This window comes from Acinetobacter sp. I-MWF (genome assembly GCF_025433935.1).
Classification (GTDB): domain Bacteria; phylum Pseudomonadota; class Gammaproteobacteria; order Pseudomonadales; family Moraxellaceae; genus Acinetobacter; species Acinetobacter guillouiae.
The window spans coordinates 1432679-1490349 of the sequence record NZ_JAMBAR010000001.1; the positions used below are offsets into that span (position 1 = coordinate 1432679).

The 57671-nt window shown below is 38.7% G+C and carries 43 protein-coding genes (1 of these 43 cut by a window edge); 34 read left to right on the forward strand and 9 right to left on the reverse strand.

The genetic code is table 11. From position 1 onward, the window contains the following. Positions 1 to 202: 202 nt before the first annotated feature. Positions 203 to 709, forward strand: coding sequence for a DinB family protein (locus tag M2R48_RS06805; RefSeq protein WP_262085536.1), 507 nt, complete (start codon positions 203 to 205; stop codon positions 707 to 709). A gap of 55 nt (positions 710 to 764) precedes the next feature. Here M2R48_RS06805 and M2R48_RS06810 read toward each other — a convergent pair whose 3' ends face one another. The 3 genes from M2R48_RS06810 to M2R48_RS06820 form a co-directional block, all read right to left on the reverse strand. Then, the gene (locus M2R48_RS06810) at positions 765 to 1808 is read right to left on the reverse strand and encodes an NAD(P)H-dependent flavin oxidoreductase (RefSeq protein ID WP_262085537.1); all 1044 of its coding nucleotides are present in this window, start codon (positions 1806 to 1808) and stop codon (positions 765 to 767) included. A 131-nt stretch (positions 1809 to 1939) separates the two neighbouring features. Beyond that, positions 1940 to 2641 (reverse strand): VIT family protein, encoded by a 702-nt coding sequence (locus M2R48_RS06815; protein WP_262085538.1) that lies wholly within the window; start codon positions 2639 to 2641, stop codon positions 1940 to 1942. A 101-nt stretch (positions 2642 to 2742) separates the two neighbouring features. Then, on the reverse strand, positions 2743 to 3087 hold the full coding sequence (locus M2R48_RS06820) for a hypothetical protein (RefSeq protein WP_004820201.1): 345 nt from the start codon (positions 3085 to 3087) through the stop codon (positions 2743 to 2745). Between the two features lie 552 nt (positions 3088 to 3639). On the opposite strand from M2R48_RS06820, the gene M2R48_RS06825 reads away from it, so the two are divergent. The 4 genes from M2R48_RS06825 (at position 3640) to M2R48_RS06840 (ending at position 5821) form a co-directional block, all read left to right on the forward strand. Beyond that, on the forward strand, positions 3640 to 4050 hold the full coding sequence (locus M2R48_RS06825; RefSeq protein WP_262085539.1) for a roadblock/LC7 domain-containing protein: 411 nt from the start codon (positions 3640 to 3642) through the stop codon (positions 4048 to 4050). 365 nt (positions 4051 to 4415) lie between these two features. Further along, the gene (locus tag M2R48_RS06830; protein ID WP_004721834.1) at positions 4416 to 4772 is read left to right on the forward strand and encodes a hypothetical protein; all 357 of its coding nucleotides are present in this window, start codon (positions 4416 to 4418) and stop codon (positions 4770 to 4772) included. Between the two features lie 98 nt (positions 4773 to 4870). After that, complete coding sequence (locus M2R48_RS06835) at positions 4871 to 5086, forward strand: DUF1653 domain-containing protein (protein ID WP_004820203.1); 216 nt, start codon at positions 4871 to 4873, stop codon at positions 5084 to 5086. Between the two features lie 141 nt (positions 5087 to 5227). Further along, on the forward strand, positions 5228 to 5821 hold the full coding sequence (locus tag M2R48_RS06840) for an O-methyltransferase (RefSeq protein ID WP_262085540.1): 594 nt from the start codon (positions 5228 to 5230) through the stop codon (positions 5819 to 5821). Between the two features lie 64 nt (positions 5822 to 5885). Here M2R48_RS06840 and M2R48_RS06845 read toward each other — a convergent pair whose 3' ends face one another. Next, complete coding sequence (locus M2R48_RS06845; protein ID WP_004721830.1) at positions 5886 to 6092, reverse strand: KTSC domain-containing protein; 207 nt, start codon at positions 6090 to 6092, stop codon at positions 5886 to 5888. A gap of 692 nt (positions 6093 to 6784) precedes the next feature. On the opposite strand from M2R48_RS06845, the gene M2R48_RS06850 reads away from it, so the two are divergent. After that, positions 6785 to 7288, forward strand: a complete 504-nt coding sequence (locus M2R48_RS06850) for an endonuclease V (RefSeq protein WP_262085541.1) — start codon at positions 6785 to 6787, stop codon at positions 7286 to 7288. A gap of 100 nt (positions 7289 to 7388) precedes the next feature. Further along, entirely contained in the window at positions 7389 to 7745 is a 357-nt protein-coding gene (locus M2R48_RS06855; RefSeq protein ID WP_262085542.1) for a VOC family protein, read from the forward strand. A 97-nt stretch (positions 7746 to 7842) separates the two neighbouring features. On the opposite strand, the gene ahpC is transcribed toward M2R48_RS06855, so the two are convergent. Further along, positions 7843 to 8406, reverse strand: coding sequence for an alkyl hydroperoxide reductase subunit C (gene ahpC / locus M2R48_RS06860; protein ID WP_004721823.1), 564 nt, complete (start codon positions 8404 to 8406; stop codon positions 7843 to 7845). Between the two features lie 619 nt (positions 8407 to 9025). Here ahpC and M2R48_RS06865 point away from each other — a divergent pair. The 19 genes from M2R48_RS06865 to M2R48_RS06955 all read left to right on the forward strand — a co-directional run bounded on the left by M2R48_RS06865 (position 9026) and on the right by M2R48_RS06955 (position 43898). Continuing rightward, the gene (locus M2R48_RS06865; RefSeq protein WP_262085543.1) at positions 9026 to 13006 is read left to right on the forward strand and encodes a DUF3418 domain-containing protein; all 3981 of its coding nucleotides are present in this window, start codon (positions 9026 to 9028) and stop codon (positions 13004 to 13006) included. Between the two features lie 46 nt (positions 13007 to 13052). Continuing rightward, positions 13053 to 14168 (forward strand): beta-ketoacyl-ACP synthase III, encoded by a 1116-nt coding sequence (locus M2R48_RS06870; protein WP_004721819.1) that lies wholly within the window; start codon positions 13053 to 13055, stop codon positions 14166 to 14168. Between the two features lie 189 nt (positions 14169 to 14357). Continuing rightward, positions 14358 to 15173: a lysophospholipid acyltransferase family protein gene (locus M2R48_RS06875; protein WP_262085544.1), complete on the forward strand. Its 816-nt coding sequence runs from the start codon at positions 14358 to 14360 to the stop codon at positions 15171 to 15173. Between the two features lie 9 nt (positions 15174 to 15182). After that, complete coding sequence (locus M2R48_RS06880) at positions 15183 to 15707, forward strand: hypothetical protein (RefSeq protein ID WP_034612111.1); 525 nt, start codon at positions 15183 to 15185, stop codon at positions 15705 to 15707. A 59-nt stretch (positions 15708 to 15766) separates the two neighbouring features. Next, positions 15767 to 16165, forward strand: coding sequence for a GFA family protein (locus M2R48_RS06885; RefSeq protein ID WP_262085545.1), 399 nt, complete (start codon positions 15767 to 15769; stop codon positions 16163 to 16165). A 200-nt stretch (positions 16166 to 16365) separates the two neighbouring features. Beyond that, positions 16366 to 18786: an Ig-like repeat protein Blp2 gene (gene blp2, locus M2R48_RS06890; protein ID WP_262085546.1), complete on the forward strand. Its 2421-nt coding sequence runs from the start codon at positions 16366 to 16368 to the stop codon at positions 18784 to 18786. A 250-nt stretch (positions 18787 to 19036) separates the two neighbouring features. Beyond that, entirely contained in the window at positions 19037 to 27598 is an 8562-nt protein-coding gene (locus M2R48_RS06895; protein ID WP_262085547.1) for an MBG domain-containing protein, read from the forward strand. 3 nt (positions 27599 to 27601) lie between these two features. Further along, positions 27602 to 29287 carry a ShlB/FhaC/HecB family hemolysin secretion/activation protein gene (locus M2R48_RS06900; RefSeq protein WP_262085548.1) on the forward strand — a complete coding sequence of 562 codons (1686 nt, stop codon included), beginning with the start codon at positions 27602 to 27604 and terminating at the stop codon, positions 29285 to 29287. 524 nt (positions 29288 to 29811) lie between these two features. Further along, complete coding sequence (gene hutC / locus M2R48_RS06905; protein ID WP_004721807.1) at positions 29812 to 30564, forward strand: histidine utilization repressor; 753 nt, start codon at positions 29812 to 29814, stop codon at positions 30562 to 30564. Next, on the forward strand, positions 30561 to 31142 hold the full coding sequence (locus tag M2R48_RS06910; protein ID WP_239046049.1) for a HutD family protein: 582 nt from the start codon (positions 30561 to 30563) through the stop codon (positions 31140 to 31142). Before hutC ends, M2R48_RS06910 begins: the two co-directional genes overlap by 4 nt. A 246-nt stretch (positions 31143 to 31388) precedes the next feature. Beyond that, on the forward strand, positions 31389 to 33056 hold the full coding sequence (gene hutU, locus M2R48_RS06915) for a urocanate hydratase (RefSeq protein ID WP_262085549.1): 1668 nt from the start codon (positions 31389 to 31391) through the stop codon (positions 33054 to 33056). Positions 33057 to 33138: 82 nt separating this feature from the next. Further along, positions 33139 to 34677, forward strand: a complete 1539-nt coding sequence (gene hutH, locus M2R48_RS06920) for a histidine ammonia-lyase (RefSeq protein WP_262085550.1) — start codon at positions 33139 to 33141, stop codon at positions 34675 to 34677. 64 nt (positions 34678 to 34741) lie between these two features. Beyond that, positions 34742 to 36154 (forward strand): amino acid permease, encoded by a 1413-nt coding sequence (locus tag M2R48_RS06925; RefSeq protein WP_262085551.1) that lies wholly within the window; start codon positions 34742 to 34744, stop codon positions 36152 to 36154. A 52-nt stretch (positions 36155 to 36206) separates the two neighbouring features. Beyond that, the gene (gene hutI / locus M2R48_RS06930) at positions 36207 to 37418 is read left to right on the forward strand and encodes an imidazolonepropionase (protein ID WP_262085552.1); all 1212 of its coding nucleotides are present in this window, start codon (positions 36207 to 36209) and stop codon (positions 37416 to 37418) included. Positions 37419 to 37446: 28 nt separating this feature from the next. Next, entirely contained in the window at positions 37447 to 38367 is a 921-nt protein-coding gene (gene hutG, locus M2R48_RS06935) for a formimidoylglutamase (RefSeq protein WP_244015557.1), read from the forward strand. A 36-nt stretch (positions 38368 to 38403) separates the two neighbouring features. Next, positions 38404 to 39675: a Glu/Leu/Phe/Val family dehydrogenase gene (locus M2R48_RS06940; protein ID WP_262085553.1), complete on the forward strand. Its 1272-nt coding sequence runs from the start codon at positions 38404 to 38406 to the stop codon at positions 39673 to 39675. Positions 39676 to 40575: 900 nt separating this feature from the next. After that, a complete protein-coding gene (locus M2R48_RS06945; RefSeq protein ID WP_262085554.1) occupies positions 40576 to 41034 on the forward strand; it encodes a lysozyme inhibitor LprI family protein in 459 nt (152 codons plus the stop codon). 102 nt (positions 41035 to 41136) lie between these two features. Beyond that, positions 41137 to 41661 carry a hypothetical protein gene (locus M2R48_RS06950; protein WP_262085555.1) on the forward strand — a complete coding sequence of 175 codons (525 nt, stop codon included), beginning with the start codon at positions 41137 to 41139 and terminating at the stop codon, positions 41659 to 41661. Positions 41662 to 42320: 659 nt separating this feature from the next. Continuing rightward, a complete protein-coding gene (locus M2R48_RS06955) occupies positions 42321 to 43898 on the forward strand; it encodes a sensor domain-containing diguanylate cyclase (RefSeq protein ID WP_262085556.1) in 1578 nt (525 codons plus the stop codon). 632 nt (positions 43899 to 44530) lie between these two features. Here the strand turns inward: M2R48_RS06955 and M2R48_RS06960 are convergent. Further along, entirely contained in the window at positions 44531 to 45166 is a 636-nt protein-coding gene (locus tag M2R48_RS06960; RefSeq protein ID WP_262085557.1) for a TetR/AcrR family transcriptional regulator, read from the reverse strand. 110 nt (positions 45167 to 45276) lie between these two features. On the opposite strand from M2R48_RS06960, the gene M2R48_RS06965 reads away from it, so the two are divergent. Both M2R48_RS06965 and M2R48_RS06970 read left to right on the forward strand, forming a co-directional pair. After that, a complete protein-coding gene (locus tag M2R48_RS06965; RefSeq protein WP_262085559.1) occupies positions 45277 to 46797 on the forward strand; it encodes a flavin-containing monooxygenase in 1521 nt (506 codons plus the stop codon). 88 nt (positions 46798 to 46885) lie between these two features. Continuing rightward, on the forward strand, positions 46886 to 47722 hold the full coding sequence (locus M2R48_RS06970) for an SDR family oxidoreductase (RefSeq protein ID WP_262085560.1): 837 nt from the start codon (positions 46886 to 46888) through the stop codon (positions 47720 to 47722). Between the two features lie 612 nt (positions 47723 to 48334). Here the strand turns inward: M2R48_RS06970 and M2R48_RS06975 are convergent. Together M2R48_RS06975 and M2R48_RS06980 are read right to left on the reverse strand one after the other, a co-directional pair. Next, positions 48335 to 48958, reverse strand: a complete 624-nt coding sequence (locus tag M2R48_RS06975; protein WP_262085561.1) for a LysE family translocator — start codon at positions 48956 to 48958, stop codon at positions 48335 to 48337. A 10-nt stretch (positions 48959 to 48968) separates the two neighbouring features. Continuing rightward, positions 48969 to 49544 carry a PilZ domain-containing protein gene (locus M2R48_RS06980; protein ID WP_004721776.1) on the reverse strand — a complete coding sequence of 192 codons (576 nt, stop codon included), beginning with the start codon at positions 49542 to 49544 and terminating at the stop codon, positions 48969 to 48971. 23 nt (positions 49545 to 49567) lie between these two features. Here M2R48_RS06980 and M2R48_RS06985 point away from each other — a divergent pair, with 23 nt between their 5' ends. From M2R48_RS06985 to M2R48_RS06995, 3 genes are all read left to right on the forward strand, one after another. Then, positions 49568 to 50803, forward strand: coding sequence for a lipoprotein-releasing ABC transporter permease subunit (locus M2R48_RS06985; RefSeq protein WP_004721775.1), 1236 nt, complete (start codon positions 49568 to 49570; stop codon positions 50801 to 50803). After that, a complete protein-coding gene (gene lolD / locus M2R48_RS06990) occupies positions 50796 to 51494 on the forward strand; it encodes a lipoprotein-releasing ABC transporter ATP-binding protein LolD (RefSeq protein WP_004721773.1) in 699 nt (232 codons plus the stop codon). The genes M2R48_RS06985 and lolD overlap by 8 nt, the downstream gene beginning before the upstream one ends. Before the next feature lie 114 nt (positions 51495 to 51608). After that, on the forward strand, positions 51609 to 54083 hold the full coding sequence (locus tag M2R48_RS06995) for a DNA internalization-related competence protein ComEC/Rec2 (RefSeq protein ID WP_262085562.1): 2475 nt from the start codon (positions 51609 to 51611) through the stop codon (positions 54081 to 54083). Here the strand turns inward: M2R48_RS06995 and M2R48_RS07000 are convergent. After that, positions 54042 to 54998 carry a lysophospholipid acyltransferase family protein gene (locus M2R48_RS07000; RefSeq protein ID WP_262085563.1) on the reverse strand — a complete coding sequence of 319 codons (957 nt, stop codon included), beginning with the start codon at positions 54996 to 54998 and terminating at the stop codon, positions 54042 to 54044. The genes M2R48_RS06995 and M2R48_RS07000 overlap by 42 nt on opposite strands. Positions 54999 to 55135: 137 nt before the next feature. On the opposite strand from M2R48_RS07000, the gene sppA reads away from it, so the two are divergent. From sppA to M2R48_RS07015, 3 genes are all read left to right on the forward strand, one after another. Then, positions 55136 to 56167, forward strand: coding sequence for a signal peptide peptidase SppA (gene sppA / locus M2R48_RS07005; protein ID WP_262085564.1), 1032 nt, complete (start codon positions 55136 to 55138; stop codon positions 56165 to 56167). 317 nt (positions 56168 to 56484) lie between these two features. After that, positions 56485 to 57285, forward strand: coding sequence for an alpha/beta fold hydrolase (locus tag M2R48_RS07010; RefSeq protein WP_262085565.1), 801 nt, complete (start codon positions 56485 to 56487; stop codon positions 57283 to 57285). Between the two features lie 280 nt (positions 57286 to 57565). Beyond that, on the forward strand, positions 57566 to 57671 hold the 5' end (the start) of the coding sequence (locus M2R48_RS07015) for a hypothetical protein (protein ID WP_262085566.1). Its footprint extends 329 nt past the window's final position; the window shows 106 of its 435 coding nt (coding positions 1-106); the start codon lies at positions 57566 to 57568; its stop codon lies off the right edge, out of view.

Sequence of the window (57671 nt, forward strand, 5' to 3'; positions counted from 1 at the left end):
CAGCGCAAGGCGCAGCGGGGGACTAGCGTGTTTTTTGCCGCTACGTCGTTACCTTGCGAAACGATGTTTCTCATCATTTAGAATGACTAAATTTCGTATCTCGCGCCTAGTATCGCCTAAAAAACACACGTAGTCGCAAACGTAGACGAATTGTCAACAGACCCTATATTTCATATACCCACAATGATGGTTTAGTTAAGTCATGAATAAAGACTCTTTCAGAATACTGGCACAATACAATATCTGGGCAACCCAGCGTCTTTGTGAAAGTTTAAAAGCTGTATCCGATGATGATTTTAACAAAGATGTTGGTCTTTACTTTAAAAGCATTGTTGGCACCTTGAATCATCTATTGTTGGGTGAACATTATCTCTGGTATTCACGCTTTAAGCAGGGGATATCACCTGCAATTGCATTAAATACAATGATCCAAACTAAAAAGACAGCATTACTGGATGAATTACAAGAGAAGTCGAAAAATTGGATTGAGTTTCTAGAGCAGTTAGATGAAAAAACCTTAAATGCAGATTTAACCTATAAACGCGTTTCTGGACAAGAACTGACTTTGCCTTATGCTGCGACACTTATGCATGTATTTAATCATGGCACACATCATCGTGGGCAAATTACCGCTGCAATGACGGGATTGGGGTATGCATGTCCTGAACTAGATTTGGTATATATGTTGGTTGAACAAAGCCAAGCCTAATCAATATAAATAGAAGCTGTTGCAGTTCAGCTTCTATTGAAAGCTGAGTTGAGTATTAAGAATGGTTCATTTCCACAACCAATTGATTAACTAGATCCTGAGCCTCTAATTCACGAATCAGGCCAACATTACTTCCAGCCCAAAATGCACCAAAGCCAGTATCACCATGTTGCACCGCGAAAGCATTTAGCTGTTTTGCCAAATCATAGGCATAAGGGTAGGCAGCTACATGTGGACGGTCGGGCTGATCAATCCTCGCTTGCCAATGATTGATGATGCCGCGTGCTGGACGACCTGAAATGCTTGAGGTAATTTGAGTGAGTGGATGATCAAATAAGGCCTTGCGATATGCTACATTGGCGTTTGATGTTTTACATTGCACAAAAGCTGTTCCCAATTGTACGGCATCAGCACCAAGATTTAACATGGCTTTGGCTTGTTGCCCATTCATAATACCCCCTGCTGCAACGACAGGCAGTGAGCTATGTTTTTTGATAAGTGTGACTAGATCTGCGGTTTTAATTGCACCATCAATTTGAGCGTTAAAAATACCGCGATGCCCACCTGCTTCGATACCTTGAGCCACAATAATATCAATCCCAGCTTCTTCAATAGCCAGCGCTTCAGCCAGATTGGTTGCAGAAACTAGAGTGATGATACCGGCTTGTTTTAATTTTTGAATTTGATATTGATGCGGGATACCAAAATGAAAACTTACCGCTTTGGGTTGAGTGTCTAAACACAGGTTTAAAAAATCATCATTGTCTTTAAAGCTCGGGTAGATGCATTTTAATTCTGTGGGTGGATTTACGCCGAATTTTTTAAATTCAGCTGCTAAATGTTGACTCCACAGCGTATTAGATTCAGTGTTTAATGCTGTTGATTCATGACAGAAAAAATTTAATTGAAAAGGATGTGGTGTTAACGCCTGGGTTTCTTGAATTTGTTGAAGTGCAGAATCTATGGTATTTGCACCGAGCCCTAAAGCGCCTAAAGCCCCTTGATTTGATACTTCTGCTGCCAATAGTGGGGTAGAAACGCCTGCCATTGGTGCAAGTAAGATGGGATGTTTTATCCCTAATTGTTCTAATAAAGACATACTTAAGCTCCTTGAGTTTTAAGTTACTTTGCCCAAGCCAATTGCAATAAGCAAATTATGTTCGGTATTTATTATAAAAATATAATTCAAATACACCTTTATAAGTGTAGCTTATTTTATACAGGCTTAGATTACATCGGAGTGACTTGGAACAGAGAACCAATCCAGCTTGAGAACGCCATTGCGATAATTCCCCATACTCCCACACGGAAACTACCCTTGAGTATTGATGTACCCGCAAAATAGCTGGATAAGGCACCGAGTATGACCAGAGATAAGATACCGACTACTAAAACAATTTTTTCTAAATACACTTCGGGGCTAAACAGAATCGACAATGTTGGAAATAAGGCGCCTATTGAAAATGATAAGGCTGAAGAACCAGCAGCTTGTAATGGTCTTGCCGCAGTTGCTTCATTGATCCCAATTTCATCCCGTGCATGCGCTTCTAAGGCATCTTTTTCTGTGAGTTGAACAGCAACTTGATGCGCCAATTCGGGATCTAAACCGCGTTGAATATAAATGTGAGTCAGTTCTTTAAGCTCTAAGTGTGGGTTTTTTTCTAATTCGCGAGCTTCGATTTTTAAATCCGCTGCTTCAATATCTGCTTGAGATTTGACGGAAATATATTCTCCGGCAGCCATTGAGGTTGCACCTGAAATCAATCCCGCAATACAGGTAATCAATAGCGTGTGACTAGACGCACCACTCGCTGCCATTCCCATCACTAAACTGGTCACAGAAATGATGCCATCATTTGCACCCAAGACCGCTGCTCTTAACCAGCCTGTACGTTGTATAAAATGCTGTTCTAGGTGATGAGAATGTGGCATAAACAAAACTCCGAGTAACTGAAAGCTGATTCATTGATAATCTAAATATATGACAAATATAAAAAAGCTCCTATATTTAGGAGCTTTTTTTCAGATTAAAACTATTGGCTTGCTTTTTCTTTAACGTCCGCAGCACCTTTTTCAACAGCACCAGCTGCAGTTGCAGTGGCATCTTTAGCCGCATCAACAGTTGCATCGGCAGCATGTGCAGTTGCATCAGCGGCATGATCGACAGCAGTCGCAGTTGCATTTGCTGCATTATCCGCAGCTTTCGCCGTCGCATCAGCTGCATTTTGAGCGGCATGTTCTGCATCATGTTTTGCTTGTTCTACGGCATTTTCAGCATGTTCACCTGTGGTCGCTCCTGTTTCTGGTGCTTTATCTTTATTACAACCAACAAGTGCAATCGTTGCAATCAGACCAAGAGAGAGTAGAAGTTTATTCATTGTCTTGTACCTTTTTTAAATTAATTTTTGGCATCCAGCAGTTGGATGAAATAAATATAAACACAAAAAATAACCAAATCAAAAAATAAAATGTAAAGTTTTTATAAGATCAATTTATCTTATATCGAATAATAGCGCACAAATCTAGTTTTAATAAAAGCTTAATATAATATCAATAAACTGATTTTATAGTTTAACTGCCAATATCAATAAAATAAACAATGGTAAAATTTAAGCTTGTTTTAATGCTGTATCATTAAAACTAAATCAAGATAAGGTTTAAGATCCACTCAATTTATGATATTAGTTATTTGAAAGTGACCTTGTTGAAAAAAATCTGACAATTTGAAGCTTTGTGGCACAATATTAGTGCTCAAAAAATTAAATTAAAAGTGAAAAAACATGTTTACAAGCCAATAAAAACAGATAGAATTGAATGTAAAATGTGAAGTATATCAAATAATTCTGTTGCTGGAAAAAGTCTGAAAAACTTGTGTTTTCGGCTTTTGAAAATGCTGAATTTACAAATTAATTTATGGGGTTTTCTTGAATATGCTTGACCTAAACACATCTCGAAAAGTACCTGATGATTTTGTAGCATATGCTGAAAAACAAATCAGGCAGCTTTTGAACTCTGTCAGTGGTGTAGAGTTCATCATGTTGTGTACTTCTGATGGGTTTGAAATTGCTTTAGTCAACAAGAAAAATATTAGCAATTCTGGAAAGATTGCCGCAGTGAGTAGTTCGATTTTAGCCCTAGTAACCGCATTTGTTTCAGAAATCAATCTTGTTGGATGTCAAACAATTACCTTAGATGCTGAGAACGGAAAAGCACTTTTGACAGCCATTCCTCATTCAAAGCATCCACTGGTTTTAGTGGCGATGACCAACAAAGATATTTTATTGGGACAAATGCTCTATGAGCTTAAATCCACCTCAGAATTACTGATGAGAAATATATAGATAAGCCATTGTGAAAAATGTAACTTCAGTTGCATTTTTTTTGAAAAATGAGATTTATACTGGATTTTTTCTATCTGGTGTTTGTTAGATTTTTTCGAAAGTTTTAAATAGTCAAATTAGTCATTTATTTTTTAAATTTCTATTGAATAGTTAATATTTTTTATGCTATTAAAATGAGTGTGGGAAATAATTAATTAAAATTGATTATCAAATAAAATTAAATGGGTATTCAAAAAAAGAATACTAATTTATCCATGTTAGTTAGAAATGAATATTTTTAACTAAATAGTAAAGTGTTTTAGTAAAGCAAAATAAAAATTGAATTACTAAAGCGAACAACAATGTTGAAAGAAACGGGGATGCTCATGGCTCGTATTACACTAGATCAATTAACTGATATCGATGGTTTCGTTTGTGCTGCATTAGTAGACAGCGAAAGTGGTTTATCTTTAGCGACTGCAGGTGCAGGTTTAGACTTAGAATTAGCAGCAGCAGGTAATACTGAAGTTGTTCGTGCTAAGCGTAAAGTAGCAAAAGCACTGAAATTAGATGATGTAATTGAAGATATTTTAATTACATTAGGTAAACAGTATCATTTGATTCGCCCACTTGATTCAAATGAAAACCTATTCCTTTATCTTGTTTTAGATCGTTCTAAATCAAACTTAGCAATGGCTCGCCACGAGTTAAAAGCATTTGAAAAAGGCTTAGACTTTTCTTAATTTAAAAATTGAAAAGCATAAAAAACTCGTCTACGGACGAGTTTTTTCTTTGGCTATCCTGTATAACATAGATATCGTATTTAGAGTGTTGAGTGTAGATGTTAAAAGCTGGAATTTATAAACATTATAAAGGTAATTTATACCAAGTCTTTCATGTCGCAACACACAGTGAAACCCGTGAAAAAGTTGTGGTTTACCAATGTTTATATGATGATTATTCAATCTGGGTTCGACCTTATGAAATGTTTTGTGAGCAGGTCACATTAGAAAATGGTCAAGTCCAAGCGAGATTTGAATTTTTACATGAGGTTTGAGTTGTACTTGCTAGATTTTACCAAATGATAAAGTCACGAAATAAACCGTAACGATGTAACTTGTCAAAAGCTATGTATTGTCATAGCAATGACGTAAATGATTGAAATAATAACAATGATAGTAAAAAGGAAGATCTAAACATGAGTTTAAGTAACCCATTTTTGCAACGATTGAATGAACTATATCAATCCTTTATTAAGTTTGATGCTACACAGTGTGATCGTATTAAACGCTATCGAAATATTGAACCTGAATCAGCATTGTTTTTAGCCATGCAAGTGCGAATTCAGCAATCTAAGAAAATTTTAGAGATTGGGACATCAACAGGTTACTCTACATTGTGGCTTGCAGATGCAGCCAAAGTCACAGGTGCCAAGGTGACAACGCTAGAGATCGATAAAAAAAGAACTCAGCAAGCGCAACTGCATGCTCAAGAGTTACGGGTTGATGACGTGATTGATTTTTGGGTAGGGGATGCACAAAAATACTTGGAACAGTGTCAGGAACAATATGACTTTATTCTACTGGACGCTGAACGCAATGCTTATTTAAATTACTGGGTATATCTACAGAAGATGCTTGTAGAGCATGGTGGGGTTCTGATTGTAGATAATGTGATATCACATGCTGCTGAAGTAAAGAGCTTTATCACGGAAGTTAAACGAGATGAAAGGTTTATGACCACAACTTTGTCGATTGGATCTGGTCTGTTTGTGGTGACATTTAAAAACTAATCGAGTTTTTACATCAGGGAGAAATATCCCTGACTTTGCTCTAAAAGCACAGTTCTAAAAAAAACTATAAAATTGAAAGTCGCTTAAAATGTAAATCGTATTCTAGATATTTATGCACGAATGCTGTTTTATCACTACATCGTAGTAAATTATTGTATATAAATTCTGGGACAGGATGGTAAAGTTCACCAGAACCATTGTTATAAAAAATTTTTAAATACCGTGAAGAAGCATTGTACTTCCAAGAAGTCACGGTAATCATTGATCCCATAAGCAACCCCTTAAACTTTTGATTGTTTTACAGAAAAATGTATTCTGTATCTTTTGAAATTAGTCTATTCACTTAAAGAAATGTATAGTGGTTTTGTAAATAAAGCTGTTTATATTCTGCTAAAGATATTCATATTTTAACATTACAGATTCTGGGCAAGATAAACACTTAAAAAATCATCAGTAAATGAGAAAATTGGTATTTTACTTTAGGGTCTGTTGACATTTCATAAATGGCTTGCGTTGTAGGTTAAAATTGAGCATGAGACGTATACGTCGTAAAGCATGAATGAGAATAGCGAGACTATTTTCGAGTTTCATAACGAAGGCTGAGATAATTTTAGCCACAACCCTGAGCAAGAACAAAGCACTGCTTTGTTTGCAGCGCAAGGCGCAGCGGGGGACTAGCGTGTTTTTTGCCGCTACGTCGTTACGAACTACTCTTTTAGAATGACTAAATTTCGTATTTCCTGAGATAATTTTAGCCACAACCCTGAGCAAGAACAAAGCACTGCTTTGTTTGCAGCGCAAGGCGCAGCGGGGGACTAGCGTGTTTTTTGCCGCTACGTCGTTACGAACTACTCTTTTAGAATGACTAAATTTCGTATTTCGCGTTTAGTATCGCCTAAAAAACACTCGTAGTCGCAAACATAGACGAATTGTCAACAGACCCTAATCATTAAGAGGTAGATCATGATTCTTGCAATAGACGTTGCCTATATAGATAACTCTGCACAAGTTGCTGGTGTAGTATTTGAATCTTGGGCGAGTTCAGCTGTATTGAATCATTACCTTATCACCATCAACCCAATTGCTGACTATGAGTCAGGTCAATTTTATAAACGTGAATTACCGTGTATTTTGACGTTATTGGATTTGGTGAAAGAGCCCATTGATATGATTGTGATTGATGGCTATGTCTATTTAGGCGCTGAACAAACAGCAGGTTTAGGACAGCACTTATATGCTGCCTTAGTTGATAAAATCCCTGTGATTGGAGTGGCTAAAAATGAATTTAGGGGAACACCAATGGAATTTGAAATTTTACGTGGACAAAGTGTTAAGCCATTATATGTCTCTGCCATCGGCATAGAATTAGTGCAAGCAAAACATAATGTACAGTCCATGTACGGGAAATATCGTATTCCAGAGTTACTCAAGCAAGTTGATCGTTTGAGTAGAACAACGCAAAAATAATTTTTTGCTATCCTATATTCAGTGGTTTAAATGTATTATCAATTGACTCATTTTTTGTTTTCTATAGAACAATATTTTATAAATTTAAGGAGAAACATCAATGGATCAGTCAGCGGCTTTTCAAAAAATTTCCATTAACTATATTGAATTTATGGTGAAAGATGTCGTACAAAGCAAAAGGTTTTATCGAAACTTAGGCTGGACTTTTACCGACTTTGGCCCTGAATATTGTGAATTTGATTCTGGAGAGATAAAAGGGGGCTTTGCTCAGTCTGATGATGTGCAAAGTTCTGGTGGTGCATTAATTGTTTTGTATAGTGCCCAATTAGAACAAAGCTTAACGTGTGTGAAAGAGGCGGGTGCAACCATCGTACAAGAGATTTTTAGTTTTCCTGGTGGACGTCGTTTTCATTTTAAAGATTTAGATGGATATGAAATTGCAATTTGGTCGCATTAAATAAAAATCTACAAACACAAAAACCTGTACATAAAATCTAATGCAAAAAACCACGCTAAAAAGCGTGGTTTTTTATGTGTTTAATCTAATTCAAGAATTAGATTTTACCAACTAGGTCGATTGAAGGAGCAAGAGTTGCATCGCCTTCTTTCCATTTCGCTGGGCAAACTTCACCAGGATGACCGTGAACATATTGAGCTGCTTTAACTTTACGAAGAAGTTCAGAAGCATCACGACCAATACCACCAGCATTGATTTCGATGATTTGGATTTTACCTTCAGGATCGATAACGAAAGTACCACGGTCAGCAAGACCAGCAGATTCAATTAAAACTTCGAAGTTTTTAGCAAGAACCCAAGTTGGGTCGCCAACCATTACATATTCAATTTTTTTGATTTCTTCAGAAGAATCGTGCCAAGCTTTGTGCGTGAAGTGTGTATCTGTAGAAACAGAGTAGATTTCAACGCCTAATTTTTTGAATTCAGCATAGTTGTCAGCAAGGTCACCAAGTTCTGTTGGGCAAACAAAAGTGAAGTCAGCTGGATAGAAGAAAACTACAGACCATTTACCTTTAAGATCGGCTTCTGTAACTTCGATGAATTGGCCGTTTTGGAAAGCTTGTGCTTTAAAAGGTTTAACTTCAGTATTAATTAAGCTCATCATTATCTCCATGATTGAGGTGTTTATCTAATATTTAACTAGAATAATGAATTTTAGATTATTGGGGAAATAGTATTTTTTTATCGCTAAGATCGGAAAATCAAATTAGCGTGCTCCAGATACATTTCACCAAAAACCGTTGTTTTGTCAGTATTTCATCAACTAAAGCAAATAAAGATGATGTTTGAATGACAAAGCATCCTTTTTTAATCTGTTACAAACATGATGCTTCTGGGGCTATATTTCAAGGGCGATTTCTAAAAAAGATATAAAATTTATTTCAATGTATAGAATTTGTTCATATAAGATAAATTGAATTTTAACTCCATCACATTTCAATGTTGTATAGCGTGCAAATGATTTGGGGGGGCTGCTGTTTTGTACTTAAGCATCACCCCAAGCTACCTTATTGATGTAGATCAACCGCAACAGATCTAGGTCTATATGAGTATTTGCAGCCACAGACAGTTGCTAGTTGAGTGGACTTTAGCAGCTTTTAAATATTATTTTTATAATACATGCATAACGTAAACATGAATTCACTTTGATTGGACTATCTCTCCTGTGCTTTACAGCGTAAAATATTCCGTTCAATTTTAAGTATTAGGATAATGCATCTGTGCCAAATCAGTTAAATGTCGATCAATGGGTTATGGTACGAGATCGCCATCGTTTAAATCGACTGAAAAAAGGAAAAGATGCTCATCCTGAAAAATTCCAAGAACTGTTTGAGAAATCAAACCATCAAGTCAAAAAAAGATTAGCCAGCCTACCGACAATTAAACTCAATCAGGATCTACCGGTTACCCAGTATGCAGATAAACTGATTGAAGCGATTCAAAAGCATCAGATTATTATTGTTGCAGGGGAGACGGGTTCTGGTAAAACCACACAATTGCCACAGATCGCAATGCTTGCAGGTCGTGGCTTAACTGGGATGATTGGTCATACTCAGCCTCGTCGTTTGGCAGCACGAAGTGTATCGCAACGTATTGCTGAAGAAGTCGGTGAGAAGCTGGGTGAAAGCATCAGTTTTAAAGTGCGTTTTAATGAACAAGGATCAAATGATTCAATCGTTCGCTTAATGACGGACGGTATTCTTCTTGCTGAACTTTCTAATGATCGTTATTTAAATAAATATGACACGATTATTATTGATGAAGCGCATGAACGTTCATTAAACATTGATTTCATCATGGGTTACCTAAAACAACTGGTAAAAAAGCGCCCTGATTTAAAAATCATTATTACTTCAGCGACATTAGATGTGAATCGCTTTAGCGAATATTTTAATGGCGCACCGATTTTTGAAGTGGAAGGACGTAGCTTTCCAGTAGAACTGCGTTATCGTCCGATTTCTGAGATGACGATCAGCGGCAGTGATGATGATGACTTTGATGATTTTGAAGAAAATTTACCACGTGCAGTGGTACAAGCTGTAGAAGAATGTTTTAAGGATGCTGAATCTAAAGGACATCCTGAACATGCGGATATTCTTATTTTTTCAAGCACTGAACAAGAAATTCGAGAACTACAAGAGACCTTACAAAAATTTGGTCCTAAACACACGCAAATTTTACCGTTATATGCACGTTTAGCTTTAGCCGAACAGCAGAAAATCTTTAATCCCTCTGGTGGTGGGCGACGTATTATCATCGCGACCAACGTCGCTGAAACAGCATTGACTGTACCGAATATTCGTTATGTGATCGACAGTGGCTTTGCGCGTATTTCTCGCTATAACTATCGTTCACGGGTACAGCGTTTACCGATTGAAGCGATCTCTCAAGCTGCTGCAAATCAGCGTAAAGGCCGATGTGGTCGTATTGCACCAGGTGTTTGCATTCGCTTATACAGTGAAGATGATTTTCAAAGTCGTCCAGATTTTACTGAACCCGAAATTAAACGCACCAATTTAGCATCGGTTATTTTACAGATGCAAAGTCTCGGTTTGGGTGCTGTAGAAGATTTTGATTTTATTGAGCCACCAGACCATCGTTTGGTCAATGATGGGCGTAAATTGCTGATTGAATTAGGTGCTATCCATGAAGTGCAAAATTCAAATAATCTTCCTCAAGCGGTTGCACAAAGTGAAAGTGCGGTTTCCCAACAGGGAGCTGTAGCTGGTGCTAAAGCAAAAAACCTTGCTCAACCTGTCACTAAAAAAGCCGAACTTCAAAACAACAGTTTAACCAAAATCGGTCTACAAATGGCAAAAATGCCTATAGACCCACGCCTTGCACGGATGATTCTCGGTGGTGCTCATTTTGGAGTACTGAAAGAAGTTTTGATTATTGTTGCTGCGCTTGCAGTACAAGACCCACGAGAGCGTCCTGCTGATAAGCAAATGCAGGCAGATCAAAAACATGCGCTATTTAAAGAAGCAGATTCAGATTTTCTATTTTATATTAAACTGTGGAATACACTGACTGAAAATCGTGAAACTTTAAGTGAAAGCAAAAGACGTAATTTTGCCAAACAGCATTTTCTTAGCTGGTTGCGCTTACGCGAGTGGAAGAAAACGCATGAACAATTACTGGATTTAGCACAGGGCTTAAAACTTTCATTCAATGAAAAGACAGCCAGTTATGAAAATTTACATCGTGCTTTATTGACAGGATTATTGTCTTTTATTGCCAATAAAACTGACGAACGTAATATTTTCATGGCAGTTCGTCAGCAAAAAGCCCGAATTTTTCCTGCATCGACCTTACATAAAACCAATACCCCATGGGTGATGGCATTTGAAATGGTCGAAACCTCACAGGTGTATTTACGCACACTAGCAAAAATTGAGCCTGAGTGGATTCTTTTAGCTGCGCCTAACTTATTAAAACATCATTATTTTGAGCCACATTGGGCGAAAAAACCGGGTGTGGTCAATGCTTATGATCAGATTTCATTATTTGGGCTGATCATTGAACCGAAACGCGCCACCAATTATGAAAAAGTGGACCAATTGGCTGCGCATGAAATTTTCTTAAGAGATGCACTAACCACAGGAAACTTGGGAACAACCCCACCATTCTTAAAACACAACCTATTAAAGCTTGAAGAAGTTGAGCGTGTGGAAGACAAACTGCGTCGTCGTGATTTGGTTGTCGATGAAGAAACCATTTATCAGTTTTATGCCGCAAAAGTACCTACAGAAATTGCCAGTCGGCGTAGTTTTGAAGATTGGCGAGCAACAGTAGAGCCGCAGAATCCTCGTTATCTGTTTGTTGATGATGATGATTTATGGATGAATGACCGTCCAACCACGCAACAATTTCCAGATTATTTACATAATGGACAATTACGTTTCGCTGCCAGCTATCGTTTTGATCCAAGTCATGATGAAGATGGCGCAACAGTAAAAATTCCGCTACAAGCCTTAGCGCAAGTTGATGAAAATATTTGGTCTTGGGGAATTCCTGGTTGGCGTTTGGATTTAATCGAAGCGTTATTAAAAGCCTTACCAAAAGATAAACGTCGTAATTTGGTGCCGATCCCAGATACAGCCAATAAATTGATCAAAGCAGTCGATGCGCAACATTTGCATCAGCATATTTTTGAGTTTTTGGCATTTCAATTACGTGGTGAACAAATTACCAGTAAAGATTTTTCTTTTGAACGTATTGATCAGTACTTAATTCCATTTATCAAAGTAATTGATGAAAAAGGCCGCGTGATTGAAAAAGGCCGTGATCTTGCCGAACTCAAAGCACGTTGTCGAACTGAAACACACAGTCCCGTCAAACAGTTAAAAGGTGAGTTTACTACTTTCCCTGAAAGCTTTGTATTTGAGGCCTCTCAGAAAGTAACCGGAGTTGTAGTTAAACAATATCAGGCACTGGTCCCGAGCAAAGACTTTGCTAAGTTAGAGTTGAAAGATGACTCTGGTATTGTGATTCAGACTTTTAATGATCAAAGTGAAGCGATTAAGCAGCACCGTGAAGGCGTAATTCGTTTGATTCATATGCAATTGGGTGATTTGATTCGTCAATTGAAAAAGCAAATTTCCAAGCCACTGGCATTGGCATATTCTCCTTTGGGTGATAAAGCACAACTTGAGCAAATGTTGGTGTACGCAACATTACAAATGGCTATTCAAGATTTACCCATTAATGCTGAAGAATTTGCGATAGTCTTGGCAGATGTGAAAAAGTCATTTTTAAGTCATGGTCAGGAAGCATTAAAGCTGATCAGTGAAATTTATATTCAATGGCAGGAAATACGTCAGCAATTGCTGATGTTGGATCAAGACGTATTTGCTAAAAATATGAATGATATTGAAGATCAACTGGATTTAATGAACTTATCCAATTTTGTTTATTCAAAATCTTCCGATATTTGGCAGGAATATCCACGTTATTTAAAAGCATTGTTATTGCGTTTAGATCGATTGCCGAATAATCTAAATCGTGATGATGCTGCAATTAAAGAAGTCGATCCTTGGATGGATAAACTGTTTAAGTTTAAGTCGGATGTTCGTGTTAAAGAAGTCTACTTCATGGTTGAGGAACTACGTATTTCATTATTTTCTCAACCAATGAAAACCAAGATGCCGATTTCGTCAACCAGAATACAAAAAGTATGGGAAAAGCTTGGAATCGGTTAGAATAGAAATAATTTGAAATATTTGTGAATTTAAAAAGGAGTTTTACATGGGCATCCGTATTACAGGTACAGGTTTGTACCATCCTGAAGAAGTGATTACCAATGAAGAATTGGTGGATTGTTTAAATGCTTATGTGGAACAATTTAACAGTGAAAATGCTGAAAAAATTGAAGCGGGTGAAGTTGTTGCCCGTCGTGGTTCTAGTGCAGAATTTATTGAAAAAGCCTCAGGCGTAAAGCGTCGTTATGTCATTGAAAAATCAGGTGTCCTAGACATTAATCGCTTGCGTCCACGTTTAGAAGAACGTTCAGATGAAGAGCTTTCAATCCAAGCAGAATGGGGCGTAATTGCAGCAAAACAAGCGATGGAAAATGCAGGCGTAACTGCAGAAGACATCGATGTGGTGATTTTGGCTTGTTCAAATTTACAACGTGCTTATCCTGCTGTTGCAATTGAAATTCAAACTGCATTGGGTATTCAAGGCTATGCTTATGACATGAATGTGGCGTGTTCAGCTGCTACATTTGGTTTAAAACAAGCCTATGATGCTGTAAAAACGGGTGCACGTCGTGTGTTATTGGTTAATGTGGAAATTACCTCAGGCCATACCGACTATCGTTCACGTGACTGTCACTTTATTTTTGGTGATGTTGCAACAGCTTCAATTATTGAAGAAACGGACAGCAAAACAGGGTTTGAAATCGTAGATACCCATTTGTTTACCCAATTCTCTAATAACATCCGAAATAATTTTGGTTTCTTAAATGGTTCAGAATTAACTTCTCGTGATGATAAGCAATTCCGTCAAGATGGCCGCAAAGTATTTAAAGAAGTGTGTCCATTGGTTGCGAAAATTATTTCTACACAATTGGAAAAGAACAGTATTCAACCTGAAAATGTAAAACGTTTTTGGTTGCATCAAGCCAATGCCAATATGAATGAATTAATTTTAAAACTCATTGTCGGTAAAGAAGTTGCAGAAGCGGATCCTGATTTGGTACCAATCATTTTAGATGAGTTTGCCAATACGTCTTCAGCAGGTGTGATCATTGCATTACATCGTAGTGCGGATCAGGTGAATGATGGCGAATATGGTGTGCTGTGTTCATTTGGTGCAGGTTATTCTGTGGGTTCAATCCTTGTGCAAAAGCATGTTGCTTAAATCATAATTTTATAAAATCTCCCTCCTTGTGCCGCGAAAAGCGCAGTTCAGCTACTTTGAAAAAAAGGGGGGGAGATTGTCGAGGATTTAAGTTATTTTATTTGTGTAAAGCTCTTCCCTGAAAAAGGAGGAGTCATACGCTTAAGGCCAAGATCAAATAATGTTGAAAAGTATTTGTAGAGATACAGCATGACTGAAAAAACCTTGAAAATACGACACAACGCTAAATTGATTCGATTAATAAGCAGCTTACAGCGCTTTTACTTTCGTCCAACATTTTTAGGTACTGAAAATTTAGTGCCGAATAAACCAGCCATGTATGTCGGTAATCACACCATCTATGGTGTTTTAGATTCTCCGATTCTGATTGATTATTTATTTACAGAACATAAAATCGCAGTGGTCAGTTTAGCTGATCATATGCATTTTCATATTCCGATTTGGAAAGAAGTGGTTAAACGTGTCGGTGGGGTTGATGGTGTACAAGAATATGCCAAAGAAGCGATGCGACAAGGTTATTCGATTCTGGTTTTTCCAGGCGGCGGTCGAGAAGTCATTAAACGTAAAGGTGAAGCCTATCAACTGATCTGGAAGCAACGCTTTGGTTTCTTAAAGTTGGCTCAGGAATTTGGTTATGAAATTGCTCCTTTTGTGGCTTTAGGTGGTGATGAAGTTTTTGATTTAGCTTTTGATGTAAACGTGCTGCTTAAACAAAAGTGGTTTAATAAAATATTATCAAATCCCAAAATAGGTTCATTGCTTAGACAAGGTGAAGTTATTCCTTCGATTCCGAAGCATATTATTCCAAAGCGAATCCCTTTTTATTTTAAATTTATGCCACGATTATCTATTGACCAGATAGAAAACATGGACGATATGATTGTATTTCGTGATCAATTGCAAGCGAGCATTTATACTGAAATTGAGTCGTTAAAGTCCTATCGAGCACATGACTTGGAACAAAAAACTTACAACAAAAAGCTTAGAACAAAAAACAATTTTTGAGATCGCATAATGTTTGAACTGCAAACCAATTTTAAACAGATACTTAAGCTCTTCAATCCGCGAACTCAACCCATTCAAAGTACTGTGACTTTTCTTCAAGATCCTTATTATCTCGAATTTTTAGGACAGTGTAGCGATACTGAAATTACCCCTGATATTGATTTATTTGGCTATGAAACTACGATAAAGGAAAACCAGTATTTCGCAGAGCATGTGGAAAATTTATCCCAACAACTATGGAAAATTGGTCGTACAGGTCAAGGTGATGAATGGTTTTTAGATCGGAATAGTTTTGATATTTTATTCTATGATCATGATTTAGGTATGGACTTAGATGAGAATTTAAAACGTGATCAGTTTCAGTCGATGCAAATCAACTTTTTTCAATTTTTACAATTTGCTTTACTTCTGCAAGCGTTGGAACAACACTTGGATAAAAATCCATTATCTACGATTGAGTTAGAGCAATTTCAAGATACCGTGAACCGTATCCATCCTGAACTTTTTTCACGTTATCCATTTGATTATTTATAAGTTATAAGCGTTACAATTGATTGATAAAATGAGTTTACTCACAATATAGAGGAATAAAAATGTATACAGCTTCATGCCTTTGTGGTGGTATTCAACTGAGAATTCATAGTGAAATCCCTCAAATATTTGTCTGTCATTGTCAGCAATGTCAAAAAGCCCAGGGTTCAGCATTTGTGGCGATTGCTCCTATTCAGACTAAAGATTTAGAGATTGTTCAAGGACAGGCATTGTTTCAAGAATATTATGCCACTGAAAATAAAAAGCGAACGTTCTGTAAAAGATGTGCATCCCCATTATTTAGTGCGCGTTTAGACCTACCTGAGGTCGTGAGATTACGTGTAGGCATTGTAAATGAGCCTGTTCAAGGCAAGATAGTTTCACATGCGTTTACTGATAACAAAGCTGCTTGGTTTGAAATTTTGGATGATGCCCCACAATTTGCTCAAGTGCTTTGTTAAAGAGTGAAGTTATATGTGAACAACAAGAATGCTGGATATTTATTGTTTAAATAAGATTTTGTGCGCTATCTTACTTATTTTTAAGTATCTGAATTTTATATTTTTATAAATAATTCAGAAATCAGTTTAAGTCATTTGTATATATAAATACCTTCTGTATAATTTTAAAAAAATACACTTTAAATCAATAGAAGGTATAAATGACAAGAATAGTCGTCGCTGCAAAACAAGACAAAATATTACTACAGGATTCTCAAGCAAAAACGGTCAGTTTAGATCAACCCGCTATTATTCAAATTGGTGTCACACAACAAGATGTGAAAACACTAGAGCGACTAGGCGATAAGCTGATTATTAGTTTAAATAATGGTGAGCAAATTGTTTTAGAGGGCTTTTTTCAAGCCAATTCAACCACAACGCATTCTTTAACGTTCCCCAAAGCAGATGGAAGTTTCTCACTTGCTCACTTTGATGCCAATGGAAAATTTACAGACTATAGCGGTTTGCAAAAACTCGATACTTTACTCTATGAAGGCGCCAATACTGCGGCTGTTCAACAAGTCTCTGCCTACGAAGACTCAACCCCTGAGTTTTCATTTTCAAGTCTATTTTCTTCAAGTGCAGTGAAAGCAGGTGTCGGTCTTGTTTCTGCAATTGGTTTAGGTTTGGCATTGATTGATGATGGGGGAAGTAATCAATCAAAGGGTATTACCGACATTATTGCACCGAAAACACCGACTGCAACTTTGAATGCAGAGGGTACTGAAATTAAGGGTACCGCTGAAGCGGGTGCGACTATTTATGTGATTGATAAAAACCAGAAAGTGATTGCCACAGCAGTGGTCGATAAAGATGGAAATTATTCTTTGACATTGCCAGAGGCTTTGCTAAACAACAATACTTATTATATCAATGCAAAAGACAAAGCTGGAAATGCCTCAACCTATACCTCGGTTGTTGGCACGAAAGATACCATTGCACCTAATGAGCCTCAAGGGCAGTTAAATGAGCAAGGAAATATTGTTACTGGTAAAGCAGAGGCGAATGCCACAATTAATGTATATGACCCAGCAGGTCACCTGATTGGTACTGCTAAAGCCAATGCACAGGGACAATTTTCTGTTGCCATTTCTCCTGCTTTAACCACAGGCCAGATCGGTACAGTCGAAGCGATTGATGCATCTGGAAATAAATCAGAAAAACATAATATTGAAGTGGGTAAAGATACTATCGCACCTGATCAACCTAAGTTTGAGGTATCTAAAGAAGGGACTTCAATACACGGAACCGCAGAAGCAAATGCTAAAGTGATTATTCAAGATTCAACAGGTGTGGTGATTGCAACGGGTACTGTAGATGCCAATGGTAAATTCAATATCACCATTTCTCCTGCTTTAGATGCAAGCAAGACTGGCAAAATTATTGTTGAAGATGCTGCTGGAAATAAGTCGAGTGCTGTAGAAATTAAAGCTGGACAAGATGTTTTAGCGCCAGATAAACCCGTGGCCAATTTGAATGCTGAAGGCACTGTGATCACGGGTACCGCTGAAGCAAACTCCAAAATTTCAGTCTATGACAGTGCAAATAAATTATTAGGCACAGCAACAACGGACGCAAACGGAAATTATTCTGTCACACTTTCAACAGCGTTGACTGAAGCAAAAGTCGGCAGTGTATATGCAACAGATGCAGCTGGAAATCAGTCAGCGCTTAGCTCTGTAACAGGTACCAAAGATGTAACCGCGCCTGCAAGTCCAAAAATCACAGATGTGGTTGATGATGTGGGGGCAACTGTAGGCTCTGTTGCTGCAAATGGGACGACAGATGACAAGCGCCCTGTGATTTCAGGAACAGGAGAAGCTGGGGCGACTTTGATTATTTATGATAATAATCAGGCAATTGGAAAGGTCACAGTCGGTGCAGATAGTAAATGGTCATTTAGTTTTGCTTATGATTTAACTCTGGGGAGTCACAGTATTACTACTGTACAAACGGATAAAGCAGGGAATACCAGTTTAGTGAGTGATGCTCGAACATTTACTGTAGTCGAAATCGCCGCAAAAATGGCAGTTTTTGATGAAGCCTTGGCTTTTCATGCTGATTTAGCTAATTCGAATATTGATTCAGTTAAAAGTGCTGATGCGATTGGGTCAGGTGTTTTAAATTCTGAGCCAGAAAGTAGCGCTCAAGTATTAGGGCAATCGACACCAATAGAAAATCAATTTTCGCAGCTCCATTCAAATGTTTCAGATTTAGATCATACTGCTATAGCTGGCAGTTCAGCTATTCTCAGTACAAGCATAGCGACTGTACTGCAAGATGCACTTGAGAATACCAAAGTTGACGATATCAAGGTAGCCAATACCAATTCTTATGACAGCACGGCCATTTCAGTCGATGAATTGTTGGCAAAGACTTCAGTTAATGATTTAACTACAAATCAGATTGATAATGTGCTTGCTCGAACAATTGATCAAAGTGCTACAACCATTGTCGATGATGCTAAAAATACTGAATTGGTCGCTTTTAATAAAGCCGAAAATCTATCAGCGCAAGATATACCTGTATTGCAATCTGATCTGATCAAGGATTTGTTTGATCCACAATTACTAACCTTTTGATTGAAAATAATCAGATAAGCACCTACGGGTGCTTTTTTATTGCAACATGGTTTTATATTGCTTGTTTAGCTTAAAACTGATGCATAGGGCTTTCTTTCCAATAAACGCTGAATAATTTCATTCAGTGTTTATTGTGTTATATATAACGTGAATTAATACATGCAAAATACCCAATTTCAGGTATATCTCTATATTTCCCCATTTGATCTAATGATTGATATTTGATCAAAAAGTAGATTTGGGGATTATCATGAATAAAATTTATAAAGTTATTTGGAATTCACAACTTAGGTGTTGGCAAGCCGTTTCAGAATTGGCGAAAAATCATAGCACTTCACAAAGTACTGTAGACCATAAAAACGCACTGAAGGGTGGTGTTCACAGAGCATCAGGGATAAATTTAATCCGATTGGCTTTTTGGGGGCTGGCTTTATTGCCGTTATCGATTTATGCCGCAATTTCTAATACGGAACTGCCTACAGGCGCCAATATCACTCAAGGTTCAGCCAACATTTCCCAAAATGGCAACGTTTTAAATATTCATCAAAATAGTCAAAACCTTTCGACAAACTGGAATACTTTTAATATTGGTAAAGATGCGACGGTTAATTTTAATCAGCAAAACCAGTCATCTATAGCCATTAATCGGGTTTTGGATAGCAATGCATCGCAGATTATGGGGCGTTTAAATGCCAATGGGCAGGTGTTTTTACTCAATCCAAATGGTGTGGTTTTTTCTAAGACAGCTCAAGTGAATGTTGGCGGTTTGGTTGCTTCAACTTTAAGTTTGAACGATGCGGATATTCAAAATGGGAAATATACTTTAAAAGGCAATGCCAATAGCACAGCAACGATAGAAAATAACGGCACTATTCAAACTTTATCAGGTGGAACTGTTGCGCTGATTGCGCCCAATGTTAAAAATACCGGCTCTATTGTGACACCGAATGGCGTTACTCATCTCACCGCTGCCAGTCAAGTCACTCTTGCTTTACAGGATGGTTCACTCACCCAGTACCAAGTTGATCAAGGGGTATTCAAAGGTTTAGTAGACAATGGCGGTGCAATCCTTGCCGATAATGGGGCTGTATATTTAACTGCAAAAGCCAAAGACAGCTTAAGTAAAGCTGTGGTCAATCATAGCGGGATTATTGAAGCCAATCGCTTAAGCCAAAATGCCAAAGGTGAAATCATTCTGTTAGGTGATATGCAAAATGGTGAAACAAATGTCAGTGGTCTGCTTAAAGCTGAAGGGAAAAATGGTCAAGATGGTGGGTTTATTGAAACCTCTGCAGCTCAAGTAAAGATTGAGAATAGTACGGTGGTGTCCTCTCATTCTGAGGGCGGGAAAATCGGAAACTGGTTGATCGACCCTACCGATTTCAGCATTAATTCGGGTAATGCATCAGCAAGCAGTAGCGGCATAGGCGCAACCACTTTAGCAAGCAGTCTTGCAACCAGTAATGTCATATTACTAACCAGCACTACGGGTAACCAAAAGGGTGATATCAATGTTAATGCTGATGTGACTTGGGGGAGTGCGAACAGCCTGACTTTAAATGCACAAAATGACATCAACATTAATGCCAACATCACAGCGACCAATAATAGTGGCAAACTTAATTTGATATATGGACAAAACACGGCCAATACCAGCGCAAATTATTATATTAACAATAGCGCAAAAATAAACTTAAAGGCTGGGCAGAATTTTAGTACCCAAAAAGGCACGGCTGCTACTATTAACTATCAAGTCATTACGGCTTTGGGTGCACAGGGTTCGACAACAAGTCAAGATTTACAAGGGATCAACGGGAACCTGAGTGGTAATTATGTGTTGGGTGCAGACATAGATGCCAGCAGTACGGCGCTGTGGAATGGTTATACCGGATTCGACCCAATTGGCTTTTATAATGCAAATTTGAGTCCAACGGATCTCTCACAGCAGGCTTTTCGTGGACGGTTTGATGGATTAGGTCATGCGATTAGTGGATTAAGTATTGACTCTATGTATCAGGGCATTGGACTGTTTGCGATTACGCATCAGGGTGCACTTATACAAAATGTTGGACTGAATAGTATAAGTTATTCGGGTTATGGAAAAACAGGCGGGATCGTGGGGATTAATCTAGGCACGATTAATAATGTTTATGTCAATGCAGGCTTAGTCACAGGTAATACCGAGCAGTATGGCGGATTGGTGGGTTGGAACTATAATTCAGGAAATATTTTAAATTCTTATGCCAATGTGACTGTAAAAGGAAAATATTCGAATAATAATTATATTGGCGGTCTGGTTGGTTATAGTGATGGTGTTGTAAATTCTTCTTTTGCAACAGGCGCGGTGACAGGAAATAATTATGTTGGCGGTTTAATTGGTGCTATATCAGGACAAATTAACAATTCTTATGCAACAGGTACTGTTATTGGAAGTCAGTATGTTGGAGGGTTGGTTGGGTTCAATGGCGGTAGTGTTGACAAAAATTATTCTTCTGGAAGTGTAACTGGTGGGCAGTATGTTGGTGGTCTTGTTGGTGGTGGTAATGGTACAACCACAAATAGTTTCTGGAACACCAGTACTTCTGGAAGAACAAGCAGTGCTGGTGGTGTAGGAAAAACCACAACAGAACTTCAGCAAATTTCTACTTTTGCAGGTTGGGATATTGATGATGCAGGTGGTACAGGAAAAGTTTGGCGTATTTATGAAGGACGATCTGCGCCGTTACTACGTCATTTCCTAAAACCCTTGGTCACAGAAATTGTCGCTAATTTTTCTGACAAAATTTATGATGGATCGATAGCTTCTGGAACGCTGGCTTCAGGACTGAATTATAAAACAACCAGTAAAAATGCAGGGATTTATAGTTTAAATGATGGCTCAATTCTGATTAGTGGTGTTCCAATCGCAGCAAATACAACACAGTTTGGCGATGATGTAATTTATAAAGAAAATGGTGGATCAGGTTCATTAACAATCGCGAAAAGAGATTTAAATATTAATGGCTTGAGCGCTGCTGACAAAGTCTATGATACATCAAAAGTAGCAACATTATCGGGTACTGCTGGAGTGACAGTGTTGTCAGGTGATTCAGTGACACTTTCGGGTATTGGATTGGGATCATTTACTGATAAAAATGTGGGGAATAATAAAAATGTGATTGTGTCGGGTTATACGCTGACTGGAACAGATGCTTTAAATTACAACTTGCTACAGCCGACAAATCTTAAAGCCAGTATAACGCCTGCAGTTTTAACCATTAATGGAATAAGTGTTGCAGATAAAACGTATGATGGCTTGTTCAATGCGACCTTAAATGGTACTGCTTCAATAAATCCATTTGCTGGAGATTTTGTTGGATTGACTGGTAGTGGTATAGGAACATTTACAGATAAGAATGCAGGAATCAGGTCTGTGATCGTAACAGGCTATAACTTAACAGGTGCGGATGCAGGAAATTATACTTTTAGTCAGCCTATAGGTTTAAGCGCCACAATTCATAAAGCACAAGCCATTGTAACGGCCAATAGTTTAAATACGGTCTATAACGGTAAAGATCAAACGGCTACTGGCTTTACTGCGACAGGTTTGGTCAATGGCGAAACTACAAGTGTATTGTCAGGTGTTTCTGCAACTGTCACAGGCAAAGATGCAGGCAAATACACCAACACAGTAACAGGTGTAGACAAGAACTATGATCTGACACTTATTGATGGCTCATTAGATATTGCCAAAGCTAAAGCCACCGTAACCGCCAATAGCGTATCAACCACCTATAACGGTAAAGATCAAACGGCTGTTGGCTTTAGTGCAACAGGCTTGGTCAATGGCGAAACTACAACTGTATTGTCAGGTGTTTCAGCAACTGTCACAGGTAAAGATGCCGGTAGTTATGCCAATACAGCCACAGGTACAGATAAGAACTATGAGTTAAGTTTTGTTAATGGCTCTTTGGATATTGCGAAAGCTAAAGCCACCGTCACCGCCAATAGCGTAACAACGACCTATAATGGTAAAGATCAAACAGCTGCTGGCTTTACTGCAACTGGTTTAGTTAATGGTGAAACTGAATCTGTCTTATCAGGTGTTTCTGCAACTGTCATAGGTAAAGATGCAGGTCAGTACACCAATACCGCCACAGGTATAGACAAGAACTATGAGCTAAGTTTTGTTAATGGCTCTTTGGATATCGCCAAAGCTAAAGCCACTGTAACAGCCAATAGTGTAACAACGACCTATAACGGTAAAGATCAAACAGCTGCTGGCTTTAGTGCAATAGGCTTGGTCAATGGTGAAACTGAATCTGTCTTATCAGGTATTTCAGCCACTGTGACTGCTAAAGATGCAGGTCAATACACCAATACCGCAACGGGTCTAGACAAGAACTACGAGTTAAGCTTTGTCGATGGCTCATTAGATATTGCTAAAGCTAAAGCGACAGTGACAGCCAATAGTTTAAATACAGTCTATAACGGTAAAGACCAATCGGCTGCTGGCTTTAGCGCGACTGGTTTGGTCAATGGTGAAACAGAATCAGTACTCTCAGGGGTCAGTGCAACGGTTACTGCTAAAGATGCTGGCAAATACACCAATAGTGCAACGGGTCTAGATAAAAACTACGAGTTAAGTTTTGTTGATGGTTCCTTAGATATCGCCAAAGCCAAAGCCACTGTGACCGCCAATAGTTTAAATACCGTCTATAACGGTAAAGGTCAAACGGCTGCTGGCTTTAGCGCGACAGGTTTGGTCAATGGTGAAACAGAATCAGTACTCTCAGGCGTAAGTGCAACGGTGACTGCTAAAGATGCTGGCAAATACACCAATACCGCAACGGGTCTAGACAAGAACTATGAGTTAAGTTTTGTTGATGGTTCTTTGGATATCGCGAAAGCGAAAGTCACCGTAACCGCCAATAGTGTATCAACTACATATAACGGTAAAGATCAAACGGCTGCTGGCTTTACTGCAACTGGTTTAGTTAATGGTGAAACTGAATCTGTCTTATCAGGTGTTTCAGCAACCGTGACTGCTAAAGATGCAGGTCAATACACCAATACTGTAACGGGTCTAGACAAAAACTATGAACTGATGCTTATTGATGGCTCTTTGGATATTGCTAAGGCTAAAGCCACTGTCACCGCCAATAGTTTAAATACAGTCTATAACGGTAAAGGTCAAACAGCTGCTGGCTTTAGTGCAACAGGCTTGGTCAATGGCGAAACTACAACTGTATTGTCAGGTGTTTCAGCAACGGTGACTGCTAAAGATGCTGGCAAATACACCAATAGCGCCACAGGTATAGACAAGAACTATGAGCTTAGTTTTATTGATGGCTCATTAGATATTGCTAAAGCCAAAGCCACTGTGACCGCCAATAGTTTAAATACAGTCTATAACGGTAAAGTCCAAACGGCTGCTGGCTTTACTGCAACAGGCTTAGTCAATGGTGAAACTGAATCGGTATTGTCAGGTGTTTCAGCAACGGTGACTGCTAAAGATGCGGGTCAATATACCAACACGGCAACGGGTCTAGATAAAAACTATGAGCTAAGCTTTGTTGATGGCTCATTAGATATCGCTAAAGCCAAAGCCACTGTCACCGCCAATAGTTTAAATACAGTCTATAACGGTAAAGACCAAACAGCTGCTGGTTTTAGTGCGACAGGTTTAGTTAATGGTGAAACTGAATCTGTCTTATCAGGTGTTTCAGCAACGGTGACTGCTAAAGATGCTGGTAAATACACCAATACTGCAACGGGTCTAGACAAGAACTATGAGTTAAGCTTTGTTGATGGCTCATTAGATATTGCTAAAGCCAAAGCCACTGTGACCGCCAATAGTTTAAATACAGTCTATAACGGTAAAGACCAAACAGCTGCTGGCTTTACTGCAACAGGTTTGGTCAATGGTGAAACAGAATCAGTACTTTCTGGTGTTTCGGCAACGGTGATTGCTAAAGATGCTGGCAAATACATCAATAGTGCAACGGGTCTAGACAAGAACTATGAGTTAAGCTTTGTTGATGGTTCCTTAGATATCGCCAAAGCCAAAGCCACTGTGACCGCCAATAGTTTAAATACAGTCTATAACGGTAAAGACCAAACAGCTGCTGGTTTTAGTGCGACAGGTTTGGTCAATGGTGAAACAGAATCAGTACTTTCTGGTGTTTCGGCAACGGTGACTGCTAAAGATGCTGGCAAATACAACAACAAAGTAACAGGTGTAGACAAAAATTATGATCTAACGCTTATTGATGGCTCTTTGGATATTGCTAAGGCTAAAGCCACTGTAACTGCCAATAGTGTATCAACCACCTATAACGGTAAAGGTCAAACAGCTGCTGGCTTTACTGCAACTGGTTTGGTCAATGGCGAAACCGAATCGGTATTGTCAGGTGTCAGTGCAACGGTGACTGCTAAAGATGCTGGCAAATATACCAATAGTGCAACGGGTCTAGACAAGAACTACGAGTTAAGTTTTGTTGATGGATCGTTGGATATTGCTAAGGCTAAGGCGACTGTCACCGCCAATAGCATATCAACCACCTACAATGGCAAAGACCAAACAGCTGCTGGTTTTAGTGCGACAGGTTTGGTCAATGGTGAAACAGAATCAGTACTTTCTGGTGTTTCGGCAACGGTGACTGCTAAAGATGCTGGCAAATACAAAAACAAAGTAACAGGTGTAGACAAGAATTATGATCTAACGCTTATTGATGGCTCTTTGGATATTGCTAAGGCTAAAGCCACTGTGACCGCCAATAGCGTATCAACCACCTATAACGGTAAAGATCAAAACGCATCTGGTTTTAGTGCGACAGGCTTAGTTAATGGTGAATCAGAATCTGTACTCTCAGGTGTAACTGCAACGGTGACTGCTAAAGATGCAGGCCAATACACCAACACGGCAACAGGGCTAGATAAAAACTACGAGCTAAGCTTTGTCGATGGCTCATTAGATATTGCTAAAGCCAAAGCCACTGTTACGGCTAATAGTGTATCAACTACTTATAACGGTAAAGACCAAACGGCTGCTGGTTTTAGTGCAACAGGTTTGGTCAATGGTGAAACTGAATCAGTACTCTCAGGTGTCAGTGCAACGGTGACTGCTAAAGATGCAGGTCAATACACTAATACTGCAACAGGCATAGATAAAAACTACGAGTTAAGTTTTGTTGATGGTTCCTTGGATATTGCTAAAGCCAAAGCCACCGTAACAGCCAATAGCATATCAACTACTTATAACGGCAAAGACCAAAACGCATCTGGCTTTACTGCAACAGGTTTGGTCAATGGTGAAACAGAATCAGTATTATCAGGCGTAACTGCCACGGTGACTGCTAAAGATGCAGGCAAATACAACAACACAGTAACAGGTGTAGACAAGAACTATGATCTGACGCTTATTGATGGCTCTTTGGATATTGCGAAAGCTAAGGCGACTGTGACCGCCAATAGCGTATCAACCACCTATAATGGTAAAAATCAAACTGCTGCTGGCTTTAGTGCGACAGGTTTGGTCAATGGTGAAACCGAATCGGTATTGTCAGGTGTAACTGCAACGGTTACCGCTAAAGATGCTGGCAAATACACCAATACTGCAACGGGTCTAGACAAGAACTACGAGTTAAGTTTTGTTGATGGCTCATTGGATATTGCTAAAGCCAAAGCCTCCGTAACAGCCAATAGTGTATCAACCACCTATAACGGTAAAAATCAAACTGCTTCTGGTTTTAGCGCTTCTGGTTTAGTCAATGGAGAGACAGAATCTGTACTCTCAGGTGTCAGTGCAACGGTTACCGGCAAAGATGCTGGCAAATACACCAATACTGCAACGGGTCTAGATAAAAACTATGAGTTAAGCTTTGTTGATGGGGCTTTAGATATCGCCAAAGCGAAAGCCACAGTAACTGCCAATAGTTTAAATACAGTCTATAACGGTAAAGATCAAACTGCTGCTGGTTTTAGTGCTTCTGGTTTAGTCAATGGAGAGACAGAATCTGTATTATCTGGTGTAAGCGCAACGGTTACCGGCAAAGATGCTGGCAAATACACCAATAGCGCAACGGGTGTAGACAAAAATTATGAGCTAACTTTTGTTGATGGTGCATTGGATATTGCGAAAGCTAAAATTAACCAAGTGACAGGCATTAGCGCCAATAATCGTATTTATGATGCAACCACCAACGCAACATTAAATACTGGATCAGCACAATTCACTGGTATGGTTGCAGGCGATGAATTGAAAGTTGCTTCAGCAACTGGACAATTCAGTGATAAAAATGTGGGTATAGCAAAACAAGTCTCGATTCAGGGTGTCAGTTTAAGTGGTGCAGATGCACACAACTACGAGTTGGTGAATAACACTGCACAAACTACGGCAGATATTCGCCAAGCCAATATTCAAAACATTGCTGGAATTACGGCCAACAATCGTACTTATAATGGATTAACTGCCGCTGAGCTTAATCTCAGCAACGCACAATTCAACGGCATCTACGCTGGGGATAATTTAAACGTTGCAACAGCAACAGGACAATTTGACAGTGCAACCACAGGGCAAGCAAAAAATGTATCGATTACAGGTTTAAGTCTAGGTGGCTTAGATGCTCAAAACTACAAACTTGTGGATACGACTGCTGTGACCACAGCTGATATTTATCTGTTAACCCCTGCAGCATATTTACAAGCCATACAATTCAAACGACCTCGTTATTTGCCTGAAACCAATAACGTCTTAAATACAGTTGATTTAGATGTACGCCAAGGTGGAGTTAACACTGCAGGTATTCAAATTTTGGCAGGGGAGCACTAATTGATGAAACAACAACACAATATATTGGCAACATCTGTGGCTGCTTGTCTGATGCTTTTGACCAGCAGTAACCATGCAGCGCCAGCACCTAATGCGGGTCAACTGCTACAACAACAGCAACAAGGACAAAACCTTGAACCACAGGCTGCTGTTCAGGTAGAAAGTTCAGCAAGCAATAACGTACCTAATTCACCTGATATCCAAATCTCTGTACGCAAAATTGAAATCACTGGAAATAGTCGTTTTAGCACAGCGCAATTGCATCACTTAGTGGCGGATGCCGAAGGTAAACAATTGAGTCTTCAGCAACTTTGGCAAGTAGCCCAAAAGATTACCACTTACTACCAGCAACAGGGCTATGCATATAGCCGAGCTTATCTGCCTCAGCAGAATCTAAGTCAGGGCGTAGTACGTATCAATGTACTCGAAGCGTATTATGATCAAACCCAGATTGATAATCAAAGTCGAACGCAAAACTGGCTGATTGAACAAACCGTTGCGCCACTTAAACAAGGTGAGCGGATCAACGGTGACCAGATGCAACAACAACTCAAACTGCTCAATCGTTTAAATGGAGTCAATACCCGAAATGTTTTGACCCCTGGTGCAACAGTCGGAAGTAGCCAACTCAATGTTGAAGTACAAAATGCAGCCATGTTGAATGGTTATATTGGCGCAGATAACTTTGGTAATCGTTATACCAGTCAAGTGCGTGGAACCGCTGGAATTTCTGCCAACAACCTAGCAGGCTTAGGTGATGAACTGAGTTTAGATGTAATGACTGCAGGCAAACGCATGAACTACGGGCGCGTGGGTTATGCCTTTACCTTTACAGGAATGGGTACTCGGGCAGGCGCAAGTTATTCTTATCTAGATTATGAACTTGGAAAAGAGCTAAAAAACATTGGCGCAGAAGGGAGTGCTGCACAAAGTAGCGTATTCATTAGCCAACCTGCCTTACTGACCAATAATGCAGAAGTCCTTCTCAGCTTACAATACGATCATAAACAACTGAAAGATGATATTCAGCTCAATCAATATTACAAACATCGAAATATTGACGTGGTGACTGCCCGACTGGATGGCTCGCAGTTTGATCAATTCTTGGGTGGAGGCTTAACCCAATATGGTGCCTCAACCAGTTATGGTCGTGTGAAATTTAAAAACGATGATGCCGCTGCTTTAGATGCGCAAACAGCGAAGACAGCTGGAGACTATTATACAGCTACATTGAATCTGTCACGCTTACAAAACCTAAGCAATAAGGGCACGCAAGGCTATTTGGGAATTTATGGACAATACAGTCCTTATAATCTAGACAGTGCAGAGCAATATCTAGGTGGTGGTCCATTTAATGTTCGTGGTTATGAATCGAGTCAATTTGCAGGCTCTACAGGTTATTTGGCCACGGCAGAACTGAGACAAAGTTTATTTGCCGATGCAAAGCATCAGCTAACAGCGAAAGTATTTATCGATACAGCAGAAGTCACGTTAAATGCTAAGCGTTGGGCAGGTGTGACAGGCGATAATCAAGTTCAAATCAGTAGTGCAGGTTTAGGTCTGAACTGGACGAGTGCGTGGAATATTCAAGCCAATGCAGAAGTTGCCTTTCCAATTGGAAATACGCCAGAGCAGTTGCAAGACCGCGATAATCACCAGTACTGGTTGAGTTTAAGAAAGACTTTCTAATTTGATTGAATAAATAAGGAGGCTTTTGCCTCCTTATTTATGTCGCCACGCGATAGCAACACGCTGTATGGTTAAACTCAATTTATTTGAGTAACGAAAAACGCCCTCCTTTAAAAAGGTGAGAAGTATTAACTTTGCAAGGAGGAGGATTTGAACAACCTGTGTCGAAACTTCATAAGAGAGCAGATTTACAATCTGAGTAAAAACTTAGCAAAGGGGATTTAAAAACCTAGCTGGTGAGAATAAAACTTACACAGCCACACTTTACATTTAAAGTTTAAATTCTTTTGCGTAGATGAAGTCAAACCTTGTGCTGCAAACAAAGCCGATTAATATTCATTGGGTGACCGCTACACCATCTATGATTAAATGATGCAAAAGCAAAATGATTAAATTGATATAAGTTGGAATGCCATTGATGAGTAATGGATATTTTTATCATGATTATTTGTATAGGCTTGTATATACAAATAACATCGACTCAAGATACAATGAGTTAGAATATTTTGTATGAGTTTTAGCCAATGTCAAGAGCGTCAAAGCACAATGATCTAGACTTATCTCTAGAAGAAGATAGTCCTGTTCCTTTGTATTTGCGCGTGAAGCAAATGATTTCACAAAAAATTTATGAAGGAACATGGACTGTAAATAAAAAAATTCCTTCAGAAAGTGAGTTGGTGAATTTACTGGGTTGTAGTCGTATGACGGTCAATCGGGCATTGCGCGAACTGACCAGTGAAGGTTTATTGGTGCGCATACAAGGTGTTGGCTCTTTTGTCGCTGAAGGGCAAGGTCGTACAGCATTATTTCATGTGAATAATATTGCAGAAGAAATTATTGCGAGAAATCATAAACATCATGCTGAAGTATTGGTACTTGAACAAATTCAAGCCAATGAAGAACAAAGTCGATTAATGCAAATTCGAGAAGGACAACGACTATTTCACTCGATCATTGTGCATTATGAAAATGATGTGCCTGTGCAGATCGAAGATCGTTTAGTTGATCCCGTACTGATTCCAGATTATTTGGCACAAGATTTTAAAACTATCACGCCTAATGCCTATTTAATGTCAAAAGCACCTGTTACTGAAGGTGAGCATGTGGTTACTGCGATTCTTGCTTCAGCACAAGAATGTAAATGGTTAAAAATCAATAAAACAGAGCCTTGTTTATTGATCCGTCGTAGAACATGGTCCAATAAACAACTGATCTCCAGTGCAAGACTGATTTATCCTGGCAGTCGCTATTATTTGGAAGGTAAATTTACCCAATGATTGAGCTTTTAAAAGCCAGCCATTATAAAAAAATGCGATGGAAAAATGGGGAAGGCTATACGCTTGAAATCGCCCGTAGCGTCGGTGAAAGCTTAGCTGAGTTTGATTGGCGGATTTCGATGGCTGATGTGAAAACATCGGGTGATTTTTCCAAGTTTAATGGGATGAATCGCTTTTTGACGGTATTGGAAGGTCAAGGTCTTTCACTGCGTATAGATGATGATTTTAAGCACTTAAAAACATTGCAGTCTGTCGAGTTTCGTGGAGACAGTGTGGTCAGTTGTGAATTGCTGGCAGGGTACATTCGAGATTTTAATTTGATTTATAATCCGAAAAAGTTTGATGCACAGTATCAGTGGATTTTCTCTCCAGAAGCCTTAGAAATACCCATATTATCTGACGTGATGTTTATTTTTAATCAGAGTGTTGAAGCTTTGGTTATCGAAATTGATCAACAGATTTTTCATTTGGAACATCAAGACAGCCTTAAACTTGAAAATGAAAAATCATTGAAAGCTATCACATTAAATCATCAATTTTTAAAGCAAACTTGTCTAATACAACTTACAGAAATCTAAATTTTATTGATTTTACTTAAACGCATACAACCTGAAGTTGTCTGCGTTTTTTTGTTTTTATGAAAAATAAATCTATTTATTTTATATGTTTATAATTTTTTTTAAAAATAATTTAAAAAGCATCTTTTCAATATTAAAGATTTGTGTAGTATATAGATGTATATACAAGTTAGTACATTGCTATACAGTGAATGCAGTTTAATTTGCTGGTTTAAACTCAAAGGAAGGAGTCCTATTGTGACAACAATGACAACAAAATTTCGTGATGTAGAAATTCGCGCACCTCGTGGTACTAAGCTCAATGCAAAAAGTTGGTTGACTGAAGCTCCACTGCGTATGCTGATGAATAATCTTGATCCTGATGTCGCAGAGAATCCAAAAGAGCTTGTTGTTTACGGTGGTATTGGTCGTGCTGCACGTAATTGGGAATGTTATGACAAGATCGTTGAAACACTTAAAACTTTAGAAAATGACGAAACTTTATTGGTTCAATCAGGTAAACCCGTCGGTGTGTTCAAAACACATAAAGATGCACCACGTGTTCTTATTGCTAATTCAAACTTAGTTCCACATTGGGCAAATTGGCAACATTTCAACGAGCTAGATGCTAAAGGCTTGGCAATGTATGGTCAAATGACCGCAGGTTCTTGGATCTATATCGGCAGCCAAGGCATTGTACAAGGCACCTATGAAACTTTTGTTGAAGCTGGTCGCCAGCACTACAACGGTGACTTAACAGGTCGTTGGGTGTTGACTGCTGGTTTAGGTGGAATGGGAGGGGCTCAGCCTTTAGCCGCGACATTGGCAGGCGCTTGCTCGCTTAATATTGAATGCCAGCAAGCCAGTATTGATTTCCGTTTACGTACACGTTATGTCGATGAACAAGCTATAGATTTAGATGATGCTTTGGCGCGTATCGACCGTTATACCAAAGAAGGCAAGGTGATTTCGATTGCGCTACATGGCAATGCAGCTGAGATTTTACCTGAATTGGTTCGCCGTGGCGTTCATCCGGACATGGTGACGGATCAAACCAGTGCACATGATCCACTCAATGGCTATTTACCAATTGGTTGGACATGGGAAGAATATCGCCAACGTGCCAAAACTGAGCCAGAAGTAGTGGTAAAAGCTGCAAAACAATCTATGGCAAAGCATGTACAAGCGATGTTGGATTTCCAAAAAATGGGTGTTCCAACCTTTGACTATGGCAATAATATTCGTCAAATGGCGCAGGAAGAAGGCGTAGAAAACGCATTTGATTTCCCAGGTTTTGTACCTGCCTATATCCGTCCATTATTCTGTCGTGGTATTGGACCATTCCGTTGGGTTGCACTTTCAGGTGATCCAGAAGATATCTATAAAACAGATGCAAAAGTTAAAGAATTGATTCCAGATGATGAACATTTACATCGTTGGTTAGACATGGCAAGAGAACGGATTAGCTTCCAAGGCTTACCAGCACGTATTTGCTGGGTTGGTTTAGGCTTACGTGCAAAATTAGGTCTGGCATTTAACGAAATGGTACGTAGTGGTGAGCTTTCAGCGCCAATCGTCATTGGTCGTGATCATTTAGACTCAGGCTCAGTTTCCAGTCCAAACCGTGAAACTGAAGCAATGCAAGATGGTTCTGATGCTGTATCTGATTGGCCATTGCTGAATGCTTTACTTAATACAGCAGGTGGTGCGACTTGGGTTTCATTACATCACGGTGGTGGTGTAGGAATGGGCTTCTCTCAACACTCAGGTGTCGTGATTGTTTGTGATGGTACGGATGAAGCAGCAGCACGTATTGCTCGTGTGTTGACCAATGACCCAGCAACAGGCGTGATGCGTCATGCAGATGCTGGTTATGATATCGCTGTTGAATGTGCCAAGGCGCAAGGTTTGAACTTGCCAATGATCACCAAATAAAAGACAAGGACATTACGATGCTTTTTGCAATTGTGTAAACAGCATCGTAAGAGAACAATATAGCGCAAAACAGGACGTCAAAATGGAACTCTTAATTCAACCAGGCAAGCTCACACTCGCAGATCTTCGCCAAGCGTATTTAAATCCAATCAAAGTTAAACTGGATGACAGTGCTTATGCTGGCATCAATGCAAGTGTTGCATGTGTCGAAAAAATTGTGAATGAAGGACGTACAGCATACGGTATCAATACTGGCTTTGGCTTACTCGCTTCAAGTAAAATTGCCCCTGAAGACTTAGAACAATTACAGCGTTCATTGGTACTTTCTCATGCCGCTGGTGTGGGTGAACCTTTAGATGATGCGATGGTTCGCTTAATTATGTTGTTAAAGGCCAATAGCTTGGCACGTGGTTTTTCTGGTATCCGTCCTAAAGTGATTGATGCAATCCTTGCTTTGATCAATGCAGAAGTTTATCCGCATATTCCATTGAAAGGTTCAGTCGGCGCTTCAGGTGACTTGGCACCCCTTGCACATATGTCTCTGGTTTTACTCGGTGAAAGTAAAGCACGCTATAAAGGGGAATGGTTACCAGCAGTTGAAGCACTTAAAATTGCAGGTTTAGAACCGATTACTTTAGCGGCTAAAGAAGGTTTGGCACTTTTAAATGGTACACAAGTTTCAACAGCATACGCATTACGTGGTCTATTTGAAGCAGAAGATTTATTTGCTGCTGCGACCGTTTGTGGTGGATTAAGCGTTGAAGCTATGCTCGGTTCACGTGCACCATTTGATGCACGTGTCCATGAAGTTCGTGGTCAGCGTGGTCAAATTGATGTTGCCGCTGCATATCGTGACTTATTGACTGAATCAAGTGAAATCGCACATTCACATGAAGATTGTAGCAAGGTTCAAGACCCGTACTCACTGCGTTGCCAACCTCAAGTGATGGGGGCTTGTTTAACGCAAATTCGCCAAGCGGCAGAAGTATTAGCGATTGAGTCGAATGCCGTTTCAGATAACCCATTGGTGTTTGCGGCAGAAGGTGACGTCATCTCAGCAGGTAACTTCCATGCTGAACCCGTGGCAATGGCTGCTGATAATTTGGCCTTAGCGATTGCTGAGATTGGCTCACTGTCTGAACGTCGTGTTTCGATGATGATGGATCGCCATATGTCACAGCTTCCTCCATTTTTGGTTGCCAATGGTGGGGTGAATTCGGGCTTTATGATTGCTCAAGTAACAGCCGCTGCGTTGGCCAGTGACAATAAAGCACTTGCACATCCTGCCAGTGTTGATAGTTTACCGACCTCTGCAAATCAGGAAGACCATGTTTCCATGGCGCCTAATGCAGGAAAACGCTTGTGGTATATGGCTGATAACGTTCGCGGCATTCTCGCAGTTGAGTGGTTAGGTGCATGTCAAGGACTTGATTTCCGTGAAGGATTGAAAAGCTCTCCTAAACTTGAACGTGCCCGCAAAATTCTGCGTGATCAAGTGGCGTATTACAGTGAAGATCGTTTCTTCGCGCCAGATATCGAACAAGCAAGTGAATTGCTCGCAAGTGGTTGTCTGAACCAACTGCTGATTGCGCAGCTACTACCGAGCTTGTCTGAAGTGTGATCAATAAAACGGTCACATGGAGTGACCGAATCTAACTAAATTTCCTCAAGGATTGGAGATTATAATGTCACAACACTCCACATTACAGCGGGGGTTAAACACCCGTCATATCCGTTTTTTGGCATTGGGTTCAGCGATTGGCACGGGGCTTTTCTATGGATCAGCAACGGCAATTAAAATGGCAGGTCCGTCTGTTTTAATTGCTTATATGGTTGCAGGGATTGCAATTTATATTGTGATGCGAGCATTAGGGGAAATGGCTGTTCATAACCCCGTATCAGGTTCTTTTAGTGAATATGCCTCGAATTATCTTGGCCCTTTAGCTGGTTTTACTACAGGCTGGACCTACGTCTTTGAAATGATCATTGTCGCCTTGGCTGACGTGACTGCTTTTGGTATCTATATGGGGTTTTGGTACCCCGATGTGCCACGATGGATCTGGATTTTATCGCTGATTATGTTCTTAGGTGCAATTAACCTGATCCACGTTAAAGTCTTTGGTGAAGTCGAGTTCTGGCTGTCCATCGTCAAGGTCAGCGCTATTGTCGCCATGATTTTGGGTGGTTTTGGTCTAATGATCTATGGCTTTAATGCAGATCACACCGGCTTTGTACCTGGTATTCAAAACTTATGGATTCATGAGGGTTTTATGCCCAATGGGATTATGGGTTTAGTTGCCTGTTTATCTGTTGTGGTATTTGCATTCGGTGGCATCGAAATCATTGGGATCACAGCGGGTGAGTCACAAGATCCGAAAACGTCAATTCCACGTGCAATTAATGCGGTTCCAGTACGTATCTTACTTTTTTATATTCTGACAATTTTTGTATTGATGTCGATTTTCCCATGGAATCAAATTGGTAGCCAAGGCAGTCCATTTGTACAAATTTTTGAAAATTTAGGCATCAAATCTGCAGCAACTGTTTTAAATATTGTGGTCATTACAGCTGCAATTTCCGCGATCAATAGTGATGTATTTGGTGCAGGTCGTATGCTGTATGGGATGTCTAAGCATAAACAAGCACCTCAAGTGTTCCAGAAAATTTCACGTAATGGTGTTCCTTGGATGACTGTGGTGGTGATGGCTGGTGTGTTACTTGTTGGCGTCGTGCTTAACTATCTCATCCCTGAAAATGTATTTATTATCATCGCCTCAATTGCAACATTTGCAACGGTTTGGGTGTGGTTGATGATCTTACTTTCTCAAGTGGGTATGCGTCGTAAATTGTCTAAATCAGAAATTAAAGCATTAGATTTCCCCGTGATTGGCTGGCCTTATGCACCTGCATTTGCCATTGTATTTATGCTGTTTATTTTAGCCATGATGGGATATTTCCCAGACTCACGACCTGCACTTTATGTCGGTATAACATGGTTAGTTCTACTTTGGATTGCTTATACGATATGGGTGAAGCCCAAGCAAAACTTAGTAAAAGATAAACCAGATCTTCAACAAAACGTCGAAATGGAAAGCTGATACTGAAGCTGCCCAAGCGTGATTAACGCATGGGCAGCAAGAGGAAATGTCAATGAAAAAACTTTGGACAAATTGTCATATTGCAACTATGCAAGATGGGCAATATTCCAGTATTGAATCTGCTGCAATTGTCACTTTAGCACAACATATTCACTGGATTGGCGCAGAAAAAGATGTTCCTGTAGATGACTATGCTGAGATCATTGACCTCAATGGTGCATGGGTGACTCCCGGTTTAATTGATTGTCATACGCATAGTGTATTTGGTGGAAATCGCAGTGTTGAGTTTGAAAAACGTTTGCAAGGTGTCAGTTATGCGGAAATCGCAGCGAGTGGCGGTGGTATTGCAAGCACTGTACGTGCAACACGTGAAGCAAGTGAGGAACAGCTCCTTGCTTCGGCACTTAAACGTATTCGTTGTATGCTTAAAGATGGTGTAACCACCATTGAAATCAAGTCGGGATATGGTCTGGACTATAGCAATGAACGTAAAATGCTCCGTGTGATTCGTCAAGTCGCTCAAACTTTACCGATGACCGTAAAAAGTACGTGTTTGGCAGCGCATGCTTTGCCACCTGAGTATCAAGATCAAAGTGATGCTTATATTGAGCATATCTGTACCGAGATGTTACCCAAACTGCATCAAGAAGGTTTAGTCGATGCAGTCGATGCTTTCTGTGAACATTTGGCATTTTCTCCTGCGCAAGTTGAACGTGTTTTTAAAACAGCTCAGGCATTAAACTTACCAGTTAAATTACATGCAGAACAACTTTCATCTCTCGGTGGTTCAACACTTGCTGCGCGTTACCATGCTTTATCCGCAGATCATTTAGAATACATGACCGAAGCTGATGCCAAAGCCATGGCCGCTTCAGGCACAGTTGCTGTGTTATTGCCGGGGGCATTCTATTTTCTAAGAGAAACCAAGTATCCACCTTTAGACAGTTTGCAGCAACATGGTGTGCGTATCGCATTATCCAGTGATTTAAATCCAGGAACATCACCAGCCTTGTCATTACGTTTAATGCTGAATATGGGCAGTACATTATTCCGTTTAACACCAGAACAAGCACTCGCAGGTGTCACAACCCATGCCGCTTATGCACTTGGCTTACAAGACACGCATGGCACATTAGAACAGGGTAAAGTGGCGGATTTTATTGCTTGGGATATTGAGCATCCTTCAGAGATTGTGTATTGGCTTGGCGGTGATTTATCAAAACGAATCATCCAACATGGAAATGAAATCTTGATCTCAGCTTGAGATTAATTTTTATAGAGTGATATTAATAATGAATCATTCATTTAAGTGGCAAGGACGACAAGATGGGGAAGGTGATGCTCATCTTCGTCTCCATCAAGTGATCAATACCAGTCATCAGGCATCTTTTGCTTTTATTGGCTTTAGTTCAGATGAAGGTGTTAAACGCAATCATGGACGCTTAGGTGCAGCTGATGCACCAGATATGATTCGTGCGCAATTGGCAAATTTACCTGTACATCAACCTGTGACGATTATCGATTTAGGCACTGTGCTTTGTGATCATGCTGAACTTGAAATAGCACAGGCAGAATTGGCGCATCAAGTCGAACGTAGTTTAAATTCCGATATGAAACCGATTGTGTTAGGCGGTGGGCATGAAGTTGCCTTTGGCAGTTTTTCTGGCTTATTTCAATACATTCAAAATAATCATCTGAATAAGAAAATCGGCATTATTAACTTCGATGCACACTTTGATTTGCGTGAAGCTGAACAGGTCACTTCAGGCACACCTTTTTTAAATGCAGCTAAACTATCAGAACAGTTTCATCAAGAATTTAACTACATGTGTATCGGCGTTGCCAAGCATTCAAATACTAAAATTTTGTTTGATACAGCAGAGCGTTTAAACTGTAATTATATTTACGATTATGAATTAAAACTGCAAAATGTTGAAAATTTAATCTTAAGAATAAATAATTTTATTAAAAAAGTAGACTATTTGTATATTACGGTTGACCTTGATGTATTTAACGCTAGCATTGCGCCGGGTGTCAGCGCACCTGCGGTGAAAGGAATCGATTTATCTATTTTTGACCCATTATTAGAAGCCATTAAAAAAACTGGCAAGATCAAAGTTTTTGATGTGGCTGAATGTAATCCGCGGTTTGATTTGGACAACAGAACTGCCAAATTAGCCGCTTATATCATTTTTAACTACATATTTGATTGATGATTCAAGTGACTTCATCAAAAGGATAAGCAAAGTATGTCTAATTTATCTTATATCTCTCAAAATAACGGTCCATGGTCTACCTACCTCGAACAAATCGAGCGAGTTACACCATATTTAGAACATCTGAAAGATTATGTCGACACGTTAAAGCGACCAAAACGTGCTTTGATTGTCGATGTGCCGATTGTGATGGATGATGGCACAATCCGTCATTTCGAAGGCTATCGCGTTCAACATAACTTATCGCGTGGTCCAGGTAAGGGCGGTATTCGTTACCATCCAGATGTAGATCTCAATGAAGTGATGGCACTTTCTGCATGGATGACCATTAAAACTGCGGTTTTAAATCTACCTTTTGGCGGTGCAAAAGGTGGTGTTCGTGTTGATCCTCGTCAGCTTTCCCCTCGTGAGTTAGAGCGCTTAACACGTCGTTATACCAGTGAAATTAGCCATATCATTGGCCCACAAAAAGATATTCCAGCGCCGGATGTTGGTACCAATCCCAACGTTATGGGCTGGATTATGGATACATATTCTTCGGGTCAAGGCCATACCGTAACAGGTGTTGTTACAGGTAAGCCAATTCATTTAGGTGGTTCTTTAGGACGCATTAAAGCAACAGGTCGTGGTGTATTTATTACTGGTCAACAAGTTGCTGCAAAAATTAAACTTCCTTTAGAGGGTGCACGAGTTGCTGTCCAAGGTTTTGGTAACGTTGGTAGTGAAGCTGCATATCTATTTGCCGATTCAAAATCTATTATTGTAACGATTCAAGACCATACAGGGACGATTTACAACCCTCAAGGTATTGATTTAGCAGCTTTAAAAACCTATCTAGAAAGCAATCAAGGTGTGGGTGGCTTTGCGGGTGCTCAAGCGATTAGCGATGAGGATTTCTGGGATGTTGAAATGGATATCTTGATTCCTGCCGCATTGGAAGGTCAAATCACGGTTGAACGCGCACAGAAATTAACAGCGAAATTGGTACTTGAAGGTGCAAACGGTCCAACTTATCCAGAAGCAGATGATATCTTAATCCAACGTGGTATCACGGTTGTACCTGATGTGATTTGTAATGCTGGTGGTGTAACGGTCAGTTATTTTGAATGGGTTCAAGATATGTCGAGCTACTTCTGGTCGGAAGAAGAAATCAACCAAAGACTCGATAAATTAATGGTTCAAGCGATTAATGACGTATGGCAGACTGCAAATGACAAAGTATGTAGTTTAAGAACGGCTGCCTTTATTTTAGGTTGTGAGCGTATCTTAAAAGCACGTATGGAACGCGGTATTTTCCCAGGCTAATTTATTTGTTGTAAACGTGACCTTAGCGTATCTTCGCTAAGGTCATTTTTTATCTGTTTAAAATGTATTTTAACGGTCTATTTAAATAGTGAATTTTACAGAATCTATTGAATAATAGTTATCTTATATAGCGTCTTGTATTGCACAGTAATAGCATTTCAAAAATCTGAGTTCATCTTAGCATCAACTTTGTACTGCCTTATTTTGTATATAGATTTGTGCTGTTAATTAGATAGAGTAGTCAAACCACCTCATTGTTCATACAAATTATTTCTATCAAACCTTTGTTGATAAAAGAGGATTATGTTTTTGTGTGAACTTTTAGAAACTGTTGGTTATCAATTCATTTTTTTGTAATTTTGAATCCTAGATGGATATTCTACCCCTGCCCAACATGAGCAAAAAAAAGCACAGCTTTGTTTGCAGCGCAAGGTTTGGCATTCCTAAGAAAAGTGAGGCATCGCCTACGCAAGGGTATTTAAACTTTGAAAGTAAGGTGTGGCATTGTAAGCCTTCTTACAATCAAATAATTTATTTTTCCATACAATTGATTTAATTAAAAAATTAATTAATAGAAATTATATTTATACGTCTGAGTTTTTCTAACAGGTTGACTATAGAAACACATTCTAACCTTAAGCTACTACTTGTGCTTTAAGCAAAGAAAAACTTTGTTCTCGTTCAACATGCAATGTAATAAAAATTCATAGCCTTAATTTTAGCAAGGTCGAATTGTATGGATAAACCTAAATATAGCCTGAACAAAATGTCTTAAATTTTGTAAAGTATTTGCCTTTTTATGGTTTTAATTTCACATGAATTAAACTATAAAGTATAGCTAGTATGTGAATAAATTATAGACACTTTTGCAATAAACCTTTTTAGAAAGTAGTTAAGAATATGAATAAAATATACTCAAAATACATCTATATTTTGAGCATTGGTAGCTTATGTAGCTTTGCGACTTTGTTATCAGCTGCACCAACATTGCAATACTCAAAAACCTACCAAAGCTGTATAAATACAGCAAAAACCACAGGGGACAAGCAACTGTGTATCAGTGCAGAGCATTTAGGTCAGAATGAAAGATTAAATCAGGCTGTAAAAAAACTAGCACCTAAGCTCTCAGCATATCAACAAAGCAGATTAACTGATGCTCAAGCAGAGTGGCGATCTTTGCAAAATTTTAAAGATAATCAATGTGATCAAGCTGCATTTGATGATGAAAATGCAGTTAAACCTTCTGGTAAAAACTTAACCGCATTGGATTGTGACCGACAGTCGCTTGAACGTGTGACTGAACGCGCTTATGAGTTGGAACAAGGCAATGTGCGGGCTGAATATTATCTTGATCCATAATTTATGATTGCTCATGATGTCTAAAGCATCGAAGTGTTTTATAAAAAATTTATTGGTTTTAGTGTAGATAAATCACCAACGTAAGCAAAAGGAAACTTTCTTATGATCAGTAAACAACAATTGACAACCAGTACAAGCAATAGCCGACAACACCTGAATAGTGGGGGTAAACATAGAGCCGCAGCTATTTGGACTGTATTTACATTCGGCTTGTTACTCACAGGCTGTGTTTCAACACCTAATCCTGTACAACAGGCTGCTGATAAATTGGTTGGGCAACATGTAAATAAAGCAATCGGAATCTTTGGCTCACCAACTTATCGCGTCCCAGCGAGTAAATTAGGCGGCTCTGCAATGTGGGAAAATTCGATTGTTTCACAACGTGTCGTACAGCAATTTGTACAAACGGGAACTGAATATGCAGGTCAGCGTGTCGTGGGGCAAACCGGCGGACAAGGGGTTGTTGGCGCTATTTATGAAAATCAATATCGTCCAACAGGGTACTATCAAAATGCTGTACAAGAGCATGCTCAATACCTTTGTAATATCACAGCACTGACGGGTCCAGGTGATATTATTACGAGTATTATGGTGATCGGATGTAAACAGAGCAAAGATGGTTTGTGATCCTTAAAAGCCAAATATAGCTTTAATCTGACAGATATACGATAAAATGGATAACTGTCAGATACGGTTGGCGAGAGTATCATTTTTAGAAGACAACATGATCAAAATAGTCTGTTCAAAGGCGCATACATCAATTCAGTAAAATAATTCTTATTCATGTGCATTTTCTATTTATTTTTCCCTAAATTTTCCTAAGGTGGAACAGTTAAAATAAAGATAATGGTGTGATTTAAATCATTTTAAGCATTTCACTCAATAGAAAATATGACTTCCGAAATACTCTAAAATGATGTGCAACTTCAAGCAATTTTTAGTTAGCCTCATGATATCTGTAGTGCCTATAGTAAAGGCATATAGCCATGGGGAAATAAAATAATACTGGTATTTTTTTGGTTTAATTTATAGCATATTCAGTTTATTTTTATCGGACAATATATTCGTCATTTGCACACTTTCGCATGGTTTATATACTGATTTAAAGTCGCTAAAACACCATTGACCAAAGCCAGATGATTATCTTCAAGAAATTTTCTTAAAAATTATGTGAAGGGAAACTATTTAAAAATCATGAAAATAAATTAAACAATGATAAAAATATTGTAGTAATACTAAGTAAAAAAGAATAAAATTCAATCAAATGCTGTTTTGCAAATGACCTCATGAAACTGAAAAAACTCATATTTTGTTTAAAGTTAAATCTGAGAAAACTTATTCTTTTTTTAGCAATATTCAGCATCGCCATTCTATTTATTGCTTCACTTTTCGTGAATTATTCTATTCAAAAAAAAGAACTATTAGATACTTCTCTTTCAGTAAATATGGAATATGCCACTAAGATTGCTCAAAAAACGGATTCTCAAATTCAGACTGTGTTAAAGCAGTTAAATTATAGTGCCACTTTGCTGGGGGATTCATTTAATGATGAGCAATTTAAACAGTCAGAAGTAGACCGACTTAAATTTCAATCGAATTACTTTGATAGTGTGATTATTTCAGATAAATACGGGCATGTACTGAATTATTCACCGTCAAAAATTGCCATTAATAAAAATGTGGTGAATACAACACTTGGGTTTAAACAATCCATTGAAACGCAAAACACGGTGATCACAAGCCCATATTACTCAATCAAAAACAATTTAATTGTTTTTATTTCACAGCCTATTTTTGATAAAAACAAAAAGTATCTGGGCTTTATTGGTGGGGCAATTTATTTAAAAGAAAAAAATATCATTAACGAATTATTAACACTGAGCTTTAACTATAAAGACAGTTATATGTATGTATTGGATAGCAATAGAAAAATTATTTTTCATCCCGATGCGAGTCGAATCGGTACTCTTGCAACAGACAATACCGGCCTTAACTATATGTCCACTCATATGATTGGAAAAATAAGACTGATCAATAGTAAAGGTGTGGATAATTTAGCGGGTTTTGCCAGAGTAAGTCATACCAACTGGATCATTGTTTCACAACAACCAACCCATAAGCTTTTAGAAAAAGTTCCATATCTGATTTATAAAATTATTGCTTATATGCTTGGTTTTTATATTTTAATCTTTTTGATTATTTGGAAGATATCATATTATATCTCAGCACCATTAAACCGCTTAGCAACCATGGCGAGCCATCTCAATAATCCAGAGACCGCAACTCAAATTAAAAATGTAGATGCCTTATATTATGAGGTGAGAAATTTTAAACGCTCACTGTTACAGAGCTCTTCAAATTTTAAGAAAAAAATATCTACACTCAATCATTATGTAAATACAGATCCGTTAACAGGATTTTATAACCGTAGAGGGATGGAGTTACATATTGAGCGCTTAATGAAAAATAACGCACCATTTGCAATTATTGCTGTGGATATCGATTATTTTAAAAAAATTAATGATCAATATGGACATGAAAAAGGCGACTTGGTCCTGACCAAGACTGCACAAAATATTAAAGATTGTGTCAGAAGTATTGATGTTTGTTGTCGGATTGGTGGGGAAGAATTTGTAATTTTAAGCCCTATCGATAGCCAAAATTTAACCATTAATATTGCAGAACGGATTCGGCAGGCATTAGAAGTAACGCCAATTGGAGAAATACCTGCGATTACTGTGTCGATAGGAATAGCACATTGGCCTGAAATTTCTACCGACATCCATAAGGTGTTTAAAGCTGCTGATGAATATTTATATCTGGCAAAGAAAGATGGGCGTAATTGTATTCGTTATAAAAAATAGCATTTAAAAATGCAAACTTATCTTCAATAAAGATCTTTCATAAATCAAAAAATGATCATGTGGAGTGAATCATATTGGTATTGAAAGTTCCTTCTCCCTCTGGGCATAGGTATCTACACAATTAAATCTATTTAAGTTAAATTGGAGAGCATGCTCTCCAATTTAACATTCCACACTTAGATAACCGATTAGTTAAACGCTACGGACGTCTTATTTTGGCTGGTCTGTCAATATTACTGAATACACTACAATTATTATCTGAACATTCGGTTGATGACCTTAAGCTGATTGCTGAAATTGCATTAGAGTCTCTACAAAAAGATGTGTAGATACCTATGCCCTCTGGGAGAAGGCTAGGATGAGGGGGATTTTATATTGATTTATGGTTTTAAAAAGGACTTATGAAAGAAGTCTAATATTTTATCTCATTAAAAACTGCCCATAATTTTGGTTATGGGCAGTTTTTGAGTAAATTTAAGTACTATTTCAATCTTAGGATGAAAAGTAAAAAATTATGTTGAGGCTATATCTTCATCCAAGGGAGACATTCATCTTCACAACATAACCATAAACAGTAGGATTGAATGAGGTAAAGAAAACAGTTTAATTTATATTCTGTTGATTGCTATAAATCAGGCTGATGGCTTAGCAACTCCGCCAATGATTAATTCAATAATCGAATCGCCGTAGTTTTTTAAACCTTTAAGATCTTCAGGGTTGGCTAAAAAGCGTAAAGCCCCATTGGTAATCATCCCAATGATATTATGCCCCGTATTTTCACAATCTAAATTCTCACGAAAAAAGCCAGAATCTACCCCATGCTTTAAATAGTTGGCAGTAAAAATACCCGCCATTTGCATCAAGTTTTGAATAAATCTGGTCATTTCAGCATCTATTGAGGTTGCTTCAAGTAATAATAATTTTAGAGTTAGGGGATTCTCTTGTGCAAAAAGACGGAAGCGTTCAGAAATTCGCTGACATTGTTCACGATATTCTTCAATATTATTCACTGCTTGAGGTGCATTTTCACCACTAAGTAACGCCATGATTTTTTGCATGGTATCAGAAATAACATGCTGCAAGATATCACGTTTATTTTCAAAATGGCGATAAAAAGTACCATGACCAATGCCTAAGCGTTTGGCTATATCTGAAATCGCTGTTTGATGGTATCCACGCTCAGAAAATTCTAAAAACGCAGCTTCTAAAATATCAGCTTGTAATTGGATACGTTGACGTTCTGCACGAGTTAAAGTTGGTTCATTCATAGGCAAAGAATACCAAATAAATATTCAAAATTGTTAAACAATGGAAATTGACAAGTCATTCCGTTTTTGACATTGTATTCCTATTGTTTATATTCTAAGCGATTTTCAACATGGAACAAATGAAAAAAAGTACCAAAGATAAAAACTTTTATAAAGTGATTATCGTGGGTGGTGGTTTTGCTGGTCTTGGTGCTGCAATCAAATTAAAACAAGCGGGGATTGAAGATTTTATATTGCTGGAAAAGGCTGCTGAAATGGGCGGGGTCTGGCGTGAAAATACCTATCCGGGTTGTGCCTGTGATGTACCATCGGCACTCTATTCATACTCTTTTGAACAAAATCCAGCATGGTCACGGGTCTTTGCACAGCAAAAAGAAATTAAACAATATTTATTTGATGTGGTCGATAAGTACAAGGTCATGCCACATGTGCATTTGAATCGTGAAGCTTTACAAGCACAGTGGTCCGATGTGGAAAATTGCTGGATTATCCAAACCGAACAGGGCGAGTTGCGCTCTCAATTTGCAATTCTTGCTTGTGGTCCTATGCATGAACCTGTATTGCCTGATGTTAAAGGTATTGAAAGCTTTAAAGGAGAAATTTTCCATTCTTCACAATGGCGGCATGATTTGGACTTAACAGCTCAACGAGTTGCGGTGATTGGTACAGGTGCTTCGGCCATCCAGTTTGTACCGCAGATTCAACCTCAAGTTAAACAACTGACGATCTTTCAACGTACTGCACAATGGATTTTGCCAAAGTCAGACATGCCATTACTTGCACCTGTTCGTGCCATGTTTAAGCTGTTACCGCTGACCCAACAGCTGATGCGAGGCTCAGTCTATGGAATTTTTGAAACGATAAACGGTGGAATTCAAAGTCCTACAGCAATGAAGCAATTCCAAAAATTAGCCAAATGGCATTTAAATTACCATATTAAAAATCCGCACCTACGAGAAAAATTAACCCCCAATTTTATTATTGGTTGTAAACGTATTTTGCAATCCAACAATTGGTATCCCGCTTTAGCACAAAAAAATGTTGAGGTGATTGCCAGCGGTTTATCTGAAATTAAAGGGAATACTTTAATTGCTAGTAATGGTGAACATTGTGAAGCTGACGTGATTATTCTGGGTACAGGCTTTGAGATTGCAGAACCACCCATTGCCAATCGTGTCTATAACCGTTTTGGACAGCGTATGTCTGATGTTTGGCAGGGGAGTCCTGAGGGCTATATGGGGACAATGGTAGAAAATTGTCCAAATGGTTTTTTGATGTTTGGTCCTAATGTCGCTGTGAGTTCCTCAGCATTTATTATCATTGAAGCTCAGCTTGATTACATTATCGATGCTTTGAAACAGGCAATTCAATTGGGCATCAAGACCATTGAACCAAATCCCAAAATCACCAAAGTTTTTAATGAAAAAGTCCAAGCAGCTTTGCAAACCACAGTATGGAATAAGGGTGGATGTCAAAGCTATTTTATTGATCGCAATGGACGTAACAGTACAGTTTGGCCATGGTCAACCTATAAACTCCGAGAAAAGATGAAACATTTTAATTTAGCTGAGTATCTGATTGATCATCAACCTGAACCAAGCACAAGCTTAAAGCAAGAAGATGTTGTATGAGAAAGAGATTTTAACTTTCATCATATTCAAACCTAAATAAAGAGGATGGATATGAAATTTACCAAGATTTTAAATAAAGGATAACGCAATGTTTAAAAAACAAAAATTAAAAGACAAAGTGATTGCGATTACTGGTGCCGCACGTGGTATTGGTTTAGCTACCGCGGAAGCTTTAATTGCACAAGGCGCAAAAGTCAGTATCGGTGATCTCGATTTAGCACTTGCTGAAAAAGAAGCACAACGTATTGGTGCAAAAGCTTTTAAAGTGGATGTGCGTGATCGTGAATCATTTGCCCAATTTATTCAAAACACCATTCAACATTATGGCAGTCTTTATGCTTTAGTGAATAATGCTGGGATTATGCCGATGGGGGCTTTTCTGGATGAAGATCCCGCTTTAGCAGATGCACAAATTGATATTAACTTTCGTGGTGTTATCATTGGTATGCAATTGGCACTTCCTGAATTGCTTAAATATAAACAAGGCCATATTGTTAATATCGCATCACTTGCAGGGCGCTTTGCTTTACCAGGTTCTGCGGTTTATTCAGGGACTAAATTTGCTGTGATTGGTCTCACCGAAGCAGTTGCAGGTGAGTTTCGTGATTCTGCTATTCAGTTCACGGCAATTTTACCCAGTAAAGTGCTAACAGAGCTTACCGTTGGGACTGAAAATGCGGCAAAAACGATTCCAGCTGTGACACCACAACAGGTTGCCGATGCAGTTGTGAGTGCTTTAATTAAGCCACGGTTATTTATTGCGGTACCTGATTACTTGCAAACAGTACATAGTGCTTATGCTTTATTACCACAATGGGCGCAAACAGGTGCACGTCGTATCTTGGGGGATGATGGTATTTTAACTAAGCTTGATCATTCTGCCCATTCAAGTTATGCCAAGCGAATTCATAAGTTGGCAGAATAATTGCTTATCAAAAAGAAACTTTTTAAATTAGTACAGGGTCTGTAGACATTTCATAAATGGCTTGCGTTGTAGGTTAAAATTGAGCATAAGACGTATACGTCGTAAAGCATGAATGGAGAATAGCGAGACTATTTTCGAGTTTCATAACGTAGTCTGAGATAATTTTAGCCACAACCCTGAGCAAGAACAAAGCACTGCTTTGTTTGCAGCGCAAGGCGCAGCGGGGGACTAGCGTGTTTTTTGCCGCTACGTCGTTACGAACTACTCTTTTAGAATGACTAAATTTCGTATTTCCAGCGCAAGGCGCAGCGGGGGACTAGCGTGTTTTTTGCCGCTACGTCGTTACCTTGCGAAACGATGTTTCTCATCATTTAGAATGACTAAATTTCGTATCTCGCGCCTAGTATCGCCTAAAAAACACACGTAGTCGCAAACATAGACGAATTGTCAACAGACCCTATTTGACTCAAAGTAAATACTCCACTTTGAGTCGTTTTTTTATGGGTGTAGCTAAGATGGATATCATTGGATATACGTTGGTGCGTATTACTATATAGCTGGTTCGGCTACATCTTATTGAAAAATTTTAAATTTATATTGGGTTGCTTGGTATTATCTTTTGGAGCTCAGCATGATTTGTGTTGCTAAGCCAAAAAACACCGTACCCATAAACCATTTTTGTACTTTTAACCAAAGTGCGTGACGATTTAAAAATTGGGTAAATGAACTGGCAGTAAAAATCAACAGCATGTTGACGAGTAGACTAATCACAATTTGCACAAAACCTAAACTCAGCGTTTGCACTAAAACATCGCCTTGGTGTGGTTTGATAAATTGTGGCAGCAAAGCTAAGTACATCATCGCAATTTTAGGATTGAGTAGATTGGTCAAAAAGCCCATCAAAAATAGTTTTGAATTAGAATAAGACTGTTGACTGGCAATCTCAAAAGGCGAGTGAGGAGAGCGAATTGCTTTCCAGCCAAGATAAATCAAGTAGAGCGCACCAGCAATTTTTAAAACATCGTATGCAACTGGAATCGTCATTAATAAAGCGGTGATCCCAAAAGCAGCACACAGCATATAAAATACAAAACCGAGTGCCGTGCCGCCCAATGAAACCATCCCCGCAGTTTTACCCTGACACAAGGACCTTGAGATCAGATAAATCATATTTGGGCCAGGGGTGAGTGCCATACCAAAGGCAATCAAGGCAAAAGCGAATAAAGTAGAGTCCATATGTGCAATATCAATTATTCTGTAGGGTGATGTTTTGTTGAATACATTCAGCCAGTTTGACTTTATCTTGTGGATGCAAGGTAATGAAGTAAGCACCTACACGATATTGCTCATTTTCAGCAGGTTCCGAGTACGCAATTTGTGCCGTTGCTGCAATATGGAAGAAATTTTCAGGATGACTCAGAGTGACATGAATAAAGCTACCTTGTTTCAGGTATTGTTGACTGGTAAAACTGAAGCCACTTTCAGAAAAATTGACTTTTTGTGGCGTTGGTAACATGGTTTGTACAATAGAATCGTAAAGAGAACCAGTAATAAGGTTTAACTTTTGGTTGAATAAGGATAAGATTCGAGCAATTTGTTGATCTTTTTCATTTAATTGTTCTAATTCGTAGTGAAGTGCATGATCAAATTGATCTAATTCTGCAAGTAGTAGAAAATAGCGCGGTAATACAAAATTAGCATCATATGGATCGTTCAGCGCAACTTCTTCAGAAATGATTTGATAGTTGATCCTTAACGCAGCATCGATTCGTGACATGACACGACGTTCATTTGCTTCATTTTGATGCTGTAACGCTTCCATAAAACACCTCGGACTAGAATGGTATGTTTAAACCAATCTCGCTGTATATAGGGTTGAGATACACTCGCGCACGGCGTAGTAATCACTTTATTTCTTTTATCGCTTTGGTTTCCATGATCGGTCTAACCTTAGGGGTTGCTGTACTGATTACAGTTTTATCTGTTATGAATGGTTTTGACCGAGAGTTAAAGAACCGTGTTTTAGGTATGATACCTCAAGCCACTGTTTCTTCAACACAAATTCTAACAGACTGGCCTGTGCTTGCAAAGAAAATTGAACAACATAAGCATGTAACTGGTGTTGCTCCATTTACACAACTACAAGGTATGCTTACCGCACAAGGACAAGTCGCTGGGATCATGGTGACCGGTATTGAACCTCAGTATGAAAAGAAGGTTTCAATTATCCAAAATCATATGGTGGAAGGTAGCATAGATCAACTAAAAAAAGGTGAATATGGCATTGTTCTAGGCAAACAAATGACTGATGCGTTAGGCCTTGGTCTAAATGACAATGTTACCTTGGTTTTACCTGAAGCAACCCCTTCGCCTGCAGGCGTTGTACCACGTTTTAAACGTTTTAAAATTGTTGGTATTTTTAGTATAGGTGCAGAAGTTGATTCGAGTTTAGGTTACATCGCACTTAATGATGCATCTACACTATTACGTCTACCTGACGGTGCGCAAGGTGTGCGTATGAAACTGGATGATATTTTCCAAGCGCCACAGGTTGCCAATGAAATTGTTCGTGAGTTACCGAGCGGTTTCTATGCCTCAGATTGGACCTATACGCATGGTAATTTATTCAGTGCAATCCAAATGGAAAAGGCAATGGTCAGTCTATTGTTATTCCTCATCGTGCTTGTTGCTGCATTTAATATTGTGTCTTCATTGGTCATGGTTGTGACGGATAAAAAATCAGACATCGCGATTCTAAGAACATTAGGTGCATCACCAGCAACAATTACCCGCATTTTTATGGTGCAAGGGACTGTGATTGGTGTGGTTGGAACGGTTGCTGGTGCAATTTTGGGAATTATCTCTGCATTAGGAATCAGTAATTTTATTGGCTGGTTGAATACTGCATTTGGATTACATTTATTCGATGCTTATTTTATCAACTACTTACCTTCTTATTTAAGATGGCAAGATGTAGTGGTGATTGTCAGCTTGTCCTTGGGTTTAAGTTTTATTGCAACCATTTATCCTGCATTGCGAGCGGCTAAAATTCAACCTGCGGAGGCGCTTCGTTATGAATAGTGCTACACAAAGTCCAGTGGTTTTAGAGGCACAAAATATCTATAAGTCGTTTACGGATGGCAAGTCACATGTAGACGTGATTACAGGTTTATCTTTGCAAGTCGCGCAAGGTGAGTTTGTCTCTATCGTGGGTTCAAGTGGTTCAGGTAAAAGTACACTCTTGCATATTCTGGGTGGACTCGATCGTCCTACTCAAGGTCTTGTCAATTTAAATGGCAAACGTTTTGATAACTTAGGTGAAGCTGAACGAGGATTTTTACGCAATGAACATTTAGGTTTCGTTTATCAGTTTCATCATTTATTGCCTGAATTTACTGCGCTTGAAAATGTCGCGATGCCGTTGATGTTAAGAAAAGATGCCGAATATAAAAAGGTTAAAGAACGTGCTGAATATTTGCTTGAACGGGTTGGATTATCACATCGTTTAACGCATCAACCTGGTGAGCTATCGGGGGGTGAACGTCAACGTGTGGCTTTAGCACGTGCCTTGGTCACACAACCGAAGTTGATGTTAGCCGATGAGCCGACAGGGAATTTAGATCGCAAAACAGCAAAATCTATTTTTGAATTACTGCGTGATTTGCGTGAGGAATTTAATATGGCTATGTTGATTGTGACACATGATGAGCAACTGGCAAAATCAGCAGATAGAATCCTACATATGCAAGATGGTATCTGGATCGATGGTTAAGTCAGCATTTATTTTGATGATATCATGCTGAATTGATGTATAATTTTTAAACTTAAGCCCAATCCGATTGGGCTTAATCAATAAATAAACACTGAAAACAATAAATAGAAAACTATGTATATGTACATTGCTTTAATCGGATGGATATTGGGTATCTCGTTTATGGGATATTATTCACCCGCTTATTTAAATCTCTTGATCTGGATCAGCTTAGTATTAAGTCTTGTGCTATGTGTATGTCGATGCTTAAACGATAGCTTGATCAATTCTGTTGTATTTAAGTTGGTTTCTCTTAGTGTAGTGGGGATATCAAGTGGTCTCCTAGGTTTTTATTATGCAGATTCAGCACTTGAAAAAAGATTAAATTTACGTGATACACCACCTCATCAAATTGAAAAAATTATTTATATTTCTAACATAAATAGCATTAAGCAAACAGACACATCCCCCAATACTCAATTGCCAAAAGATCAACAGCGTATCCAACAAAAAGTATTGCTACTCGAACCCAACAAAGTCAGACAAATGTTGATGTATCTGGATGGCTCACAGTCTGAAATGATCCAGCTGGGACAATATTATCGGGTTACAGGGCATATCAAACCGATTCATGGTTATGCTGTAGCAGGGGTGTTTGATAAGGAAAAATGGTTTCTACAAGAAAATATTCTGGCTGTATTCAAGCCCCAGTCGGTTGAACATATCGATGAAAATCAAGCGAAGCAATTGGGCTATAGCAGCTTTGTTGAGCAACAAAATAGCGTGCGATATAGAATTCAACTTAGTATCGAGAACTTACGTTTAAAGTTTCGCGATTTAATTGCTGATTCTTCACTAAAAAATAAGGGTTTAGTCCTAGCATTATTGACAGGGGATGAAAGTCTCTTGGTAAATGAAACTCAAGACCTGTTTAAGACCATGGGTATTTCCCATTTACTTGCAATCTCTGGGCCGCATGTATTAATTTTTGCCATATTGTTTTGCTTTTTATTTAACTCAAGCATTAAAAGGGTTTATCCACAGGTTTTTTTGAGTATTCCACAACCTTATTTATTGGTTTATCCATTTTTAGCTTGTGTGGTGTTTTATAGTGCTTTTGTTGGTTTTGAAATACCGGCATTAAGAACCATGCTAACAGTCTCAATTCTAAGCGTTATTATTTTATTCAAGCAAAAAATCCAACCACTTAAACATTTATTATTGACGGCCAGTATTTTATTGCTGCTTGATCCTTTTAGTATCTTATCTTCTGCTTTCTGGCTGTCCTTTGGTTCATGTTTTATTTTGATTCGGGTCTATCAAACGGTTCAAAAACATGCTCTCCCAACTGTAGAGACATGGAAGACCAAGACTAAGTTATTTATACGGGTATTGATTGATTCACAATGGAAAATATTTATTGCATTACTGCCAGTGGTGCTGTGGATTTTTCAACAATTTTCGTGGATTACACCCTTGAGCAATTTGCTTGCAATTCCGATGATTGGCGCACTGATTGTTCCCATTGAAGTTTTGGCCGCATGTATAAGTATGCTATTTGAACCTTTGGGATTATGGCTTTTCACGATTTCTGATCTTTTATTGTCTATGTTGCTGTACCTACTGGAAAGATTAGATCAGCTGCTCAATTTTAAATTAAATTGGTGGGCATTTAATTCTCTAGAAATTGTTTGCATTGCTTTGGCTGTGTTTATTTTATTTTTGCCCAAAGGTGTGCTGCCAAAATTTTGGGCAATACTCTGTTTAATCCCCTTAGTGATCTCGCATAAGAGTTCTGCAATCTTTCAACTGGATATCATAGATGTCGGGCAAGGGCAGGCCATTTTTTTAAACCTCCCCCAACATAAAATGCTGATTGATACAGGCGGTTCATTTGATGAAGCAAGATTTAGTATCGGTAAAAATGTCATCATTCCATATCTGATGCGACAAGGGATTGCTCAATTGGATCAGGTAGTTTTGACGCATTTAGATCAAGACCATAGTGGTGCATTTGCAGAAATAGAGAAAGTGATCAAAATAAACAAAGTCTATTCAAATGAAACAGATGCACGTTTTAACCTGCATGATTTTGACTATTGCCATCAAGGACAATATTGGCAATATGAAGATGTTCGAATTTCCGTCTTAGCGCCTACTAAAAATAGCCTAAGTAAAGCTGCCTATGATCGAAATGAACTGTCTTGTGTGATCTATATCCAAGTCCCTCGGTCAAAGTCATATCAAAACTTTTTATTGATGGGGGATGCTGGTTGGGAAACAGAATTTAATTTGTTAACACAATATCCCGATTTAAAGGTCGATGTCTTAGTACTAGGTCATCATGGCAGTAAAAATAGTTCTTCTTATGCCTTTTTAGAGCAGTTACAACCTAAACTTGTGATTGTATCGGCTGGATATGCCAACCGTTATGGCCATCCACATCCGATTGTATTGAAACGGTTAGACGTGTTGAACATTCCAGTCAAAACCACGATAGAACAAGGTTCTATTCAATTTAAACTAAATCCGCAAGGGCAGATAGAGGTGACTGGTTATCGCCAAACTTTAAAGTGGCTCACTTTCCGTGATCGCATCATTGCGGACTGAATTGACCATTTCCATGGCTTCTTTATTGGAAACATTATAAATCTGTTTAAGTTTTGGATGAGCTTTAAAGCGTTTATAACTCCAGTGATAATGTTCTGGGTATTGGCAGATTAATTTTTCCAGTGCAGTGTAAATCATATGCGTACCTTGATTGGCATCCACCTGATAGATCTTTTCATCAATCGGCTGAACCACCATATCAAAACCCTGATTGTCGTTTCGGATTGCATATAAGAAAAGTGCTTTGGATTTGGTCTTTTGGATCAGTTTGGCACTTAAATTACTTGAGGAGAGCGGAATTCCAAAATATTTAATCAGTTCTCCACCTTGGTGAGGTGAATGGTCAGGCAAAATCACGGTTGTACCACCTTGTTTTAACGCCCTAAATATTTGTCGTACACCAGATTCATCTGTTGGAACTAAGCTGGCATTTTCACGACTTCGCGCTGCACGTACAAAACGATCCGCACTCTCATCCTTAATCGGTTCATACATAATGGTCATTTGGGTATATTGGGCAAACCATGCATTCATAATTTCCCAAGTACCAAAATGAGGCACGATTAGTACGAGGCCTTTTTTTGCAGCAATGGCCTCATGAAAATAGTGTTCACCTTCAACATGATGAATACGATCGATATTTTTTTGATTGGAACTACCCCAAACCGTAAAGAACTCCATATAAGATTGGAGTTCGTTACGAATAGCCTGTTCTGTAATTTTCTCGCGTTTAGGTTTATCAAGATCTGGAAAGCAAATTTCAATATTTAGACGAATGGTTTCAGATGTTTTTGTGATATGTAATAAATTGACCAGTCCTGCCAAAATACGCGCGATAAAGCGCGCGATTGGGATCGGCAGTCGACTGAAAAAATTGAGGAGTCGCGAAGTTGTAGTCTTATGTTTATCAGTCATCTGGATCTAAAATTAATGCAGAAGTTAAGTAATGGTGAGATTTAGCTAATTATTATAAGTTAAATCGTAATGATTAAATAGATTATACGGATTCCGTGTATATAATGAAGCATGAATAATTAATTTGGATGGTATAAATGTCAGATTGGCCGCCGAAACCTCAAAATGACAATACAAATTTGAATTCCTCTGCGGGTCAACAGCCTACAGGACAGGAATGGAAGATCTTAGAGAAAGCTGTGCTTGCTTCAGTTGAAGAGCAACGTCGTACTCGTCGTTGGGGGATCTTTTTTAAAATACTCACTTTTCTTTATATTCTGTTTGTCTTAGTTGCACTGGGTAAGAGTTGTTCATTATCTGGTTCAGATGATGGAACAATAACCTCAGAGAATCATTTGGGCGTCGTCAATATTGTTGGTACGATTGATTCAAGTAGTCAAGGCGTAAATAGTACTGATACGATTAAATCATTAAAGAAAGCCTTTGAAGCAAAGTCTGCTAAAGCTGTTGTATTGAATGTGAACTCACCGGGTGGATCACCAGTTCAGTCTGATGATATTTGGCAAGAGATTCAGTACCTTAAAAAACAAAATCCAGAGAAAAAAGTCTATGCTGTGATTGGTGATATGGGCGCTTCAGGTGCTTACTATATTGCATCAGCAGCAGACGAAATTTGGGTGAATCCATCGAGTTTGGTGGGGTCAATCGGTGTGATTATGCCGAATTATGGTGTAAATGGTTTAGCCCAAAAATTAGGTGTTGAAGACCGCACCATGACTTCGGGAAGCAATAAGGACATACTCAGTATGACCAAGCCGATTAATCCAGAACAACGTGCGCATATTCAAGCTTTATTGGACAATGTCCATGATCACTTTATCGACTCTGTGAAACAAGGTCGTGGTGAAAAGCTAAAATCGAAAGATCCAGCGATTTTCTCTGGCTTATTCTGGACAGGTGACCAAGCTATTAAATTGGGTATCGCAGATAAAGCAGGAAATATTGAAACATTGAAACGCGAATTAAAAGTGAAAAAGACAGTCAATTATACAGTTGAGCGTAGCCCATTTGACTCCGTTCTAGGCCGTTTAGGTTCAGAAATGGGGAATGGCTTAGGTGAAGCTGTGAGCCAAAAACTTGGTGTGAACCAAGATGTGAAAATGCAATAGTCTAGGTTTTATCGATCAGTAAACAGTAATATAGCAGTAGCATTGCTGTTTACTGATCCAACCTGTATGAAGTAAAAACAAAGTGTATGAAAAAAAGAAAAATTAAGCCAAACAAAATCTTAAAGCTCTATTTTCTTGTTACCTTAAGCCTTTATAACTGCTTTAAACCTGTTTAATTCATTTGAGTGGCATCGCTAAGTGCAAAACAAGAGCACGGAGTTCACTTAAAATGTTTAACTGAATCCTATTTATCAGCTACAGTATTTTCAATTCATCATATTTAGAGTGTAAAGCAAGACATGGTTAGCCTATCTCACATGAAACCTGTTATTCATTTTGCCCATGCCAATGGTGTGCCATCTCAAGTCTATACCAAACTGTTCGATTTACTGAAAGATCAATATGATGTGATTTATGTTTCTTTATTGGGTACAGATCAACGTTATCCTATTGATAACAATTGGTCGAATTTTGCAGATCAAGTGATTGATAGTATTGTGCAACAGTCTAATGGACGTAAAGTGATTGGTTTAGGCCATTCATTAGGCGCTGTTTCAACCTTTTTGGCCTCATTTAAGCGCCCAGATTTATTTGAACAAGCAATTTTATTGGATCCTCCTTTGATTATGGGGACCGCCTCCTTTGTTTTTAATCTTGCAAAGAAATTTTATCCTCAAAAGATCGATGCAATGACACCAGCGCATCTCAGCATACGCCGTCGAGATCATTGGGAATCACGTCAGCAAGCCGCAGAGTTGTTACGTCCAAAGGGGTTTTATCAGCATTTTGATGCAGATTGTTTTCAGGCTTATATCGATTATGCGCTAACAGAAGACCATGTTCGTGGTGGCGTAACTTTAACTATTCCTAAGGATGTTGAAGTTGCAATTTTTAGAACAGGTCCTTCTTATTGGTGGTTACCGCATCCACAGCCAAAAGTTCCTGTAGATTTGGTGATTGGTTCAGAGAGTCCTTTTTTAAAACGTAAATTTCCACAAATAGCCAAAAAGAAATTTAATATTCCTTTTACCCTGACGGCTGGAGGGCATATGTTTCCGTTGGAACATCCAGTTGAAACAGTTGAATTAATTAAAAAGCTAATTCAACAGAATCGATGATTTTAGGTAATTTTTATGCAAATATTTAGGGTCTGTAGACATTTCATAAATGGCTTGCGTTGTAGGTTAAAATTGAGCAGGCAAGGCATGAAACGAAGAGAATAGCGAGACTATTTTCGAGTTTCATAACGTAGTCTGAGATAATTTTAGTCACAACCCTTCGGGACTAGAGTGTTTTTTGCCGCTACGTCGTTACGAACTACTCATTTAGAATAACTAAATTTCATACTCCGCGCCTAGTATCGCCTAAAAAACACACGTAGTCGCAAACGTAGACGAATTGTCTACAGACCCTGATGATTTGAGAATAAGTAGTGATGTTCTATTGGGATCCTACCAATTCGGACCAACACAGATCATTGATGTTGAATTTGATTTAGAAGTTG

What these genes read in the sequence shown, in the direction of transcription:
- M2R48_RS06805 (WP_262085536.1), top strand. Translation starts at nt 203, where the DNA reads ATGAATAAAGACTCTTTCAGAATACTGGCACAATACAATATCTGGGCA.
- M2R48_RS06810 (WP_262085537.1), bottom strand. Translation starts at nt 1,808, where the DNA reads ATGTCTTTATTAGAACAATTAGGGATAAAACATCCCATCTTACTTGCA.
- M2R48_RS06815 (WP_262085538.1), bottom strand. Translation starts at nt 2,641, where the DNA reads ATGCCACATTCTCATCACCTAGAACAGCATTTTATACAACGTACAGGC.
- M2R48_RS06820 (WP_004820201.1), bottom strand. Translation starts at nt 3,087, where the DNA reads ATGAATAAACTTCTACTCTCTCTTGGTCTGATTGCAACGATTGCACTT.
- M2R48_RS06825 (WP_262085539.1), top strand. Translation starts at nt 3,640, where the DNA reads ATGCTTGACCTAAACACATCTCGAAAAGTACCTGATGATTTTGTAGCA.
- M2R48_RS06830 (WP_004721834.1), top strand. Translation starts at nt 4,416, where the DNA reads ATGGCTCGTATTACACTAGATCAATTAACTGATATCGATGGTTTCGTT.
- M2R48_RS06835 (WP_004820203.1), top strand. Translation starts at nt 4,871, where the DNA reads ATGTTAAAAGCTGGAATTTATAAACATTATAAAGGTAATTTATACCAA.
- M2R48_RS06840 (WP_262085540.1), top strand. Translation starts at nt 5,228, where the DNA reads ATGAGTTTAAGTAACCCATTTTTGCAACGATTGAATGAACTATATCAA.
- M2R48_RS06845 (WP_004721830.1), bottom strand. Translation starts at nt 6,092, where the DNA reads ATGGGATCAATGATTACCGTGACTTCTTGGAAGTACAATGCTTCTTCA.
- M2R48_RS06850 (WP_262085541.1), top strand. Translation starts at nt 6,785, where the DNA reads ATGATTCTTGCAATAGACGTTGCCTATATAGATAACTCTGCACAAGTT.
- M2R48_RS06855 (WP_262085542.1), top strand. Translation starts at nt 7,389, where the DNA reads ATGGATCAGTCAGCGGCTTTTCAAAAAATTTCCATTAACTATATTGAA.
- ahpC (WP_004721823.1), bottom strand. Translation starts at nt 8,406, where the DNA reads ATGAGCTTAATTAATACTGAAGTTAAACCTTTTAAAGCACAAGCTTTC.
- M2R48_RS06870 (WP_004721819.1), top strand. Translation starts at nt 13,053, where the DNA reads ATGGGCATCCGTATTACAGGTACAGGTTTGTACCATCCTGAAGAAGTG.
- M2R48_RS06875 (WP_262085544.1), top strand. Translation starts at nt 14,358, where the DNA reads ATGACTGAAAAAACCTTGAAAATACGACACAACGCTAAATTGATTCGA.
- M2R48_RS06880 (WP_034612111.1), top strand. Translation starts at nt 15,183, where the DNA reads ATGTTTGAACTGCAAACCAATTTTAAACAGATACTTAAGCTCTTCAAT.
- M2R48_RS06885 (WP_262085545.1), top strand. Translation starts at nt 15,767, where the DNA reads ATGTATACAGCTTCATGCCTTTGTGGTGGTATTCAACTGAGAATTCAT.
- blp2 (WP_262085546.1), top strand. Translation starts at nt 16,366, where the DNA reads ATGACAAGAATAGTCGTCGCTGCAAAACAAGACAAAATATTACTACAG.
- M2R48_RS06895 (WP_262085547.1), top strand. Translation starts at nt 19,037, where the DNA reads ATGAATAAAATTTATAAAGTTATTTGGAATTCACAACTTAGGTGTTGG.
- M2R48_RS06900 (WP_262085548.1), top strand. Translation starts at nt 27,602, where the DNA reads ATGAAACAACAACACAATATATTGGCAACATCTGTGGCTGCTTGTCTG.
- hutC (WP_004721807.1), top strand. Translation starts at nt 29,812, where the DNA reads ATGTCAAGAGCGTCAAAGCACAATGATCTAGACTTATCTCTAGAAGAA.
- M2R48_RS06910 (WP_239046049.1), top strand. Translation starts at nt 30,561, where the DNA reads ATGATTGAGCTTTTAAAAGCCAGCCATTATAAAAAAATGCGATGGAAA.
- hutU (WP_262085549.1), top strand. Translation starts at nt 31,389, where the DNA reads ATGACAACAAAATTTCGTGATGTAGAAATTCGCGCACCTCGTGGTACT.
- hutH (WP_262085550.1), top strand. Translation starts at nt 33,139, where the DNA reads ATGGAACTCTTAATTCAACCAGGCAAGCTCACACTCGCAGATCTTCGC.
- M2R48_RS06925 (WP_262085551.1), top strand. Translation starts at nt 34,742, where the DNA reads ATGTCACAACACTCCACATTACAGCGGGGGTTAAACACCCGTCATATC.
- hutI (WP_262085552.1), top strand. Translation starts at nt 36,207, where the DNA reads ATGAAAAAACTTTGGACAAATTGTCATATTGCAACTATGCAAGATGGG.
- hutG (WP_244015557.1), top strand. Translation starts at nt 37,447, where the DNA reads ATGAATCATTCATTTAAGTGGCAAGGACGACAAGATGGGGAAGGTGAT.
- M2R48_RS06940 (WP_262085553.1), top strand. Translation starts at nt 38,404, where the DNA reads ATGTCTAATTTATCTTATATCTCTCAAAATAACGGTCCATGGTCTACC.
- M2R48_RS06945 (WP_262085554.1), top strand. Translation starts at nt 40,576, where the DNA reads ATGAATAAAATATACTCAAAATACATCTATATTTTGAGCATTGGTAGC.
- M2R48_RS06950 (WP_262085555.1), top strand. Translation starts at nt 41,137, where the DNA reads ATGATCAGTAAACAACAATTGACAACCAGTACAAGCAATAGCCGACAA.
- M2R48_RS06955 (WP_262085556.1), top strand. Translation starts at nt 42,321, where the DNA reads ATGAAACTGAAAAAACTCATATTTTGTTTAAAGTTAAATCTGAGAAAA.
- M2R48_RS06960 (WP_262085557.1), bottom strand. Translation starts at nt 45,166, where the DNA reads ATGAATGAACCAACTTTAACTCGTGCAGAACGTCAACGTATCCAATTA.
- M2R48_RS06965 (WP_262085559.1), top strand. Translation starts at nt 45,277, where the DNA reads ATGGAACAAATGAAAAAAAGTACCAAAGATAAAAACTTTTATAAAGTG.
- M2R48_RS06970 (WP_262085560.1), top strand. Translation starts at nt 46,886, where the DNA reads ATGTTTAAAAAACAAAAATTAAAAGACAAAGTGATTGCGATTACTGGT.
- M2R48_RS06975 (WP_262085561.1), bottom strand. Translation starts at nt 48,958, where the DNA reads ATGGACTCTACTTTATTCGCTTTTGCCTTGATTGCCTTTGGTATGGCA.
- M2R48_RS06980 (WP_004721776.1), bottom strand. Translation starts at nt 49,544, where the DNA reads ATGGAAGCGTTACAGCATCAAAATGAAGCAAATGAACGTCGTGTCATG.
- M2R48_RS06985 (WP_004721775.1), top strand. Translation starts at nt 49,568, where the DNA reads ATGTTTAAACCAATCTCGCTGTATATAGGGTTGAGATACACTCGCGCA.
- lolD (WP_004721773.1), top strand. Translation starts at nt 50,796, where the DNA reads ATGAATAGTGCTACACAAAGTCCAGTGGTTTTAGAGGCACAAAATATC.
- M2R48_RS06995 (WP_262085562.1), top strand. Translation starts at nt 51,609, where the DNA reads ATGTATATGTACATTGCTTTAATCGGATGGATATTGGGTATCTCGTTT.
- M2R48_RS07000 (WP_262085563.1), bottom strand. Translation starts at nt 54,998, where the DNA reads ATGACTGATAAACATAAGACTACAACTTCGCGACTCCTCAATTTTTTC.
- sppA (WP_262085564.1), top strand. Translation starts at nt 55,136, where the DNA reads ATGTCAGATTGGCCGCCGAAACCTCAAAATGACAATACAAATTTGAAT.
- M2R48_RS07010 (WP_262085565.1), top strand. Translation starts at nt 56,485, where the DNA reads ATGAAACCTGTTATTCATTTTGCCCATGCCAATGGTGTGCCATCTCAA.